We start from the raw sequence: 48,069 nt of genomic DNA, 5'->3' as shown, positions 1-48,069 counted from the left end.
GTAGTAGTACGTCGCGCTCTTCGGCGGCAGATCATGCGGGAGGTAGGCCCACTGACAGCCGGTCCGGCCCTGGTAGAGGATCGAGTTCACGATCTCCCGCATCGCGTAGGCGCCCTGGTGACCGCTGACCGAGCGGTGCCGGTCCTTCCACGCGGTGATCACCGGCTCGATCAGAGCCCACTGCTCGTCGGATAAGTCGCTGGGGTACAGCTTGCGTTCACTCACACCATCACACCAGCAGACGAGCGGCTATGGACCGGCAGACTCCGCCCCGTACCCACACCAACAGGTGACGCGATAACCCATCAAAGAGTCACGAACCGCCCTCTCAGATCCTGTCCCCTTGGTATCCGTCTCACGTTGGTGTCCCCTGATCGATCCGATCTTGGTCTCGGAGTTCAGGTGGGTGCGTACGCCGGGGAGAGTCCGGTCATGTCACACGAGGTCGCTGATCAGGGTGTTTACGGAGGCGCGGCGGACTTCTTGGGGTGCGGCCCGTTCGGCGGCGAGGAGTGCGTGGTGGCAGCGGTCGGGTTTGCCTCACTGGTGGAAGGCGCGGGCGACGTCGTTCCCATACCGGCCTTGCCGTTCGGTGGTGGGCAGGTGGGCCTATGCCGCTGATGTAGCGGCCCGGCCAGCGGCCAACGGCAGGGTCAGCGAGTCGGCGGAGGATGGTTGGGTCGCTGCCTCAAGAGGCGCCACGACCATGTCCCGGGGGTAGCGGCCCTGGTCGAGGTGCTGCGGCTGGGGGTGTCCGGTCGTTGACGCGGCTGGTCCGGCGGCGGGGAACCGGCTTGGGATGTCCGTGTCGGTCGCAGGTCCTTCGGGTGCTGCGTGCTGTGGCTGCCTGTCCTGCGCTTGGTGGGTGCGGCGGTTCCTGGCGGTGGGATGGGGCGCGTCAGGGCCAGGTCTGCCGTGGTTCCCGTGGTGCGGTGTCGGGCCGGGGCGCGGTGTCTGGTGGGCTGGTTCGTGCTGGCCGGGCCTTGGATTGCAGATTTCAGCAATTTGTCAGATGCTGTGTTGGCTGTGCGTGCAGGTTTCGGTGGGTCCGTCGTCCGGGTGTGCTCTGCCGCTGGGTGTGAGGAGTGTTGAGGGTCGTGCCGGTTCCGTTGTATGAGGCGAAGGCGGAGTTCTTCAGGATGCTGGGGCACCCGGTGCGCATCCGTGTGCTGGAGTTGTTGCAGGGCGGGCCGATGCCGGTGCGGGATCTGTTGGCTGCGATCGGGGGTGAGCCGCCGAGCTTGTCGCAGCAGCTGGCGGTGTTGCGCCGGTCGGGGATCGTCACGTCCGTGCGGGAAGGCTCGACGGTCGTGTATGCCCTGGCGGGTGGTGACGTGGCTGATCTGTTGCTCGCGGCCCGGCGCATCCTGACCGAGGTGCTGGCCGGGCAGAACGCCTTGCTGGCCGAACTGCGGGATGCGGAGGTCGGGGAGCGGTGAGGGCGTTCCTTGACCGGGTGGGGGCCGCGGTGGTTTCACCGCTGGCCGACGGGGCCGTGACGTGCGAGGTGTTCGGCGCTGTGCTTGCTGGGGGTGTTCTGGTCAGTCCCGGCCGGCGATCGGTGTCTGCTGTCGCGGGGGCCGTGCGGTGAGTGCTGTGGTGCGCCGGATGACGGAGGTCCCGGGGGAGGAGGCGTTGTGGCTGCTTGCCGGGGTGCCCGGTGGGCGGGTGGTCGTGGTGCGGCGCGGGCAGGCGGTGGTGCGTCCTGGCGCGCATGTGCTGGAGTACGGCCGTCTGGTGGTGCGGGCGCCGGTTGCCCTGGCCGTGGTGGCTGCGGCGGGGAGGGCCGCCTACCACGTCGATCATGTGGATTCCCCGACCCGGTCGGGCTGGTCGGTGACGGTGGACGGGCCGGTGGAGGTGGTCGGTGATCCGCATGAGGCGGCGCACTATCGCCGCACGTTGCTGGGCTGGGCTCACGGGCCGCACGATGCGGTGTTGCGGATCAATCCCGAGGCGGTGCAGGGCTTCCGGCTGGATGACGCGGCGGATCCGCGGGCGGGCGGGGGCGGGGCGTGATGGGTGCACGTGCCGCGTTGGAGCACCGTCATGTGCTGACGATGCCGACCGAGCCGGCGGCGGTGGCGGTGGCCCGCCGGACCGCCGAGCAGGCGTATGCCGGGTGGGGGATCAATCCGGGCCATTCGGTGATGGGCCCGGCGCTGCTGGTGGTGAGCGAACTGGTCACCAATGCCGTCCGTCACGCCGCCGGCGTCTCTCCCACCGTGGATGTGATCTACGCGGCCGGCGCGGGCGTCCTGGCGTTCGCCGTGCACGACCGTCACCCGTATCAGCCGGATCTGATCCGCCTGGCCCGGCCGGCGGGGGGCCTGGCCATGGTCGTGGAGGTCACCGCGGAACGCGGTGGCACGGCCACGGTCCAGTCGGATGCCGACGGGGGCGGCAAGAGCGTGTGGATCACCCTTCCCGTGCAGTAGTTCCTCGTGAGAAAGGGGCCGGCCGATGCCTGCTGCGAAACTCCAGTGGCACTACACCGCCTATGAGGATCTTGGTGTCCTGGCGGTGTCGGGCAGCCTGACCGCCGCGACGGCCGGGCGGTTTGGCGGTGCGGTCAACTGGACGCTGGCGCATGGCAGGGGGCCGCTGATACTGGATGTGGCCGCCGTGCGGGGCTGGTCGCTTCAGGGACAGGATGCCCTCGCGCACGCGGCGCGGCGTCTGGCCGCGCGTGGCCGGGCGCTGGAACTCGCCGGCCACCCCGCGTGCGGCCTTCCCGCGGTCCGTGGGGCCGGCGGGGCACCGCTGCGGGTGCACGCGAACCTGCGGGCTGCTGTGGCCGCCCACGGTGGTGCACCCGGTGCGGTGGCCGGGCGGCGTCAGTGGTACTCCCACGGCTGGGGCACGACGGGCTGAGCCCGCGCCGCTGCCGCCGGGGCGGCCTGGTCCTGATGCGCCTGCGGGGTGGGCCGTGGCGCGTGCGCGCCGAGGCGGATCACGAGGGTGGGGACAGGGCGCTGAGGGCGGCGGCCAGGTCCGGGAAGGTCAGCACCGGGCCCAGCCGTGGGGGGAGGACCTGATCGTGGGTCAGGCTCTCCAGCCCGCAGACGGCCAGCGGGCCTGGGCCGTTGAGGAGCTGTTCGACCGCGTCCCGGAGGGCTTGTTCCCCTCGGGGGCTCCAGCCGCTGAGCGCGGTCAGATCGATGACCAGGGGGCCGGTGGTGCGGGCGTGGACCCAGCGGACGGCGGCGGTGAACCGGTCGGTCACCTCGTCGTGCAGGAAGCCGGTCACGCTCAGCACGTCGACGCCGTCGTGGCGGTCGTGGGTCCAGTTCACGGGCGTGCCGTGCGGTGCGGGGTCCGGCCGGACCGCGAAGGGGACCGGTCCGGCCGGAGTTGTGTGGCCTGGCTGCCCTCCGGCCGGTGCGGCGGGCTTGGGAGAACGGCCGGTCCGGGAGTGGGCTGGCCGCGCAGCCGGTCGGTGCGCGGCGGGCGGGCGTGCCCGCGCTGCGGGCGGCCCTGGTCCAGGCCCGCCGCGGCCGGGTGAAACGCCAGGCGGCAGGCGGGGCACATGAGCAGGACGACGCCTGGACCGCGCACGGGAGTGATCCTCACCCTGCCTCCTGACCGAACCTGAGCGGTTGCTAAGGTTAGCAATTGCTGAAAGCCGCTACCTAGTGGTGCCTGATGGGAGGGCGAGCCGCATGACGATGAGGCGGTCACGGGCTCGCGCGGCGGGCGTGTGCGACCGGCTGGTGCGGGTACGGCGGGACGGCTGGCGGGCGGGAGGTGCGCGGTGAGTACGCCGCTGTATCAGTTGAAGGCGGAGTTCTTCAAGACGCTGGGGCATCCGGCGCGGATTCGCGTGCTGGAGCTGCTGAGCGAGCGGGAGCATGCGGTCTCCGAGATGCTGCCGCACGTGGGGATCGAGCCGGCGCATCTGTCGCAGCAGCTGGCGGTGCTGCGGCGGGCGAATCTGGTCATCACCCGCAAGGAGGGATCGGCCGTGTACTACTCGCTGGCCTCCCCGGAGGTGGCCGAGCTGTTGCGGGTGGCGCGCAGCATCCTGTCGGGGGTGTTGGCGGGCCAGGCCGAGCTGCTGGCGGACCTGCGGGCGGCGCCAGGGCCGCCGGGGGGCGGGGCGCCGCAGCCGGGGCCGTAGCGCCCCTCCTAGGACGGCGGCCGTTTCGTGGGGCGCCTGGTGCCGCCCATGACCGACGCGGGACGGCCGCCTTGGCACCACCCTGTGGGAAGTCATCATCACCGCGAGGCACGAGGTTGTGACATGAGTCTGTTGCGCAAGATCCGCACGACCGGCCGGGTGGCCGAGCTGGCGCCGCCGCGCCCTGAGGCGGAGCCGCCGCCGGCTGCCCGGGGGCTGTGCGGCTCGGCTCAGGTGCGGCATGTGGACGCCGGGTCGTGCAACGGCTGCGAGATCGAGATCGGCATGGCGTTCTCCCCGGTGTATGACGCGGAGCGGTACGGGGCGCGGCTGGTGGCCTCGCCGCGGCACGCGGATGTGGTGGCGGTCACCGGGCCGGTGACCCGCAACATGGCCGAGCCGCTCAAGCGCACGGTCGCGGCCACCCCCGAGCCGCGGCTGGTGGTGGCGGTCGGGGACTGCGCGCGCAACTGCGGGGAGTTCGCCGGGGCCTACGGGGTGGAGGGCGCGGTGGCCGATGTGGTGCCGGTGGACGCGGAGGTGCCCGGGTGCCCGCCGCGGCCGGAGGCGATCGTGGGGGTGCTGCGCACCCTGACCGGCCGGTGAGGCGGTGAGTACGGTCGGATCGGCGCTGGCCGTCGCGGCCGGGCTGGCCGGGGCCGGGATGGCGGCCGGGCTGCTGCTGCCCGAACGCGTCCGGGCCGCCGGGGCCGGGGTGTGCACCGCCGGGGTCGGCGTGGCCGGGCTGGTCGCCGGCGGCGCCGCGCTCGGCGTCGGAGGCGGCGGTGAGGGCCGGTGGTCGGCGCAGCTCTCCGGGCTGCTGCCGCTGGCCGGGACCCATCTGGCGGTGGACGCGCTGTCGGGGCTGTTCATGGCGGTGGCCGGGGCGGTGATCGCGGCGGTCGGCGTCTACGGCATCGGGTACGCCCGGCACCCGGGGCACGGTCTGAGCGCGCGGGGCGTGCAGGCGGTGCTGCCGTTGTTCGCGTTCACGCTCGTCCTGGTGCCGGCGGCGGCGTCGGTGGCGACGTTCCTGTTGCTGTGGGAGGCGATGGCGCTGGCCTCGCTGCTGCTGGTGCTGGCCGAGCACCAGCAGCGGCCCCAAGTCCGTGAGGCCGGGCTGTGGTACGCGGTGATGACGCATCTGGGCCTGGTGCTGCTGCTGGCAGGGCTGGCGCTGTTCGCGGCGCAGGCGGGAGGCGAGACGTTCGCCGCGCTGCGCGCGGGCGCGCAGGAGATGTCACCGGCCATGCGGGGCACGGTCTTCGTGCTGGTGACGGCGGCGTTCGCTTCCAAGGCGGGCATGGTGCCGCTGCACGCGTGGCTGCCGAGGGCGCATCCGGAGGCGCCCAGCCACGTCTCGGCGCTGATGAGCGCCGCGATGGTGAACCTGGGGGCGTACGGGATCATCCGGGTGGGCTTGGACCTGCTGGGTGGCGGGCCGTCCTGGTGGTGGCTGCTGGTCGGCGGCGCGGGCGCGGTGTCGGCCGTCTACGGCATCCTCCAGGCAGCCATGGCCTCGGATCTCAAAAGGCTGCTGGCGTACTCCACCAGCGAGAACCTTGGTCTGGTGCTGATCGGCGTCGGGGCGGCGGGCCTGTTCGCCGAGGCGGGCGATGGTCCGCTGGCCGGGCTGGCGCTCGCCGCGGCGCTGCTGCACGTGGTCAACCATGCCGCGTTCAAGGCGCTGTTGTTCTGTGCCGCCGGGTCCGTGTTGCGGGCCACCGGCCTGCGTGATCTGGACCGGCTTGGGGGCTTGCGGGCGAGGATGCCGGCCACGGCGGGGCTGTTCGCGTTCGCCGCGCTCGGCGCGGTGGCGCTGCCGCCGGGCAACGGGTTCATCAGCGAATGGCTGCTGCTGCAGTCCCTCATCCACGGCCTTCAGGTGCCCGGCACGCTGACGGCGGTGGTGCTGCCGTTGGCAGTGGCGGCGGTCGCGCTGTCCGCGGGTCTGGCCGCCGCGGTGTTCGTCAAGGCGCTGGGGGTCGGCTTCTTCGCCCGCCCGCGCAGCCCGCAGGCCAAGGCCGGGGCCGAGTCGCCGCCGAGCATGCTGACCGGGATGGGCCTGCTGGCCGCCGGCTGCGCCGCCCTCGCCCTGGCACCCGGTCTGCTCGGCGACGCCCTGGCGCGGGCCTCGGCCGCCGCCGGACTGGGTGACGGGGTGGGTGAGGCCGCCGTCGCCGGGGGCGCGGTGCGCCTTCGCCTTGAGGGTGTCTCGGCGATGCTCGTGCCGCTGTGGATCGCCGCCGCGCTGGTCGGCGGGGTGCTGGCCCTCTCGGCGTTGACCGGCCTGGCCGCGCGCCACAAGCGCCGGGCGGACGCGCGGCTGTGGGACTGCGGCGGCGGGGCCCCGACCCCGCGGATGGCGTATACGGCGACCTCGTTTGCCGAGCCGCTGCAGCGGGTCTTCGATGATGTGCTCGCCCCCGAGCAGGACGTCGACGTCACGCCGAAGCGTGAGTCGGACTATCTGGTCGAACGGGTGCGCTTCCAGCGCCGGGTCCCCGACCGCATCGAGTACCGCCTCTACTCCCCGGTGCTCGCGGCGCTGGCGTTCGCCGGCCGCTGCGCGCGCCGCCTGGCGGGCGGCAGCGCACATCTGTATCTGGGCTATGGCTTTGGTGGTCTGGTGATTCTTCTGGCGGCCCTGGCGGTGATCCAGTGACGGGTACGGGTACGGCGGCGGTGGCCGCCCAGGTCGTGGTGGTGGCTGGTGGAGCGCCGCTGCTGACCGGGCTGATGCGGCAGGTGCGCGCCCGCATGGAGGGCCGGGCCGGCGCCGGGATCACCCAGCCCTGGCGGGATGCGCGCAAGCTGCTGCGCAAGGAACCCATCACGCCGACGGGAACGGGTCCGGCCTTCCGCGCCGCGCCGCTGCTGCTGGTGGTCACCGCCGGTGTGCTCGCCGCGCTGGTGCCGCTGGCCTCCACCACGACACCGGTCAGCGACGGCGCCGATCTGATCCTGGTCGTCGCCCTGCTGGCGCTGGGCACCCTCGCCCTCGCCCTGGCGGGGCTGGACACCGGCACCGCGTTCGGCGGCATGGGCGCCTCCCGCGAGATGACCGTGATCGCCCTGGTGGAGCCGACCATCCTGCTGGCGGTGTTCGCCCAGTCAATACCGGCCGGCTCGACGAACCTGCCCGACATCGTCACCGAGGCCGTCCACGACCCCGCCCGGCTGGCCTCCCCGGCCGGCGCGCTGGCCGCCGTCGCGCTCGCCGTGGTCGTCATCGCCGAGACCGGCCGCCTACCGGTGGACAACCCCTCCACCCACCTGGAACTGACGATGATCCACGAGGCGATGGTCCTGGAGTACGCCGGGCCCGACCTCGCGCTGGTCGAACTCGGCTCACAGATGCGGCTGACGGTGCTGCTGGGGCTGCTGGCCTCGCTCTTCGCGCCCTGGGGCATCGCCACCGACGCCTCGGCCGCCGCGCTGGCCCTCGCGCTGGCGCTGCTGGTGGTGAAGGTCGCCGTGCTGGGCGCCGCGCTGGCCGCCGCCGAGGTGTTCTGGGCCAAGCTGCGCCTGTTTAGGGTGCCCGAGCTGCTGGCCGGCTCCTTCCTGCTGGCGCTGCTGGCGGTCACCGTCTCCTTCTTCCTGACCGGCGAGGGGACCATCCTGTGATCAGCGACGACCTCTACGTCCAGCTGCTGAACCTGGCCTGCGGGATCTTCCTGCTGGCCGCGGTGCTGGTGCTGTGGCGGCGTGACCTGGCCGCCATCGTGCGGATCTTCGCCGTGCAGGGCGCGGCGCTGGCCGCCATCGCCGCGCTGCTGGGACTGCACGAGGAACACGCCGAGCTGGTGGCCGTGGCGATCGGCGTCGGACTGCTGCGCGCCGGGCTGCTGCCCTACCTGATGCGCCGGGCGCTGGCCGCCGGCGGCGAGACCCGGGAGGCCCAGCCGCTGGTCAACGTGGCCGCCTCGCTGCTGGTCGCGGCCGGCCTGACCCTGCTGGCCTACGCCGCGGCCCAGCCCCTGGTCGACCTGGCCCCCTCCCCGGCCACCCGGGCCCTGCCGGTCGGACTGGGAGTCGTCCTGATCGGCTTCTTCACCCTGGTCACCCGCCGCCGCGCACTCTCCCAGGTAGTGGGCTTCCTCCTGCTGGACAACGGCATCACCGCGACCGCGTTCCTGGCCACCTCCGGCGTGCCGCTCATCGTCGAACTCGGCGTCTCCTTCGACTTGCTGCTCGCCGTGTTGGTCCTGCAGATCCTCACCACCCGGATGCGCGCCGCCTTCGGCGGCACCGACATCGACGACCTGCGGGAGCTCCACGACTGATGACCCCCCTCACCTCCGGCCTGCTGCTCGCCACCCCCATCGCCCTGCCGCTGGCCACCGCCACCGGCTACGCAGCCCTCCTGCGCACCCGGCCCCAGCCCCGGCCGCGTACCGTGACCGGCTGGGCCGGCATGCTCTCACCCCTGGCGATCCTGACCTGCGCGGCCGTGCTGGCCGCCCGCACCACCCACCACGGCCCGGTGACCGCCGCAGGCCACCTGCTGCGCGCCGACGCCCTGACCGCCTGGCTGCTGCTGACCGTCGGCGCCGTCGCGACCCTGGCCTGCGCCGCCGGCCCCGCCTACCTGGCCGCCGAACGCACCACCGGACACCTGACCGAACCGGACGCGCGCCGCTACTGCGCGCTGGTCCACGCCTTCCTCGCCGCCATGGCAGCCGCCGTGCTGACACGGAACCTGGGCGTGCTGTGGGTGGCGATCGAAGCCACCACGATCGTCACCGCCTTCCTCGTCGGCCACCACCGCACCCGCGCCTCCATCGAGGCCGCGTGGAAATACGTCGTGATCTGCTCCGCCGGGATCGCCCTGGCCTTCCTGGGCACCGTGCTGATCTACTACGCCGCCCGCCAGGCCGGCATCTCCGACATCGACGCACTGGACTGGACCGTCCTCGCCGCCCGCGCCGACGAACTCGACCCCGCCGTCACCCGGCTGGGCATCGCCCTGATCATCCTCGGCTTCGGCGCCAAAGCCGGCCTCGTCCCCCTCCACGCCTGGCTGCCCGACGCCCACAGCCAGGCCCCCGCCCCGGTCTCCGCCCTGATGTCCGGCGTCCTGCTCGCGGTCTCCTTCACCGCCATCCTGCGCTACAAGGTCATCGCCGACGCCGCGGTGGGCACCGGATACACCCGCACCCTGCTCACCGGCGCCGGCCTGCTCACCCTGGCCCTGGCCACCGGACTGCTCCTCGCTCAACGCGACTACAAACGCATGCTGGCCTACTCCAGCATGGAGCACATGAGCCTGATCGCCCTCGGCACCGCCATCGGCAGCCACCTCGCCCTCTCCGCGGTCCTGCTCCACATCGCCGGCCACGGACTGGCCAAGTCCGTCGCCTTCACCTCCGCCGGACACATCGCCCAGCTACGCCACACCACCCGCATCGGCCGCGTGCGCGCCCTGCTCGCCCGCACCCCCGCCCTGGGCGCCGCGTTCGGCCTCGCCGTCATCGCCCTGCTCGGCCTGCCCCCCTTCAGCCTCTTCGCCTCCGAAGTAGGCATCGCCCGCGCCGGGTTCACCCAAGACATGGGCTGGGCCATCGCCATCGCGCTGACCCTGATGCTCATCGCCTTCGCCGCCCTCGCGGCCCGCACCGGCCGCATGGTCCTCGGCGCCCTGCCCCCCGCCCCCGGCCCCCCCGCCGTCCCCCTCCGGCTCGGGGCCGCCACCACCCTGCCCTGGGCGGCCGGGCTCGCCGCCTGCGCCGCCCTCGGCCTGGCCACCGGCCCCCTGACAGACGTGCTCTCCCACGCCGCGACCATCGCAGAAGGCCACTGACACCATGCGCCCCCCGACCCCGGCACGCCACACCATCACCACCAGCCCCGCCCACCTGCCCGCCGAAGCCGAAAAACTCCTCGACTCCGGCCACCGCCTCGCCCTCATGGCCGCCCACCACGACACCGACGCCATCCGCGTCGTCTACCTCTTCGTCTCCGGCCCACCCGACACCCGCACCGAAGTCACCGTCCACCTCGACCCGGCCACCCCCGAACTGCCCACCATCGCCCACCTGTCCTTCCCCGGCGGCCGCTTCGAACGCGAAATGCACGACCTGCACGGCATCACCCCCCAAGGCCACCCCCTGCCACGCCGCCTGGTCCGCCACTACCACTGGCCCCGCGGCTGGTACCCCATGCGCCCCGACGCCGGCCCCCCACCGCCCTTCGCCCACCCCGAAGGCCCCTACCCCTTCCTCGAAGTCGAAGGCGAGGGCGTCTACGAAATCCCCGTCGGCCCCGTCCACGCCGGCCTCATCGAACCAGGCCACTTCCGCTTCTCCGTCGTCGGCGAAACCATCCTCAAACTCAAAGCCCGCCTGTGGTTCGTCCACAAAGGCATCGAAAAACTCTTCCAGCACCGCACCATCGACGCCGGCCTGCCCCTGGCCGAACGCATCAGCGGCGACACCGCCGTCGGCCACGCGCTCGCGTACTGCCTCGCCATCGAAGACGCCACCGGCACCCGCGTGCCCGCCCACGCCCAACAGGCCCGCGCCCTGCTGCTGGAACTCGAACGCCTCCACAACCACATCGCCGACCTCGGCGCGCTGTGCAACGACGTCGGCCACTCCATCCTCAACGCCCACGCCCAGCGCATCCGCGAAACCCTCCTGCGCCTGAACGAGGAGACCACCGGCCACCGGCTCCTGCGCGGCGGCATCCTCCCCGGCGGCGCGGCCCTGCGCTCCGTACCCGACCCAGCCCGGATGCGGACCATCGGCAACGACATCCGCGACATCGTCCACCTCGCCCTCGACCACTCCACCGTCCGCGACCGCCTCACCGGCACCGCCATCCTCACCACCGACGCCGCCCGCGACCTCGGCTGCCTCGGCTACGTCGCCCGCGCCAGCGGCCTCCCCGCCGACGCCCGCACCGCCCACCCCTTCCACCACCACGACCCGCAACCCACCATCCCCCTCCACACCACCGGCGACGTCCTGGCCCGCTTCCTGGTCCGCGCCGAGGAAATCGACGCCTCCCTCACCCTCATCGACCACCTCAGCCACCACCTCCCCACCGGCACCCACACCGCCCCACCACCCAGCCCCAGCACACAACCCATCCGCTCCGGCACCGGCATCGTAGAAGGCTGGCGCGGCACCATCACCACCCGCATCGAACTCGCCCCCGACAACACCCTCACCCGGGTCAAACCCGTCGACCCCTCCTTCTTCAACTGGCCCGCCCTCCCCCTCGCCCTCACCGACACCATCGTCCCCGACTTCCCCCTGACCAACAAAAGCTTCAACCTCTCCTACGCCGGCAACGACCTCTAACACCCCACCCCCAGGCAACGCCCCCCACACGACCCAGCAGCACACCACGACCGCCTCGCGGCCACCGCAGACCAAGGCCACCCAACGCACCCCCGACAGGGAACGCCCGCCACGAACCGGGTATCCCACCCCCGTCACCGCTGGACCATCTTGCGACGTCAGCCAACCCCCGCCAGGCTGCGACGCTCACCGGCCCGCCGCACTCATCCCGGCGCCCGCACTGTCACGACGATGCCTCGGCCTCACGCAATTCCATCAGCAGGCCCCGCCGACTGCCCAACATCTCAGACAGAATCCGCCGCGCCGCACGCAACAGTTCCCTCACATCCCCACCTGCGAGCTCATACACCACACTCGTACCGTCACGCGTTGCGGTGACCACGCCCGACCGTCGCAGCACTGCCAACTGCTGCGACAGACTCGACGGCTCGATCTCGATCGCCGCCAGCAGATCCCTGACCCGCACCGGCCCGTCCTGCAACAGCTCCAGCACCCGAATCCTCACCGGATGCCCCAACATCCGGAAGAGCTCCGCCTTCGCCTGATACAGCGGAACGTTGACCCCAGTCACCTTGGCCGCCCGATACCCAGCTCGATCCCGTGGTCCCGCGCCAACCGCAGCATGTCCTCCAGCTCACCAGCCGCCACGGTAACCCCATGCACATCCTCCACGCGGCGCGCAGCCTCAAGATCCGCCTGTGCTCCCCGCACCCGCTCCAGGAGCACCTCAGTGAACTCGTCCACCCAACCTCCCACCTCGACCACTTGTAATCCACTGCAACTCATTAGTTGAAGAACTCTTCAACTATAGACTAGTGACAGATCATCGCCACCTCCCCGCCAGGGACCATCGGCTACTGCGCGCCGGATCGGCGACGCTCCTGATCGCCTTCGTCCCGAAGGTCTCGGCGCTCGCGGGTGGCGAGCTGATCCGTGTACGGCTTGGCGACAGACAGGACCTTTTCGCCGAAGTCGGTCAGTCGCATCCGGTGCCCGCGCTGGCGTCGGATCAGGAGCTGGCCCTGGAGATCTCGTTCCAGGTGCTGAAGCTGGAGGGTCAGCGTGGAGGGGGAGATGCCCGCGTCGCGGCAGAATGCCGCCAGGGTGGAGTAGCGCGCGGCGTGAAGGAACCGGTGCAGGCGGCGGCGCCCGGCGAACGTACGCACCGCTGGCTGCAGGAGCGGAGGGAAACGGTCCACCCCCGGTGCGTCGACGGGGCGTCGGCTCGTGCGCTTCGTCCGTCCTGGCCGGGGACGGCGCCGCTGCGAGCGGGCCCAGGTCTCCCGAGGTTGTTCCGCCAGCGTGTGGGCCCAGACCTGGACGGCTGCGACGACGTCGTGGCCGAGCTGGGTGAGTGCGAGCTGGCGGCCTCGACTCGCGCGGATCAGCAGGAGGCCACCCAGGTCCGTCTCCAGGCGTTTGAGCTGCATGGTGAGGGTCGAGGGATGGATGCCGTGGATCTGGCACGCTTCGGTGAGAGTCGGGTAGCGGACGACTTGGATGAAGACGCGCAGCCGGCGGATCGCGTAGGCGTTGCCCAGGGTGGGCTGGATGACCTCGGGCGCGGTGGCGAAGTCGTGCTGCGGGCACCGGGGCTGCCGGTTGTTCTGGGTCTGGATTCCGTAGTCGCGGGCACGAGCTGCCACCGCTGATCCGCTCATGCCGGTCTCCCGGCCGATGTCCGCCAGCGTGCGGCGGCGTATGACGTACTGCTCATGGAGCCACGCGGGGTCCAGGGAGCCGCGGGGCCGGTGGTTGCGTCGCGCGATGCCGTATTCCTCGGCGAGCGTCGCGAGGGTCTTCCGGTTGATGCCCGTGTGGCGGGCGATGGCGATGAAGGGCATCTCCTGCTGGGCGTAGAGGCGTTCCATCTGGTCCTTGGAGATCATGTGCCGTGCGACGTGGAGGCTGGTGCGCCCGCGCGCCCGTGCTCGTGGATCACGGGGGGCCGGTTTCGGCGCCGCCGGAGGGTGCTCGCTCAGGACGTAGCGCAGCGTGCGCAGGTCGGTTCCGAGCTTGTCGGCGATGTGTGTGGCGGCCTGCCCGGCCCGGACTCGGCGGTGAAGGTCGTCGAGGTCGATGGTGTCGGGATCGGCCCGGGGCAGGTTGAGTCCGTTCAGCAACTCGGCCGGGGGCTGCCAGGTCACGGGTTCGTGCGCGAGCCGGTTGCGGTCGAGGAACGCCCGTGCGACCTGGTCGAGTTCGATGGCCGCAGCCTGTGTCAGGATATAGGGGAAGCGCGCCCGGTTGGTGCGGAAGGCAGAGCTGTCGCGCGGCGGGTGGGGGATCCGGGTGTAGGGCAGACCGCTGATCCTCTCGAACAGGTAGCAGCGGGCCACCTTGTGCCTGGCTCCGGCTCCGGGGTCCATCAGGGCCCGGTGGCACAGGTCGATCCATTCGTTCTCGGGCAGCAGGTTGGTGTAGTCCTGGCGCCGTCGGCGGGCGTAGTCGATGGGCACCTCGTGGCTGTCGAGGTAGGCGGCCAGACGGATCAGGGCGAGTTGACTGCCCTCGTAGTGGGAGTCGTCGCGGAGCGCTTGGAGCGCATGGGTCAGGATGGGCTGGTCGATGAGGTTGCCGAGCTTCTGGACGGCCGAGGGGAGCTCGATCCGGCTGTCCACGAGCAGCAGGCTGGCCGCCAGCGCGGCTTCGAGGTGTTCACGTACCTGTGGGTGGGGGTTGAGGCGGACGGCCCACAGCGGCCAGATGACGCCGGGGATCTTGCAGGCCCGCGCCGTCACCTGGGCGGGAGTGGCCGTGGGGCTGGAGGGAACGGGCAGCGCGGTGCGATAGCGCAGGGCCGCGTTGGGCCACAGGGTCGGCGCGACGGCCTTCAGGTGAACGGCCTCCAACAGAGGGCTGGTGTAGCGGCCCCAGTTCCGGGTCACCGTGGGACTGGCCCAGTAGCCGCGGTCCACGAGGGCATCGAGGAGTTCTCGCATGCGGGGAGCGGCCTGGCGGCAGTCCGCTTGCCCGAGAATGCTCCAGGCGGCAGTGGCTCCCGCTGCGGCGGTCACCGCGTAGGCCGGAGCCACGCGTCCGGGGTCCACCGGCGCGCGCCGCTGGGCCTCGCGCAGGCTGTCGTTGTGCTCACGGGTGTGGAAGTGGGCGCGGACCAGGTCCTCGGGGACGAGACGGGTCATCCGCTCTGCGGTCATGTGGAACAGGACGCGGCGGGCGATGCCCTTCATGTCGGCAAGCACCGCCACAGCGGGCTGCGGATCGTGAGCGTAGACGCCGAAGGCCCCGACACCGCTGGTGACGGTGTCCAGCAGATCCTGCTGGGCGCGCAGCGCGGGGTGCCCGGCGTCCAGGCGCATGCTGTCGGTATCGGCGAGCGGATGCCGGCAGCGGGGACGCGATGCCCCGTCCGCTGGCTGTGGAAGAAGCGCGTCACAGTGGCCGGGACGTGGAATGACGCGGCTGGGGTGAGGCCGCTTGCGCTGCCGCGAGCCGCACTGGGGACAGAAGTCCACCAGCAGTTGGCGGTGGGTGAGACAGGCGTACGACCAGCCCAGCCGCCAGACCAGGGGCCAGCGCCCCTCGTTCTCCCCGAGGCAGTCCGGGCAGAAGCGTGACCCGCCGCCGACCCCGCGTCCCCAGACGATGGAGCCATCAACCTGACGACGCTCGGGGTCAACGACGAGGGCCCGCTGGCCGAAGTGCTCCAGCGTCATCGTGCGCAGGCGGTCCAGCCCGGTCCCGGTGGCGACGGCGATGCGGTCTGCCTCGCCGGGCAGCAACAGCGTCATCCACGGCGCCCAGTTCTTCGGCGCCTCCCCATCCCCGTGCAACCCGAGACAGACCAGCACCTCACCCATGGGCACGCGAAGCTGCGCGGCGATCGCCTCCAGCCAGGAATCGAGCGCCTCCCCTGGGGCCGGGGCGAGCCGCAGCGGCAGCGTCCGGGCAGCTCTCACGCCACCGTCCTCGCGGACGGGATGCTCGGTGTGTGCGAACGCGTGGGCTTGGTCGTCATGCGACGGTGGGCGAACTTCTTCGCGAGTGCCTTGCGGGCCCGCTCCGCCGCCGCATCCAGCTTCACCTGGTTCAGCAGGTCCTCGTCGAGGACTTCTCTGCCGGTGCGGGCGGCGCGCTGGCAGCCGCGGTTGATGAGCGTCATCAGCGAGCCAATGTGCCCGGTGGTGCGGATGTAGAGGTAGTCGGACAGCTCCTCGGCGAGCATGCCGGGGAACTTCCGGCTCAGCACGATCCGCTGTTCGAGGGCAAGAAGCAGGCTGCGCCACTCGCGGCGGTGTGTGTCGTCGGTGACGACGAAGGGGTCCATCGTCAGGGGCGTGGTGCGGCGCGCGGTCTGGGCGAGGGTGATGTCACCGCTGGAGTCGGCCTCGGAGTACAGGCCGCGGTTCTCCAGCTCGACGCCGATGAAGATCAAGGTGACCGGGAACTCGTTCGCGATGTACTTGAAGTGGTTGCTGACCTCCGTGCCGTTCTTGTCCTGCCATTTGAGGAAGTGGAGGTCGTCGATGATCAGCAGCTTCGTCTCGCACGCAAGGACGCAGTCCAGGGCGCGCTGGACGAACAGCGCGGCGGTGCCGCTCTTGCGGCCGGGGTGCGCGTAGAACTCCAGCAGGGCCCGGTTGAAGTCCTTCATGCCGATGTTGCTGGTCAGCCCGACCCGGCAGACGGGCCACCGCTCGTGTCCAGCGGCGGTGAAGGCGCCGGCCCGCGCGATCTCCTGCCGGTGGTACTTCAGCGCGAAGTTCAGCACCGCGGTGGTCTTGCCGAGCCCGGGGAAGGCGTCCACGGCCACGGCGCCCTTGGCCTTGTCGCCGTCCTGCTGGTTGCTGGCCAGGATGTCCCACAAGTCCTCGTGCAGGGCTTCGAGCTGCGGCGTCCTGATCGGTCCGAGGTTGGCGTGCCACACGCTGCGGCCGTGCTCGTACTCCAGCCGCGCCGCCTCACTCAGGTCCGCCAGCTGCTGAAGCGTCAGCAGCTCCGGCTTCTGCCGAGGCGGCGCCTCGGCCAGCGCTCGCAGCCCCTCCTTGCGCGAGAGCGTGAGGTTGTCCAGCTGAGGGCCCGAGCCTCGCGCGGGTTCGGTGTCGCGGGCCAGGCTCACGCGTCCTCCAAGGCGTCGGCGTAGAAGTCGTCGCCCGCGTCCTGGCCGTCGAGTTCGTCGTCCTCGTCGTCATCGCTGGGCACCTGTCCCTCGTAGGGCTCGACCTCGTCCGCTTCCGGTTCCTCCACGTCCTCGTCGCCGTCGTCGGCCAGGATCCGGGCGACCGACGGCAGCGCACGGACGTCGTCGCCCTCGGCGTCCGGCAGGTCGAAGGCGGACTGCTCGCGGGCCTGGCGCAGGGCGATGCGCCGCTCGGACATGGTCAGACCCAGGCCGAGATGCCAGCGTTCCAACAGCTCGGCGACGGCGGTCTCGTCGTCGGGGAAGCGGTACTTCTTGCCCGCCACCTTCCGGGCGAGCTCGATGGCCTGCTCGCTGATCGGGAACTTCATCGCCGGGGCGTGTTCCCACTCCAGGGTGTGCCAGCGCCGGGTGTCCAGGCGGCGGAAGTAGATGTAGTTGATGTTGTCGGGGTCTACCTGGACCGGCCACAGGCCCCTGGCCTTCGGCCCGGTGTACGGGCTCGTCTCACCGCGGTAGCCATCCAGACCGGGACCGTTGTAACGGCACTTGCGGATCTCGACGCCGTAGTGGTGGAGCGGCTTCCACTCCGTCTTCAGGAACTCGAACCCGAGCGCCGGATCACGAGGAACCTCGATGTAGCCCGCCCGGACGATCCCGTGGTCGAACATCACCGACGGCGACAACCGCAGTCCAGGGACCTGCGGATCGACCAGCCCGTCATGGGGCCTCACGTGATACACACAGGCCACCCACTCGCGGATGATCGCCTCCAACTCGTGGAGGAAGAAGAACGCCTGGTCCTCCGGCCGCTCGCCCCGCGAGAACACATCCGGGCCCTTGTAGCCGGGCAGCGACTCCAGCAGGCCCTCACGCAGGGTCCTGAAAAATCTTTCGATCGGCCCCTTGTCCCGGCCCGTCCGCAGGCGAGCAGGCTGAATCGACAGGCCGAGCCGCTGGCAGACCGAGGTGATGTGCTCGCTGATGAAAGGCTTGCCGTGGTCGACCACGATGGTCTCCGGCACCAGGGCCGGCCCCGCGACTCCCGCCTCGCCACCGCCCTTCGCTTCGTCCTCCTGGAGAGCCTCGCGTTCCACGAAGACGGCGCGGGGGATGCCGTGGTCAGGCCAGACGGCGTGCGCGGGCCAGTCCCTGCCCGCCGGGCGGGGCCGGTAGGTCTGGAACAGCACCGCCGCGACATCGATGGACTGCGTGGACACCGGGGTCACCCTGATCCCGCAGACGCAGCGGGTGTACCAGTCCATCGCCACGGTCAGTTCCGCTTGTACCCACTTGAGCGTGATCGGGTCCAGCGCGAAGACGTCCAGACGCGTGGTGTCCATCAGCAGGTACTCGCCCGGCCGCGTCGGACGCAGCTTCCCGTACGCGCCGCGCGGCCGGGCGGCGATGTCCCGGTTGCGTTTCGTGCTCAACCTGAAGGTCGGCCGCCGCCGCTCCAGCTCCTCAAGCCACCGATACGCCGTCGCACGGGTCGGCAGCTTCACCTCGTCCTCGCCGTAGCGGGCGCTGAGGCGAGGGCCGATCACGCGGATCACCTTGGCCCGGGTCGGCTGCGAATCCTTCCCGTGCTCAGCCATGATCTCCAGGGCCATCTCCACCCACCGCGGATCGGCCCGCCCGAGCCCGCCCATGGTGCCGTCCCCGCGATCCGGCCCGCCGCGCACCAGACCGGCCTCCCGGTCCAGCAGAAAGGCCCGCACCCACCGCTTGATGGTGCGCACGCTCACCCCCAGCTCAGCGGCCTTGGCCTCGTACCGCTGCAGCTTGGGCACCGTTGCCGCGTACTGCGGCCGAGGCTCGCCCGGCGCCGGCAGCTCCTCGCTGCCCGACCGGAAGCCGTAGAGAACCTCGCTGATGTGGGCGGCGCGCTCGCGCACCGCATCCAGCTCCTCGTCCGTGAGCTGAGCCAGCACAATCGAGGCGGTCTCGCACGGATCGTCGGACGCAGGGCCGGGTCCTTCGGGGATGACCGCCGCCCGGCCGGAGGCGAGTACCTCCCGCAGCGACAACCGGAACCGGCGGCCCGGCCCATCACGCACAAGAACCTCGTTGCCGGCAGCGGAGCCGAACATCTCCTCCACCGTGACGACTTCGCCGTCGTACGTCAGCCTCGTGCCCACCCCGACACGTACCGCAGATCCGTTCACATGCCCTCCCACACGATGCCCCTGCACTCGATGAGCCGGTTCGTCTTCCACGACGTCGAGGTTCTGCTCACGCTCCTTGACCGGCCCGGGCAGATCGCGTCTCCCGAAGCCGGTCACGGCGGCCGGCCCCTGCCACAGTTCGTGGCGCTCGGACAAAGGCACTGCCAAATCCGACACGAAGTGCTGACACCACAGCAGCCGCAGAACGGCCGCCCGCACCCTCCACTCCGGATGGTGTGGAAAGGCGCGGAACGCCTCGCCGAGCGAAGCCCCGTACAGATCTGCTTCACGGATCTCCGCGAGCAGGTCCTCGTCGAACAGCCAGTCGCGGCGATAGCCCGCAAGGAAGCGCAGGTTCGCCAACTCCGTCTCCGGCGGCTCGCACCACACCTCGAAGTCCCAGCCACGCGACAGGACGACCTCGCGTGCCCAGCCGAGCGCGAAGGCCACCTTCGGCCGGGTGAGCAGGTGCCGCGGCTTGACGTCGACGACCAGCGGCACGTCCTTCTCCCGCAGAACGAGGAAGTCAGGGACATGGCGCCGCACCCGATCGTCCACCGTGGTGGAGAGGAGGAACGGCTGGGCGAAGACCGCCGTCACGTCCTGATCGAAGTCGGCGTAGAGCAGCCGCGTCAGCTCAAGCCGCGACTCGTAGAAGACATGGTCACGCATCGTGGAGGACCAGTACGTGCCCGAGTAGTGCTTCTGGCCGTGCCGCCAGCGGAATGTACGCCACGGCACCGAAGGCTCGAAGACATCGACGCCCGTCGTCTGCCAGGGCCGGTCCTCGTCGATCTGCCCGTCCACGTTTCGAAGACTCATCGAGACCTCGCCAAGCACACACGACATACCCCACCCCCGAGCAGCAAGAACGGGGAGCGAAACCCCGGTCTCGACCAGCTGAGACATCTCCACCATCACGGCGGAGAACATCGCTGCATAGATCGAGACCGGGATCAGCACTACTACGGGCGAACGATCAGACGTCTGTTCGTCTCACTGCCTTGTCCCTTGGGCCAGAAAGAGGCCACCATCAATGAGAAAGGGACATCGGAAATGCGAACCTACAGCGAGAGCTGGTACCTCATCTACCCGGACTACGCCTTCGGCCAGGACATGGAGAAGGAGTTCAGCACCGCCATCGAGGAGGCCGGCGGTGAGGTGGTCGGCAAGGACCCGACGCCGTTCCCCCACGACAACTTCTCCACCTTCCTGCTCAAGGCGTCCGCGAAGAAGCCCGCGCCCGACGTGCTCGGCACCCTCCAGGCGGGCGGCGACCTGGTCAACGTGGTGAAGCAGTACCAGCAGTTCAAGCTCAAGGACAAGGACATCCAACTGGCCATCGGCCTGATGTTCGACACCGACATCAAGGCGATCGGGCAGGACAAGCTCGCCGGGACGATGTTCACCTCCGCCTGGTTCTGGAACCTCGACGCGGAGTCGCGGCAGTGGGCCGAGCGGTTCCGGAAGGAGGCGGGCACGTGGCCGACGTTCGACCACGCCGCCAACTACTCCGCCGCCACGCACTACCTGGAGGCCGTGCAGCGCGCCGGAACGGACGATCCGGAGGAGGTCAACAAGGAGCTGGAGGGCATGGAGTTCGACGACTTCTTCGCCCGCAACGCCGAGGTGCGCGCGGCCGACCACCGTGTCGTGCACGACGCCTATCTGGCCCGGGTCAAGGACCCCGCGGACAGCGAGAGGGAAGGCGACTTCACCGAGAAGGTGGAGACCATCCCCGCCGGCAAGGCGTTCGGTCCGCCCTCACCCGACTGCTCGATGCCCTGACCGGCGACCCACGGCCGCAGCCCGCGGATCCGGCCCGGGCTGCGGCGGACGGACGGGAACCACGATGACCTCCTTCCTGCAACAGGCGTTCAACGGCCTGGTCTCGGGCGGCTTCTACGCCCTGCTCGCCCTCGGCCTCGCCGTCATCTTCGGCATGCTCCACGTCGTCAACTTCGCGCACGGCGCGCTCTACATGCTGGGCGCGTTCGGCGCGGTGGTCCTCCAGGACACCGCGGGACTCGGGTTCTGGTGGGCGCTGCTGCTGGTGCCGCTCACCGCGGCGGTGGCGGGCATGGCGCTGGAGCGGCTGTTCATCCACCGGCTCGCCGCCCTCGACCCGCTCTACAACTTCCTGCTCACCTTCGGCATCGCGCTGGTCTGCCAGGACCTGATGCGCATGAAGTACGGCGCCCAGTCCCGACCGTACGACGAGGGCCCCTTCCCCGGCTCCGTCGACCTCGGGCTCTTCGACTACCCCGCCTACCAGGTCTTCGTCCTGGGCACCGCGGCCGTCGTCTGCCTGGGCGTATGGCTGCTGCTGACCCGCACCCGTATCGGCACGGTGGTGCGCGCCGCCACCGAACGGCCCGAGCTGACCCGCGCGCTGGGCATCGACACCGGCCGCTGGGTCACGCCCGTGTTCGGGTTCGGCGTCGCGCTCGCCGCGCTGGCCGGGGTGCTCGCCGCACCGATGCGCGCGGTCAACTCAAGCATGGGCGCGGACCTGATCATCGCGGTCTTCGCGGTCGTGGTCATCGGCGGGCTCGGCTCGATCCCCGGCGCCGTGGTCGCCGGCTTCGCCATCGGCATGCTCCAGGCACTCGGCAACCTCTACGTCCCCGTCCTCTCGCAGACCTCGATATTCCTGCTGATGGCCGTGGTGCTGCTGGTCCGGCCGGCCGGACTCTTCGGCAAGGAGGAACACGCCCTATGATCCTCGCCCTGCTCGACCGGCTCCACGCCAGGCCCGCCTGGCTGCGCTGGGGGCTGCTCGCCGCCGGCCTCGTGTCCGTCCTCGTCCTGCCCTGGGTGCTCTATCCGCCGGTGGCGGCCGACATCCTCTGCTGGGGCCTGTTCGCCGTCGCCTTCGACCTGCTGCTGGGCCACGCCGGGCTGCTGTCCTTCGGCCACGCCGCGTTCTGGGGCACCTCCGCGTACACCACCGGGCTCATCGCCCTCCACGCCGGCGTGCCCTTTCCGGTCGCGGTCGCCGGCGGCGCGGTGGCCGCGGCGGTCGTGGCCGTACCCATCGGGCTGCTCGCCGTACGCCGCAGCGGCATCTACTTCGCCATGGTCACCCTCGCCTTCGCGCAGATGATCTACTTCATCGCCAACCAGTGGGGGGATCTCACGGGCGGTGAGAACGGCCTGCAGGGCATCCCGCGCGACCTGCCGGGCCTCGACCTGTCGGACTCCTTCGTCTACTACTACGCGGCGCTGCCCCTGGTCCTGGCCGGGCTGGCCGCCGCCTGGCGCATCGTGCACTCGCCGTTCGGCCGCGTCGTGACCGCGGTGCGGGACAACCCGGCGCGCGCCCGGGCGCTCGGTTACTCCGTCGACCGCTACAAGGTGGTCGTCTTCACCGTCTCCGCGTTCCTCTCCGGGCTCGCGGGCGGACTGTACGCCGTCAACCACGGGTTCGCCTCGCTGCAGGAGGTGTACTGGACGACCTCCGGCAAGGTCGTCGTCATGACGGTGCTCGGCGGCATCGGCACCCTGTGGGGCAGCCTGCTCGGCGCCGCTGCCGTGGTGCGGCTGGAGGACTGGCTGTCCACCTCCGGGTTCGACGAGGTCGGGATCGTCACCGGCAGCCTGTTCATCCTCGTCGTCCTGCTGTTCCGCCGCGGCATCTGGGGAACCGTGTCGTCCCTGCTCCAGCCGCGCCCCGGCGGCGCGGGTATGCGGTCCGCCGGCTCCGGGAACGGTACGGTGCGTGACCCCGCCGCCGGCGACCGGCCGGAGCGCTCTTTGCTCAAGGAGCCGTGAGGGAGGAGGCCGCGATGGCCACGGACCTGCCCGGCACCGACCACGGCGCAGGCGCGGCCGGCCGGGCGGCCGAACGCCTGCTGCGGCTCCTGCGCGACGGCGCGTCCAGGGCGGACTACGAGGAGCTGCTCGCCGGCGCGCAGGGCGAGACCGCCGAGGCGCTGCGCCCCCTGGTCGACGACGCCCTCGCGGTACGCGCACAGTTGGCGGAGTGCCGCCGGCGCGAGGCGGAACTCGCCGCGCTGTACGAGACAGCGGGCGACCTGTCCTCGCTGCGCGACCTGGAGGCCGTGCTGCAGGCGATCGTCCGCCGCGTCCGCCAGCTCATCGGCACCGACGCCGCCTACCTCATGCTCAACGACGACGACCGCGGCGACACCTACATGCGCGTGACCGACGGCATCCGCACCGACGCCTTCAAGCAGGTACGGCTCGCGATGGGCGCGGGGCTCGGCGGCCTCGTCGCCAAGACGGGCGTGCCGTACCACACCCCGGACTACCTCAACGACCCGCGCTTCGACCACACCATCGACGACACCGTGGGCGGCGAAGGGGTCACCGCGATCCAGGGCGTTCCCCTGTCCCTGGGCGAGCGGGTCATCGGCGTGCTCTTCGCCGCCAACCGGCGGGCCCGCCCCTTCTCGCCCGCCGAGGTGGCGCTGCTGGTGTCCCTCGCCGACCACGCGGCCATCGCCATCGAGAACGCCACCCTCTTCCAGGACGTGCGCCGCACCGTCGACGAACTCACCGAGGCCAACGCGGTCATCCAGGCGCACAGCGAGTCCATCGAACGGGCCGCGGCCCTGCACGAGCGGCTGACCAGGATCGTCCTGGACGGCGGCGGCCTCAGCGATGTCGCCGACACCCTCGCGGAGGTCCTCGGCGGCGGCCTGCTCGTGCTGGACCCGTGCGGGCGCACCATGGCGGCGGCCGGCAGCGATCCGGTCGTCGAACAGGCCCGCGCCGAGGGCGCGCTGCCCGACTCCTGTCCGGCGGCGCGTGCCGTACGCGAGGCCCGGGTGCTGAGCACCGACGCGCGCAGGACGCGCCGCGTGCCGGCCGCCGGCGGCGGCTCCGCCGCCTGCGCCACCCCGGTGGTCGCCGGCGGCGAGGTGCAGGGCGTCCTGCTGCTGCTCTGCCGCCGCATCGGCGCCGACGACGTGCGGCTGCTGGAGCGGGCGGCGATGGTCACCGCGCTGCTGCTGCTCGGGGAGCGGACCGTGGCCGAGGCGGAGCACCGGCTGCGCGGCGAGTTCCTCGACGACCTGCTGTCGTCCCCCCACCGCGATCCCGAAGGGCTGCGCCGCCGGGCCGCCCTGATGGGCATCGCCCACGGCCGTCCGCACACCGTGCTCACCGCCCGCTCCCGCAACGGCGCCTCCCGCCGGCGCATCGCGGACGCCGCGGCACCCTACGCGGCCCGCCACGGCGGCCTGGCCGGCGAGCACCACGGCGACGTGGTCGTCCTGCTGTCCGGCGACGCGGACCCCGGGGCGCAGGCCCGTGCGCTGGCCGAGCACCTGCGGCGCACCCTGGACACGCCGGTCACCGTCGGGGCCGCGGCGGCGTCCGCGGGGCTGGAGACCCTCGTCGAAGCCCACCCGGACGCGGTGCGCTGCCTGGACGTGCTGCTCGCCCTGGACCGCGACGGCGAGGGCGCCTCACCCGACGAACTCGGGGTCTACGGCCTGCTGTTCCACCAGACCGGCCGCGAGGAGCTGCGCCGCTTCGTGCGCCGCACCCTCGGCCCCGTGCTCGACTACGACGAGCGCCGCGGCGGCGACCTGGCCCGCACCATGACGACCTACTTCGCCTGCGACGCCAACCTCACCCGCACCGCGGCCGCGCTCTACGTCCACGTCAACACCCTCTACCAGCGCATCGACCGCATCACCGCGCTGCTGGGCCCGCAGTGGCGGCACGGGGACCACGGGCTCCAGGCGCACCTGGCGGTGAAGGTGCACGCGATGCTCTCCCCCGCCGCGGATCCGGGGTGACGTGCCCGGCCGGCGGTCGGGCATGTCGTCGGCGCAGGTCACCAAGACCCCAGAACTGTGCCGTGGAGGAGCCGGAGGAGTGCCGGGCGGTGCGCGTACGAGCCCCCGGGCGGAGCCGCCGGGGACGGCCCGGCGCCCACCGGGCGCGGCCACCGACGGTGAAGGAACGACCACGCCTGCACACCCCGGCCCGGCGGGTGATGATGGCAGGGACGGCACGTGCCGCGGACGCGCGGCGGGGCACCCGACCGAACAGGACGAGCGAGCCGACCCGAGGGGCTGTCGTGAACAGGAACGACCGGCTGCGGACCTACCGCGAGAAGCGGCACTTCGACAGGACGGGCGAGCCGGGCGGCGCACGCGCCGCGCACGGCGACGCCGCGCCGGGTGCGGAGGAGGAGCCGGCGTTCGTGGTGCAGATCCACGACGCGAGCACCGTCCACTTCGACTTCCGCCTCGAAGTCGACGGGGTGCTGAAGTCCTGGTCGGTCCCGAAGGGGCCCTCCACCGACCCCGGGGACAAGAGGCTCGCCATCCCCACCGAGGACCACCCCCTGGAGTACCTGGAATTCGAGGGTGTGATCCCCGAGGGGGAGTACGGCGGCGGCACGGTCATCGTCTGGGACCACGGCACCTACCTGCCGGCCGGCCACGACAGGCGCCACCGCCCTGTGCCGTTCGGCCAGGCCCTCGACGAGGGCCACGCCGTCTTCGAACTGCACGGCCGTAAGCTGCGCGGCCGGTACGCGCTCACCCGCTTCCGCGGCGACCGGGACCACGGCTCCGGCGAGAAGCCGGCCTGGCTGCTCGTACGGACCGGACACGGACGCGGCGCCGGCGGTACCCCCGACCCGCAACGGGCCCGCTCCGCACGCAGCGGCCGTACGCTGCGCCAGGTCGCCGCCGCGCCGGACGCGCCCCGCTGGGACCCGGACGGCGGCGGGCGCGGGTGAGCCCCGGTGGCAGGTAGGGTCCGGCCATGCAGACGGGTGAGCTCCTCGGCTCCGGCCGCAGCGCGGACGTATTCGCCCTCGACGACCACTGGGTACTTCGCCGATACCGTGACGGCACCGACACCACCGCCGAAGCAGCCGTGATGACCCGTCTCGCGGAGCACGGGTACCCGGTGCCCCGGCTTCGGCACACGCAAGCCGCCGCACCCGGCAGGGCGGCGCACACCGAACTCGTGATGCAGCGTCTGCGGGGCCCGTCCATGCTCCAGGCGCTGCGGCGGGACACGATCACGGCAGAGGAAGCGGGGGCGGTGCTCGCCGGCCTGCTGCACCGTCTGCACACCCTTCCCCCGCCGGCAACCGCCGGTCCCGGCCACCGCGTCCTCCACCTCGACCTGCACCCCGACAACGTGATGCTGACCCCGGAAGGGCCGGTGGTGATCGACTGGCGCAACACCGAGGAGGGGCCGCCCGGTCTGGACCGGTCGATGTCGTCCCTGATACTGGCGCAGGCCGCGGTCGGCCCCGACGCTCCCGCGGCACGGGCCGGCGCCGTGCTCGCGGCACTGCTCACCCGCCTCGGTCCCGCGGTCGTCCAGGCGGACGCCGGCGCCGGATGCCTCACCGAAGCCCGGAAGAGACGGGCGGCGGACCCCGCCATGAGCGAGAGCGAGACGGATCTGCTCGACGACGCCGTGGAGTTGATACGCGCGCTGACGCCCGCCGGGTGACCGGCGCCGTGCCGGCCCGCCGTCGGGGGCGTCCGGCGTCCCGCACGTCCGGGAGGGCGGCCCCCCCCGTGCCCGGCCGGTGTCATCTTGACATGTCCGCGAAATGGGGCCGTAGTTGATGAAGACACCAGAGGCGAGGGGAGTGTCATGCGTGACGCACGACGAGGCGTACACCGCGCATTGCTGGCGGTGGCGGCGCTCGGTCTGGCCGCGGTGACGGCCGTACCTGCCGAGGCCAAGGACGAGCCGAAGGTCCTGATCTACACCGGGACGACCGGGTACCGCCACGCCGGCGCGATCGAAGGCGGGATCGGCCCGGTCCAGAAGGCGCTGGACGAGTCCGGCGTCTCCTGGGTGCACGAGGACTGCGACGGGCTCGGCGGTGCCGCCGGCACCTGCGACCATCCGGACGCGAACCCGCGCGTCTTCACTCCGGAGAACCTGGCGGGATACGACGCGATCTTCCTCTTCAACGCCTCGTCGCAGTGGCTCGGCGGCGACCGTCCGGGCCCGCTGTGGGACGAGGAGCAGCGCGCCGCGATCAGGGGGTTCGTCCGTGCCGGCGGCGGGATCGCCGCCAACCACAACGCGGTCGACATGGGCGCCGGCGTCACCACCTGGGACTGGTGGGACGGCGGGGCCGACAGCGCGGTCGGCACGCTGATGACCGGCCACGCCGCCAGTGACCTGGACAACGTCGCCACGGTGCAGGTCGCGGACCGCCGCCACCCCTCGACGCGCGACCTGCCCGCGGAGTTCGCCTTCGGCGACGAGCACTACAACTTCGCCCGCAGCGTGCGCGGCGACGCGCGGGTCCTGGCGACGCTCGACGAGGAGTCGTACGACCCCGGCCCGAACGCGATGGGCGAGGACCACCCGATCTCCTGGTGCAAGCGGTACGACGGCGGCCGCATCTGGGTGACCGGGATGGGGCACTTCGCCGAGTCCTACACGGAAAACGGCGGGGACAACCACCTCGTCAAGCACCTCGCCGGAGGCATCGGCTGGGCAGCCGGCAAGGGCGGCGCGAGCAAGTGCAACCCGTAACCGCCTGATCAAGAACAGCGGCACCGGCCACGGCCCCCACGACACGGTGGAAGGGGCCCGGCGGACCTGGGTGGTGGTCGCCGGGCCCCTTGCCCGTTCCCGGTACGGGGGTGCCGGACACGGGTGCCCGCTTCCGGCACGGGGGCGGCCGGTCACGGGCTGGCCGCGGATCCCGGAGGGATGTCCGGGCCAGGCCCTGTGCCAGGAAGTCGCGTTGCGCGGCGGTCAGGGCCTCTTCCTCAGCCGCCCGTGGCGTGGGCGTACAGCGACTACGGGAAGCCCATGAGGCACGGCCACGACTGGAACCTGCTCGGGGGTGAGCACCAGGGCCGGTTCATCAGGCAGTGGCCGGCCGAGAAGAAGAACGGCGGGGTCGTCCGGAGCGTGGGCTGATCGTCGATGGGGCCGGGGCAGGGCGTCGGAATCCGTCAAGGTTCTGTCCCAGTGGCTGCACCTATCGTCTGGATGCCGTAGCGGCCTCCTCTCCGCAGGCCGCTTCCCAGGACGGTGAGGGCGTCGGACTGTGTGTCCTCGTTCGACGCGGAGGTCTCGCGGAAGTTGCGGATCAGTGCGTTGACGGCTCCGGGGTAGACGAACGGCTCGTCGCGTACCGCGGACCGGCACGCCTCGACGAGGTCGCGGTCGGCGAGGGACTTCAGGACGTATCCGCACGCTCCGGCCTTGAGCGCCTCGAAGAAGTACTGCTCGTTGTCGTACATGGTCAGGATGAGAGTGCGCAGGCCGGGGAGCTGGCCGGAGAGTTCGCGGGCGGCCTGCAGCCCCGTCGGGCGGGCATGGCGATGTCGAGGATCGCCACGTCGGGACGGTTGGCGCGGGCCAGCTTGATGGCCTCGGCGCCGTCCCCCGCTTCGGCCACCACGGTGAGATCCGGTTCGCCGCCGAGGATGAGCCGCAGACCGCGGCGTACCAGGGCGTGGTCGTCGGCGAGGAGGATCCGGATGGGCCGCGGCTCGGGCATGGTCAGGGGCTCCTTTGCGGGGCCGGCACCCGAAGGTGCACCTCGGTACCGTTGCCGGGTCGCTGGTTCAGGGTGAGGCGGGCGCCGATGAGGAGGGCGCGTTCGCGCATGCCGCGAATGCCCGCACCCCCGGGGGAGGCGCCCAGGCCCTTGCCGTCGTCCGCGATCCGCAGGTGCAGCCCGGTGGCGTCGGCACCGAGGCTGAGCGTCACGCGGTGGGCCTCGGCGTGCCGGACGATGTTGGTCAGACTCTCCTGCGCCACGCGGTAGATCACCAGCTCGGTCTCGTGGCTGAGCTGCGGGAGCGCCTGGTCGAAGTGGCGGGTGACGGCGATCTCCGCGTGGGCGGTGGTCTCGTGGGTCAGTGCGGTCAGCGCGGTGCTCAGCCCCAGTTCGTCGAGGACGCCGGGGCGCAGCCGCCGGGCGATGCGCCGGATCTCGTCGAGGCTCCCCCGGTGGTCTCCTGGACCTGCCGCAACTGGCTGCGCAGCAGGGGCGGGGCATGGTCCGCCACGTGCTTGAGTTCGAGCAGGACGGCGGTGAGGGTCTGGCCGACCTCGTCGTGCAGTTCCTGCGCGATCCGCTGGCGTTCGTCTTCCTGCGCGGACAGGGCCACGGCGCTGCTGTCGGCCCGCTCGGCCTCCAGCCGGTCGAGCATTCGTCGCGCGTACCGGACCGTCCCGGCCTCCCGATATGGCGGTGATGGAGCTTCGCGAACGGGACGCCATCAAGGACGTACGCCTGCTCGTCGTCAGCGGCGCGGTCGTCGTCCTCGTGATGGTCGCCTTCGTTCTCCACACGACACTCCACATGGAGCCCTCGGTGGTGGCGATCACCGGCGGACTGGTGCTCCTGGCCGCCTCCCGGCGGCGCCCCGGCGAGATCGCCAAGGATGTGGAGTGGGAGAAGGGCACCACATCTCGTTCTGGAAGTTCAGCCGCTACGGGCTCATCGTCACCGCCGTCACCGTCTCACTGGCGGGCCTGTACGTGTGGCTGCGCTACTTCGCCCTGGCCTGAGCGCAGCGGCCGGCCCCGCGAAGGCCGGTGCCGGCTTCGCCCCCCATGGCGCCGGGCCGGCTGACCGGTCATGTGGCGGAGAGAACCTTGTCGGCCTCCGGCACACCGCGGTCCCCGCGGCTCCTCCGTGGCCCGGCCGGGCCGGGCAGGAGCCGGGAGCTGACCCCGCGCGGAGGGGGGCGGTGCGTACCGCGGCGGACGGACGCCCGCCGCGGTACGCCGGCGACTACCGGCCGGTGAAGTGCGGCTCGCGCTTCTCCAGGAAGGCGCGCATCCCCTCTTTCTGGTCGCTAGTGGCGAACAGGGCGTGGAACAGCCGCCGTTCGAACAGCAGCCCCTCCCGCAGCGGCACCTCCTGCGCCCGGCCGACGGCCTCCCGGGCGGCTCGTACCGCGGGGGTGCTGCGGGCCGCGATCGCGGACGCCACCTCGTATGCCTCGTCGGCAAGCCGGTCCGCCGGGACGACGCGGGCGACCAGGCCGGCCCGCTCGGCCTCGGCGGCGTCCATGGTCCGGCCGGTGAGGATCAGGTCCATCGCCTTGGCCTTGCCCACGGCCCGGATCAGGCGCTGGGTGCCGCCGATGCCGGGGATCACCGCGAGGGCGAGCTCCGGCTGGCCGAACACCGCGGAGTCGGCGGCGACGATGAGGTCGCACATCATCGCCAGCTCGCAGCCGCCGCCCAGCGCGTAGCCGCTGACCGCCGCGACGGTCGGGGTGCGCAGGGCGCAGAAGGCGTCCCAGCCGGAGAAGTAGTCCTCCTCCGCCATCTCGACCGCCGACTTCGTCGCCATCTCCCGGATGTCGGCGCCGGCGGCGAAGGCACGCGCGGAGCCGGTGACGATGAAGCAGCCGACGTCCGGGTCGTCGTCGAGTGCGGCGAGCGCCCCGGTCAGTTCCTCCATCAGCGCGCTGCTGAGCGCGTTGAGCACCTCGGGCCGGTGCAGCCGGGCCGTCACCACGGCTCCGTCCTTCCCGTCCCGCTCGATCTTGACGTGTTCCACTGCTGCCTCCTGATGTCCGTGTGCGGTCATGAGTCCCAGATCGCGCCGTATGCGGGGATGCCGCGGCTTTCGAGGGCGTGCACGACCCGCCACGTGAGCTTCTTGTTGGAGATGCAGATCACCGCCTCGGCGCCGGACCTCTCGTAGGCCCAGTACGCCAGGCGCACCATGTCCGGCTTGCCCCGCTCGTCGGTGTCCCAGATGAGCGCGTCGGGCTGGACGGCGAGGATCTCGTCGACGAGCCCGTCCCCGTAGGTGGGGCGGGGGCTGCGGGTGGACCACACCAGGGTGGCCGGGACCTGCTGGGCCAGCAGGTGTGGCAGGCACGGGCCGATGCCGCTGCCGGTGGCGACGTAGACCACCTTGGTGAAGAGCCGTTCGATGTTGGCGACGCCCGCCGTGGTGATGCCTTTGACCCACACCTTCTCCGGCGCGTCGTCGATCAGCCTGCCCGTCCAGTCCCCGGCGCGGGAGACCGTCAGGCGGAATCCCTCCTCCCCGGGAGCGGGGACGTTGGCGAAGGAATGCCACTCCAGGAGAGGGCTGCGGCTGACCGCGGTGGAGGACCCGGCGAACGGCGTTTCGCCGTGGTTGAACCGGAGCAGCGCCACGTGCGACGACGGGCGGGTGATCCCGACCGGCACCTTGCGCAGCCGCAGCCACGGCAGCGCGATACTGGCGGTGATGCCCGCCAGCACCCACAGCGCCACCGCCGAGCCGGTCAGCACCGCCTGCGCCCACAGCAGGGCGAGAACCGCCCAGCCGGCGAACCGATGGGTGCGCTCGAAGAGGTCGTGGCGCGGGGTACGGATCCGCGGCAGCGCCGTCACCAGCATGGTGGCGAGCAGCAGCAGCGGCGCGTAGCTCACCGACAGCACCGCGGCGCCGGCTCCCTCGGCGGTCAGGGCCGCCACCGAGGCGCAGAACCAGAGCGAGCCGGACAGAGCGCCGCCGACGTGCAGGCCGCCGAAGTGGTAGACCTTGCCGAGAGTCCAGCGGATCCTCAGCGGCCAGTGGGTGGGGGCGGAGGTGGCGACCCGGAAGAGGAGGTTGATGACGTACTGGTTGCGCATGACCACGGCCAGCGCGACGTTCGCCAGCGCCATGTACGACAGTGTTCGCGCGTCCCACCATCCCCGGGTGATGCCGGCCGTGGCCGCCGCGAGGTTCCCGGCGAGCACGCCGGCGGCGAGGCGGTTGTAGTGCATCAGGCGGGGGTGTGTGAACGCGCGGCGAAGCGCTCCGGTGCGCGGCGGCAGCCGCACCTCCCCGGGCGCGGACGGCACCCGGATGCGGGTGGCGGCATCCTGTGCGGCCGGGGCCGTCATAACCCGGCCCCCTGCGTGAGGGTGGCGGCGGGAGCCGCCACCGGGCCGGCGGTCGCCAGGCGCCGCAGGAACGCCTTGTCCGTCTTGCCGCGCGCGGTGACGGGCAGTGCGTCGAGGGCGTGTACCTCCGCCGGTGTGCAGTAGTACGGCAGCGCCGCGGCGACGGCACGCCGTGCCGCGTCCGTGTCCACGTCCGCCGGGGTCACGAAGGACACCAGGCTGCGCCCGTCCCGCTGCAGCGTCACCGCCTGCCGGCAGCCGGGGACGGACTCCAGCACGGCGGAGACGGAGTCGAGCTCGACGCGGAAGCCGCGCACTTTCACCTGGTCGTCGGTGCGCCCGAAGTGCTCCAGCTCACCGTCGGGGGTCCAGCGGCCCAGGTCGCGGGTGCGGAACATCATCCGCCCGCCGCCGGTGAAGGGGTCGGGCGCATACCGCTCCGCGTTCAGGTCCGGATTGTTCAGGTAGCCGGCCGAGACGCAGTCGCCGCCGGCCCACATCTCACCCACCTCGCCGATGGGCAGCGGGCGCAGCCGCTCGTCCAGGACGTAGACGGTGTTGTTGGGGGTGGGGCGGCCGATCGTGAGGCCGGTGCCCGGCGTGTGCCGGTGCATCGTGTTGACGATGGTGGTCTCGGTCGGACCGCAGCAGTTGTAGAAGGCGGCCGTCGCGGCCCAGGCGTCGGCGAGCGGCAGGGGGCAGGGCTCGCCCGCGACCGCGACGGTACGCACGCGGGCGCAGCGGGCCGGGTCGATCCGGCTCAGCACGGTCGGGGTCGCGATCAGCACGTCGGCGCGCTCCGCGGTGGCGGCGATGTCGCGGCCCCGGATGAGCAGCGTGCCGCCGTGTGCGAGGCAGCCGAGGATCTCCCAGGAGGCCATGTCGAAGGCGATGTTGAGGAGCTGAGCCACGCGCAGGCCGGGGCGGATGCCCAGGCTGCCGGGCTCGGTGAGCAGGATGTTGCAGACGTTGCGGTGGGTGACGACGACGCCGTTGGGGGTGCCGGTGGTGCCGGAGGTGAAGAGCACGTAGCAGGGGTCGTCGGGAACCGCGGGCCGCTGCCTGTCCGGCCGGTTCCGGAGCGGGGGCACCGGGCTCGGAGGGAGTTTCCCGGACATCACCTCGTCGACGTTGACCAGGACGGTTCCCTCGGGCACCGGTATCAGGCCGGCGAAGTCCGAGACGGTCAGGACGACTTTCGTCCGGGCGGCGCGCATCACGTGGCGGAGCTGCGCCACCGGGGCCGCGCCGACGTCCTGGGGCACGTAGGCGGCGCCCGCCTTCAGCGTCCCCACCAAGCCGACCAGCATGGGCAGCGAGCGGCGCAGGAACACCCCCACGGCGTCGCCTGCGCCGACGCCGCAGGCGTGCAGCACCGCTGCCAGCCGCTCGGCGTGCCGGTCGAGTTCGCCGTAGGTGAGGGCATCGCCCAGGTGCTCGGCGGCGACGGTATCGGGCCGGGCGGCGGCGTGCTCCTCGATGGGCCGGTGGATCAGCCGGTACCGCGGCGTGATCGCGGGGCCCCGGCCGAACTGCCGGAACAGCCGGCGGTCGGCGTCGGGCAGGTGGTTCGTGGCTGTCGCGAGAGCGTGGGTGTCGTGCGCATGCGTCAAACGCACAGAAGCCTCCTGGCAGTCCAGGCTCCGCGCCCGCCGGCGGCGGGCACGCGGAGTCGGATGGGCAGTGGTCGAGAGCCGTGCGGAAGTGGCCGTGTGCGCACACGCCACCGGTGTTCGAGTTATTGAGCGTTGAACGACCGGTCGCGGGATGACTGTCGCATCGCGTGTGACAAGGGTCAATAAGAGGTGCCTTATTGAATTCTGCTTACACCCGTGCTATTTGTAGTGAATAGTTCGACTAAGTCTAATATGCACCACGGTCTAACTCCCGCGGACCGCCGTGACACCAGCCGCGCCGGGGATGAGGGGAACGCTCCGCGGGTGGGTACGTGATCGGTACCGCGTTCACTCATCTGCGCATGCCGGACCGCGGCATCTCGGCCACGCCGCACGTTCGTCACGTCGCCCGGCTCACGACCGACGGCAACGGCGATGCCTACACCTACCTGCGCCTCAATGGCGGGTTCGCCAGGGCCACGTCGCCGACGACGGCGACGGCGACGCCGCCCGACTCGTCGTTGCCCTGCATGTCGTTGGCGGGAGCACGGGCGGCGGGTGCGGAGCGCGTGCGGACGCCGGAGTGACTCCTGCCGGTCGTACCCGGCCGTGCCCCCTTTAGCCGCGAGCGTCCCCGGTACCCCACCGGAGGACGCTCGTCGACGCGGCGTCGTTTGCCGGCTCCTGCCGGGTGAGCAGGGTGCGTGCGTCCATCAGCGCGAAACCGAGCAGGTTCAGCCCGCACCACGACTCAGGATCTTCCACGTGGTCGTCCGTCGGCGCCAGGCCGATGCCCCAGACGCGGTCCACGGGGCTGGCCTCCACCAGCACGCGGTCACCGGTTCCACGGAGGTACGCCCCGAGCCGGCCGTTCTGGCCGAACTTGGCCGCATTGCCCCGAACCACGAGGTCGTAGCGCTGCGCCTGCCATACCGCCTCGTCGAACCCCCGCACCTTCCTGCCCTCGGCCTTGGCCTTTCCCGGATGACCGGCCGCAAGGATGCGCTCCGCGGCCGCATCGTCGCCGAACAGCCGCGCCTTGGCGGCCATCATCCAGTGCTCCGCGCTGCGGTAGTCGACTCCGTCCACCGCGAACGTCGCCGGCCACCACTGGCTCAGACAGGCCGCGTCGACCGCTCCCGGGCGCCGGGGGCGGTGCCCCCAGAAGAAGAGGTACTTCAGCCTGCGGTCCCGCCGCACGGCCTCGCGAACCTCGGCCACCGAGCGTGGCGCGTCACCCATCGCCGCCACCCATCCGCCCGGGGGCCCGCGTGCCGATGTCCCGCTCCAACGTCTCCGCCGCCTCTCTCGGTTCGCTCAGCAGTCCTGTGCAGCACAGTGTCGCGACCACAAGGATCGCCGCAGAGGCTTGGCAGGAGCCGGAACAGTATGGCGCGGTTCTGCCGTTCGGCGCCCATCGGCAGGCAACCCCCCGCGCACCCAGCAGAAATGAGGACGACCACCACACCCCAGGGGGCGCGGCTGGCGCAGCTCGAGGACTTGGAACCCCAGCCCGATGGGCGATGCGCCGGCTGCGCCAGGTGCCACGGCCTTACCGGAGGGCGGTTCGCTTATTCCTCCGCCTGCTGTGCCGGCGGAGTGCCGGGGGCGCCGACCGACACGGACAAGCGGTGGGCCCTGGACTACCTGTCCTCCGACGACGCCGGACTGAGCGAGGTGAGCCTGTCCCTTCTGCAGGACCTGGCCGGCCTGGTCGTGCTGGAAGCCGCCGCCCGGCGCACGGTCTCTCCTCCGCCGCTCGCCTCATTGACGTGGGCACGGCACAAGAGGAGCATGGGAGCGCTCCCAATGCCGGGATTCCGCCGACCACGGAAGCAGAAGGGCCGCCGTATGCCGACTTCCGCATCAGCCCGTCCCACCCGCAGCACCGGACGAAGGGGCCCTCGCCGATGGAGTCGCGGGCGGCCCGGCCTCGTCGCCGGGCTGATAGCAGGCGTGCTGTTCGGCGGCGGGCTGCTCGCCCCGCCCGCGGCAGACGCCGGCGAGTCACCTGAGGCGGGCTTCAACTACGCCGAAGCGCTGCAGAAGTCGATGTTCTTCTACGAGGCGCAGCGTTCCGGCGATCTTCCGGCCGGAAACCGCGTCGGCTGGCGCGGCGACTCCGCACTCGACGACGGCTCCGACGTCGGCGTCGACCTCACCGGCGGCTGGTACGACGCCGGCGACCACGTGAAGTTCGGCTTCCCGATGGCGTTCACGACCACACTGCTCGCCTGGGGCGGCCTGGCCGCGGAGGACGGCTACCGGCAGTCGGGGCAGCTCGGGTACCTCAAGGACAACCTGCGCTGGGTCAACGACTACTTCATCCGCGCGCACCCCGAGCCCGACGTCCTCTACGCCCAGGTCGGCGACGGCGACGCCGACCACCGGTGGTGGGGACCGGCCGAGGTCATGCAGATGGAGCGGCCGTCCTACCGGGTGCACCCCGGCTGCCCGGGATCGGACGTCGCCGGCGAGACCGCCGCCGCCATGGCGTCGTCCTCGCTGCTCTTCGCCGACGAAGACCCGACGTACGCCGCGACCCTCGTCCGGCACGCCGAGGAGCTGTACGACTTCGCCGACACCCACCGGGGCGTCTACTCGGACTGCGTGCCCGCCGGCAACTTCTACCGCTCCTGGTCCGGCTACCAGGACGAGCTCGTCTGGGGCGCGTACTGGCTCTACAAGGCCACCGGCGACGCCTCCTACCTGGCCAAGGCCGAGACCGAGTACGACCGCCTCGGCACCGAGCCGCAGACCGACACCCGCAGCTACCGCTGGACCATGGCGTGGGACAACAAGGCGTACGGTGCCTACGCGCTGCTGGCCATGGAGACCGGCGACGACCGCTACGTCCAGGACGCCAACCGCTGGCTCGACTACTGGACCACCGGCGTCGACGGCCAGCGCGTACCGTACTCGCCCGGCGGCCAGGCCGTCCTCGACACCTGGGGCTCGCTGCGCTACGCCGCCAACACCGCCTTCGTCGCCCTGGTCTACTCCGACTGGCTCGCCGGCACCGACCCGGACCGGGCGACGCGCTACCGCACGTTCGGCGAGCGCCAGATCGACTACATGCTCGGCGACAACCCGCGCGACTCCAGCTACGTCGTCGGCTTCGGCGCCAACCCGCCGCGCAACCCGCACCACCGCACCGCCCACGGCTCCTGGACCGACCAGCTCACCGCGCCCGAGACCAACCGCCACGTGCTCTACGGCGCCCTGGTCGGCGGCCCCTCCGGCCCCGACGACGAGTACACCGACGACCGCCAGGACTACGTCGCCAACGAGGTCGCCACCGACTACAACGCCGGCCTGTCCGGCGCGCTCGCCGCCCTCGTCGAACGGCACGGCGGCACCCCGCTGCCCGACTTCCCGCAGCCCGAGGAGCCCGACGGCCCGGACATGTACGTCGAAGCGTCCCTGAACGCCGCCGGAACGGGCTTCACCGAGGTCAAGGCCACCGTCCGCAACCGCAGCGGCTTCCCCGCACGGACGCTGGACCAAGGCGCCTTCCGCTACTGGTTCACCCTCGACGAGGGTGTTGACCCGGCGGACATCACCCTGTTCTCCGGCTACAGCGAGTGCCCCTCGCCGCTGCGCGGGCCCTTCCAGGCGGAGGGCGACCTGTACTACGTGGAGCTGGACTGCAGCGGGAAGGCGATCTACCCCGGCGGCCAGTCGCAGCACCGCGCCGAGGTGCAGTTCCGCATCACCGGGGGCGCCGGCTGGGACCCCACCGACGACTGGTCGTACCAGGGACTGACCGGCGAGCCGGCTCCCGCCGAGAACATCTCGCTCTATGACTCGGGCGAGCTGGTCTGGGGCGGAGAGCCGGCTCCGGCGCTCGGACATTAGACCGCTCTCCCCCGGGGTCGGCCGGCCTTTGCCCGACCGCGCCCGGCGGTGTGCACGGGCAGCGCGGCTGCGGTGCCCGTGCACGCCGGCCCACTAGCCGGTCGGGCCCGCGTTGGAGATCACTTCGCGGGCTTCGGCGGGGATGTCGCCGGTGCTGAAGGTGACGTTGTCGCGGGCGGCGTTGCCTCGTTGGCCGTCGACGATGCCGGTGATGGCGGGGTTGGTCGTGTAGTTGCCGACCAGGGTGAGGTCGCCGGTCCGGTTGCCGTTCTGGTTGTTGGCGTGCGCCCACTGACCGGCGCTGCCGACGAAGACGTTGCGGCTGCCGCTGAGGTAGCGGGACCCCTCGTCGAAGTACAGGCCGAGCTGTCCGCTGTTCTCGCAGTAGTTCTCGTCGACGACGCCGTCCGGAATCGCGGAGAGGCTGTAGACGCAGCCGGCGTCGAACATGGTCTGCACGACGTTGCGCACGTGGTTGCCCACGACACGCACGTCACTCAGGGTCGTGGGCGTCTGATAGATCGGCTGGAAGTCGTAGAGCCCGCGGTTGACGTACTCCGGGCTGCCGCCGGGGTCGTTGGCGCCCCAGCCGTAGCCGATCCCGATGCCGGTGTAGGGCATGTCGGAGACGTAGTTGTGCTCGATGGCCAGTCCGGAGATGTAGCTGGCGAAGATGCCGTCCTGGTCGAGGTATTCGAGCGCCGTGGAGAAGATGCGGTTGTTCCTGATCAGGATGGAGCTGTTGGTCATGCGCGGGTCGGCCGGATGGTGCGCGTCCGGGCGTACCCCGCCCGCCACGATGCCGCCGCCGGCGCTTGCGGTGAAGGTGTTGCCCACGACCGACACGTTCCTCGCGCCGAGTCCCACGCCGGTGCCGTGTGCATTGGCGTCGTTGCCGATGCCGAGGCCGACGGAGCCGAGGTTGACGAAGCTGTTGTTCTCGAAGGTGATGTCCTCGGCCGCCGACACCTGCACCGCCCCGGGGGCCTGGGACCAGTTGTTGCGGGCGCCCTCGAACCCGCGGCAGCCGACCGCGCACGAGGTGAAGGCGTCGGACGGCCGGTGGGGCTGGACTCCGTCGATGAACGCGCCCGTCTGCTGGTTGGCGTATCCGTTGGCGGTGCCGGGGTGCAGCCAGGTCGTGCCGGTGAAGGTCAGCCCTTCGAACCGGAGGTTGCGGGCGGGCTCGTCGTAGGTGCCACCGACCTCGAGCAGCGACTCCAGGCGCGGCAGCTCGACCTGCGCGCGCTCCAGGTCCTGTCCCGGAAGCGGCTTGTAGTACAGCGTGCCGGCGGTCGTATCCAGGTACCACTCACCGGGTTCGTCGAGGAATCGCCTGGAGTTCAGCAGGGTGAAGACCGGGGTCCTGAACGGTGACTGGATGGTGTCGTACCCGTAGGTGTTGTTGTCCCAGGCGGGTTGCTGCATGACGACCGTCGAGCCGGAGATGCTCTCCACGGGGGCGAACCGGTTGGTGAACGACAGCTTCGCCTGGAGTTCGATGCGCTTCTGGTCGGGCAGGGTGGCCAGGTAGGCGAGGTCCGGGTTGTCGAGGGTGAAGCCCGTCGCGTTGAGTGTGATGTCGGACCGGGACAGTCCGGTCCGCGCACGCTGTGCCGGTACGCCGTCGACGTAGAGCTGCCGGCTGTCGAAGCCGGTGCCGACATCGGCCTTGTAGACGCCCGTCGCGGCGTCGTCGAGTTCCCAGCCCGTCACCGGCTCCGCACCGCTCACCACGGCTTCCGCTCCCGGTGCGGCCGCCCAGGTCACCGTGTGTCCGAGGCGGCCGGAGTCGGCGGCGCCGAAGCGCAGCGGGGAGTCGAGGCGGTGGGTTCCCTGCAGCAGGTTCACCCTGACGTCGCCCCGGGCCGCCAGGTCCCGTGCCCGGCGCTGCGCCTCCGCCAGGGTCTGCAACGGCTCGGCGGCGGTCCCCGGGCCGTCGTCGGCGGCCCTTGGAGCGCCGGTCGGAGCGACGACGAGCGTGTACTGCCGGGGAGCTGCGACCGACTCGGCGGGCAGGACGGCGAGGAGTCCGGCGGCCAGGGCCGCGGCAGCCGCCGCGGCGCCTGTGCGTGCGTACGGTACGCGGAGTGGAGGCATGGCCGTGTCCTTTCTTCGCGGTGGGGAGTCAGGGCCGGGCGGTGCGCGCCGCGTCGATGTGCCGGGGCGCGGAGAGCGGGGAGTGTCCGGCGGGGTGGGCGGCGAGGCGGCTGCGGTCCCCGACGGCCAGCAGTCGCCGTCCGGCGTCCTCCGGCCGGACGTCGGGGCCTTCGTGCACGGCGGTGGGCTCGGGTCGTACCGCCGCCGCGATCGCTTTCTCGTCGACCTCGATGCCCAGCCCGGCCCGGTCACCGAGGACGAAGGCGCCGTCCTCGACACGCAGGTCGAAGGAGAGGCCGACCGGCTCCTGCAGGTTCTGCAGTTCGCTTGCGAGGTGGTTGGGCACGGCCGTCGCGGCGTGCAGCAGCCCGAGCGGTGAGCCCCCGATCGGGCTGACCGGCAGGTCGTGGGCGTGGGCCAGGGTGGCCACCCGCAGGAAGTGGGTCACGCCCCAGGCCGCCGCCGCCTGGACGATGTCGACCGCGCCCTGGGTCAGAAGGGAGCGGTACTGTTCGAGTCCGGTGAGGTTCTCCCCGCTGGCCACCGAGGCGCGGATCCCCCGCCCGACGACGGCCAGGCCCTCGGCGTCCCAGCGCCGGACGGGCTCCTCGATCCAGGTGAGGTCCAGGGTCTGCTCCAGCTCGGCGACGTGCCGGACCGCCTGCTTGCGGGTCCAGGTCTCGTTCACGTCGAGCATCAGGGCGGGCCGCATCCCGTGCCCGGCCCGGGTCAGCACCTCCCGTACGAGGGTCAGGCGGTCGCGGTCCCGCTCGATGTCGAGGCCGCCTTTGAGCTTGGCCGCCCGCAGGCCGCGCTCGGCGTAGTCCTGGTAGACCGAGGCCAGTTCGTCGTCGCCGAGGGCGATGTCGAGGCCGGACGCGTAGGCGGGGACCCGCCGGTCTCGTCCGCCCAGCAGACGCCACAGTGGTTCGCCGGCCGCTTTCGCCTTGATGTCCCACAGGGCGGTGTCGAGGGCGCCGATGGTCCCGAAGACGGCGCCGTTGTGGCCGGCCTTGAACGCCTGCCGCAGCATGCGGTCGTAGAGCGCGTTCACGCAGCGCGGATCCTCGCCGTCGATGGCCGCGAAGACGGCTTCCTCCGCCACCTGCGGTCCCAGCCCGACTCCGGTGATCCCGGTGTCGGTCTCCACCAGGATCACCGGCACCGGGGTGATCCCGTCGGCGAGGACGCCGTTGGCGTCCCCGACGGGCCGGCCCCAGTCGAGGAAGGTCGTCAGCGTGCGATATCCGGTGATCCGCATGTCAGCCCTTCGTGGCGCCGGCGGTGATCCCGTCGGCGATCTGGCGCTGGAAGAAGAGGTAGAGCACGAGGACCGGCAGTGCGGCGATCAGCACTCCGGAGGCGAAGGTGGGGATGTCGTCGGAGTACTGTCCGCGCAGCGAGGTGACACCCACCATGAGGGTGCGGTGCTCGGCGGACGGCATCACGAGCAGGGAGATGAGGACGTCGTTCCAGCAGAACAGGGCGTTGAGGATGCCGACCGACAGCAGTGCAGGGCGGCCGATCGGCAGCATGATCCGCCGGTAGACGCCGTACAGCGTGTTCCCGTCGACCCTGGCGGCGTCCACGATCTCGCGCGGGATCCCGGAGTAGTAGCTGGTCATCAAGAAGATCGAGAAGGGGAGGAACTGCGCGACGTAGGCGAGGACCAGCCCGGGATAGGTGTCGATGAGTCCCGTGTCCGCCATGACCTGCGCGAGCGGGACCATGACGACCTGGAACGGTACGAACAGCGCCGCGAGGAAGCCCAGGAAGAGTGCTCGTGAACCCCGGAACCGCAGATGGCTCAGTGCGAAGCCGGTCATCGAGCCGATCAGCAGGAGAAGCGCGACCGCGGACGCCACCACGACCACGGAGTTGACGAAGTACCGGCCGAGCCCGACGCTCGTCCACGCCCTGGCGATGTTGTCCCAGCGCACGGAGTCCGCCGGCGAGAACCGGTCGAGGATGTAGTCGTGGCGGGACTTCATGGCGACGTTGGCGGTGAACACCAGGGGGTAGACGGTCGCCAGCGCGAGGGCGGTCATCGGAACGGCGACCACCCAGGCGCTCCGACGAGGCCGGCGCATCAGCTCTCCCTCCCCGCGCGACGGAGCAGCGCGATCTGCGCCAGCCCGACCACGAGCATGAGAAGAAAGAGAACCGTCGAGGCGGCCGAGGCGAGCGCCGGGCGGTTCATCTGTCCCTGCTGGATCCAGATGTAGTACTCCGGCAGGTAGGTCGACCCCTCCGGTCCACCGCCGGTCATCACGTAGAGCAGGCCGAACATGGAGGTCAGCATTCCGATCATGGTGGTGACGAAGACGAACTGGATGGTGCGGGAGAGACCGGGGACGATCACGTGCCGGATGACCTGGGCGAGTCGCGCACCGTCGACGCGGGCGGCGTCGAGGAGGCTGGTGTCGAGGGTGGAGAAGCCGGCGAGGAAGACCACCAGTGCCATCCCGAACGTCGCCCAGACGTGCACTCCGACCACAGTGAACATGGCGATGTCCGGATCGCCGAGCCAGTCGACCGGGCCGATGCCGGCCGTCTTGAGAAGGGTGTTGAGCGGGCCGTCGAAGGCGAGCAGGAGGTTGAAGATCGCGCCGACGATCACCGGCGAGAGTACGGCCGGAAAGAAGTAGACGCTCCGGAAGAGCCGGTGACCGGGCACCCGCAGGAAGAGGAAGACCGCCAGCATGCCCGGGATCGCCACCGCGACGGGGAGCAGCAGCACCAGCAGCCCGACGTTCTTCAACGCGGTACGGAAGAGCGGATCGTCCAGGAGTTCCGCGTAGTTGTCCAGGCCGACGGAGGTCCCGTCGCGCACCCCGTCGCCCGTGAAGGAGAAGTTGACGCCCAGGAGCAGGGGCCACAGCCGAAGCGTCGCGATGACCAGGACGGCCGGGGCCACCAGGACGTAGGGCGCGAGGCGCTCGGCACGCCGCGCGCTGGAGGCGCTCGGTGCGCCCGTACCGGTGCCCAGGCTGCGAGGGCGCCGGAGGGTCTTCGGCCGGCCGGTCCGCTCGGCACCGGCCCGGCCGGCCGACGGCTGCGCGCCGCCGAGCAGCACGGGGTCAGCCCTTCCCGTCGGAGTCGGCCAGTTGCTTCAGCGCGTCGTCGACGCTGGTCGATCCGCTGAGGATCTGCTGCGAGAGCCTCCCCATCAGATCCAGCGTCTCGGTGGACAACGCGACGTGCAGTGCCGGCTTGCCGGTCTCGATCTGCGACGCGATCGTGGACAGGGCCGCTCCGCCACCCGAAACGTCGACGGTGGTGTCGGAGACGACCGCGCCGGCGTCGGCGTAGAACGCCTTGAGAGCGTCCGTCGAGGTCAGGGAGCGCACCAGGTCTGCGGCCAGGGCCGGCTTCTTCGTCCACTCCGCGACCCCGTAGCCGATCCCGCCGTCGTACGGCAGGACGGGCTCGGCGTCGGCCTCGGCACGGGGAGGCTGCATGACGCCGATGTCGTCCGGGTCCAGGAACTCGCCGAAGTCCTTCCAGTGCCCGACGTCCGACATCAGCCCGACGATGTGGGCCGCGTCGCCGGACTGGAAGAGCGCGAAGGCGTCGTTGAACAGTGCGGTCGAGTTGGCCCCGTCGTTGTTCAGGCCGGCGTCACCGGTCTCCTTCCAGAGTTCGAAGATCCGCCGCACGCGGGGGGAGTTCCAGTCCCGGTCGCCGGCGATCCAGGCGTCGTACTCGCCTGGGGTGAGGACACCCGGCCCCAGGCCCGAGAGGAAGAACTGAATGCCGAAGCCCTCTTTGTTCCCGAGAGCGAGGCAACTGGCGTCCGTCGCCTCGGCGAGGGCCTCGCAGTCGTCGGTGAACTCCCGCCACGTGGTCGCCGGCTGATCGGGGTCGAGCCCGGCTTCCTCGTAGAGCGCCTTGTTGTAGTAGAGGGGATGGCCCTGCAGCGTCACCGGTGCGGCATAGGTCTTGCCCTTCGCGGTGAAGGCCTCCCAGCCGGCCAGCCGCTGCCGGTCCTCGGTGACGTAGTCGTCAAGGGGAAGGAGGGCGTCCGCGCGGTCGCGTATCTGGCCGCCGCCGTTGAAGAGCATGACGTCGGGGCCCTCGCCGGACTGCATGGCCGTGCCGAGCAGCGTGTAGTACTGGTCGAAGGGCTGGGCCACGAACTCGACTTTCACCTCGGGGTGTTCTTCGGCGAAGTCGGCCTTCGCCTGCTCGATGTAGGAGGCGGCCGTCTCCTCGCCGGACTTCCAGTCCCAGACCACGAGTGTGCCGTCGGCGGCGCCGGACGACGAGCCGGAGCGCGCGCTGCCGCAGCCGGACAGCAGCCCGGCGACCAGGACGACCGACCACAGTGCTGGCCGCTTCATGTCGATCACTCTCCGTTGCTGCGGGAAAACGGCGGGCCATCGCCGATGGCTCGGAAACGTAACTCGTATGACGTATTACGTCAATCCCTGGTCGCGTATGATGACCGCCTAGTCATGGCACCGCGTCGTCGCGGGGCCGCCGGAGGAACGATGACGACATCCCAGCCAGCAGCCCAGGGGAGTTCTCCACCCCCCACCTGGGCGCAACGACCGGCGAGCCTTGCCCGGGCGGTGACGGCCGAACTGGTGGGACGCATCGTCCGCGGGGAGCACCCGCCGGGGACGCCGCTGCCCCCCGAGCCCGCCCTCTGCGAGACCTTCGGCGTGAGCCGCACGGTCGTCCGGGAAGCCGTGAAGGTCCTGCAGGAGAAGGGGCTCGTACAGGTTCGCCAGGGTTCCGGAACCATGGTGACCACACCGGCGCTGTGGAACATGCTCGACGAGCAGGTCCTGGCGGCGAGCATCGCCCAGGACGAGAGCCTGGCGATCCTCGACGACCTCGTCGTCACCCGCCGCCTGCTCGAGTCCGACATGGCGAACGTCGCCGCCCGGCTGGCCACCCGGGACGTCGTCGACCGGCTGCGCACTCTGGTGGACCGGATGGACGAGCTCGTCGACGACCACGTCACCTACGCCGAACACGACCGCGCGTTCCACGACGTGATCATGCAGTCGTCCGAGAATCGCATCGCCCGTGCCGTGGTGCGGGCACTGGAGAGCCAGGTCGTCAACACCGCCCGGTACATGGGGCATCCGGAGCGTCCCATGTGTGTCGCGTCCAACCGCGGCCACCGCCGCATCTACGAACGCATCGCCGCACACGATCCGAGCGGCGCCGCCGAGGCGATGTTCACCCACATCACCGAGGCCTGGCTCGTCCGCCGCAGCGCACCGGGTGATCCGGTGCGACTGGACCGTTAGCGGTCGTTTTCACCAGGGCCGGCGCGCCCGCGGTGGTCCGCGCCCGCCGGCGGGCGAGCGGGCGTTCACTCTCCGGCTCCGTCACCCGCCGCGCCGAGCCTGATCATGTGCCTGCGGGACAGTCTCCGCATCCTGATCCTCCCGTGAGTCCGGGCAGAGTCCCGGCGGTACCGTCGGGAGCGGTCCGCCGCGGGAGCCCGACTCGGGGCCGGGCTCCCGCCGTTCACCAGCGAGGCCCCGGTCATCGCCGCCACCGGCCCGTCGAGGATCACCGCGCACGGCCACCTCCGGTCCGCCGATGGCCTCATCGGCCATGACGCGGGAGACATTAAATGTCCACGGAGACCAACGCAAGACTTCTCACGGCGACTCGACAGAACATAACGGGAATACCCCCTTTTTGCCGGGCTGTTGAGCTGGACCTCACCCTGTCAGACCGCACCCCTCGCCCGCCCGACGATCCAGACATCAGATGTATGGCGCTGCGCACCACCTGAAGAGCCGGTGACCGCGGGGCGGTCAGGGTCCGCAGCCGGGGCCGGAGGCCGAGCAATGACACTGACCGCCGGCCGCGGAGACCGCGGCGCACCCGGAGGGACGGAACGTGAACCGCGGTGGTGTCAGGGGGTCGCCGAGGTGTTGCCGGGCGAGAATTTCGCCTCCGATATCGAAATCAACCCGTGAAGGGGTTGACGCGCCACCGCCGCCCCCCAATCATCCTTGTCTGAGAGTTCGACCAAAGTTCGATATATCGAACGCTCGGGGCCTCCTCGGCCTGCCCGACCGGGCAAGCCACCGCACGGCAGCACGCGCACAGTCCGTTCGAGCCGCGATGGAGAACCCCCATGCCTCTGTCGAAACACCCCCCACGCCCGCGTCCGATACGAGCCGCCGCGGGCCCTCCTCCTCGGTCTGGCCCTGGCCTGTCCGCCGTCCCCGCCGAGTCCTCTCCCCTGCACCCGTCCGCGTCGGCGGCGGACCATGAGCCCACCCCGCTGCCATGCGACAGCAACGACCAGAAGAAGCAGGCGTACCACGCCGTACTCGAAGCACTGAACAGCACTTCCTGACACCGGAGTACGCCGCCTCTCACGGACCGGGGCGGGGCGCCCGGGAGGGCCCTGCCGAGCGCAGGTGCAGGTGCAGGGCGCCCCGCCCCGGTACGGAGAACGCCGATCTGCCCGCCCCAGGCGGTCACACACACCCGGCCCAGGCGCACGACGAGCCCGGAGCAGCGCTGCGCCGGGCCGTGGGCCGCCCTACGGAAGGTTCCCATGCGCAGACACCTCAGAAAGTTCCTCGCGGTGGGCATCTGCCCGCTGCTCGCCACCGCAGGCGCCGTCACGATGCTGTCGCCGGCCTCGGCCCAGTCCGCCGGCACGGGCGACACCCGGCAGGCGGAGTTCCGGCAGGTCACCCTCGCCAAGGGTGCCTCCGAGACGGGCGAGCCGATGTCACTGGCCGTGCTGCCCGACCGCTCGGTGCTGCACACCTCGCGCGACGGCACCCTGCGGGTCACCGACCCGCAGGGCACCACAGCGGTCGCGGGCAGGATCGACGTCTACCGTCACGATGAGGACGGCCTGCTGGGCCTCGGGGTCGATCCCGGCTTCGCCACCAACCGCTTCGTCTACCTGTACTACTCTCCCCTGCTCGACACGCCGTCCGGGGACGCGCCGAGCGAAGGCTCGACTGCGGACTTCGAGCCGTTCAAGGGCGTCAACCGGCTCTCCCGATTCACTCTGAACGAGGACTACACCCTCGACACCGGCAGCGAGACGGCGATCCTCGACGTGCCGGTCGACCGGGGCCAGTGCTGCCACACCGGCGGGGACATCGACTTCGACGCCGAGGGCAACCTCTACCTCTCCACCGGCGACGACAGCAATCCCTTCGCCTCCTCCGGCTACACCCCGATCGACGAACGGAGCGGCCGCAACCCGGCGTTCGACGCGCAGCGGTCGGCCGGCAACACCAACGACCTGCGCGGCAAGATCCTGCGGATCACGGTCAACGACGACGGCTCGTACGACATCCCGGAGGGCAATCTCTTCGCGCCGGGAACATCTCAGACACGGCCCGAGATCTACGCCATGGGCTTCCGCAACCCGTACCGGATGAGCGTCGACCAGGAGACCGGCGTCGTCTACGTCGGTGACTACGGCCCGGACGCCGGATCCGCCTCCCCGAGCCGCGGTCCGGGCGGCATGGTGGAGTTCGCCCGGGTGCCGGAACCGGGCAACTACGGCTGGCCGTACTGCGTCGGCAACAACGAGCCCTACATCGACTACGACTTCGCCTCGGGCGCCTCCGGCTCCGCGTTCAACTGCTCGGCACCCGTCAACGACTCCCCGCACAACACCGGCCAGAGCACCCTCCCGCCGGCCCAGCCGGCCTGGATCCCCTACGACGGCGGCTCCCTGCCGGAGTTCGGCAGCGGCTCCGAGGCGCCCATGGCCGGCCCCGTCTACCACTACGACCCGGACCTCGACTCGGCCGTGAAGTTCCCGCAGGAGTTCGACGGTGACTTCTTCGCCATGGAGTTCGGCCGGCGCTGGATCAAGAACATCGCCGTGAACGCCGACGGCAGCCGCGGCGACATCGGCACCATCCCCTGGGCCGGCACCGCTTTGATGGACGCGGCCTTCGGCCCCGACGGTGCCCTGTACGTCCTGGACTACGGCACGACCTGGTACGCGGGCGACGAGAACAGTGCCCTGTACCGCATCGAGAACGTCTCCGGGGCCGCGGAACACACCGGCGGGGCGGGCTGACCCGCACCGCCGCATCGACAGACCGGACGGCGCTGACAGGGCCGGCCGGAACCGCTTTGCTCAGAAAACGGAGGTCCCCGTGCACAAACGAAGTTTCACCCGCAGGCACCCGTTCGCCGTACTCGCCGCCACGGTCTCAGCCCTGGTCGCGTTGGCGCCCGCGCTCATCGCCAACCCGGCTCAGGCGGCCGGCAGCATCCAGAAGGGGCTGGGCCTGTCCGGAACGACGGACGCTCAGTGTGCGCTTCCGTCGACGTACCGGTGGTCGGACTCGGGTGTGCTGGCGCAGCCGGCCAACGGGTGGGTGGCGCTGAAGGACTTCACCGCCGTGAAGCATGACGGCCGGCATCTGGTCTACGGGACGAAGGTGGAGGGTTCGTCGTACGGCTCGATGGTGTTCAGCCCCTTCAGCAACTGGTCGGACATGGCATCGGCCGGCCAGAACGGAATGAACCAGGCCGCGGTGGCGCCCACGCTCTTCTACTTCGCGCCCAAGGACATCTGGGTGCTGGCGTACCAGTGGGGCCAGTGGCCCTTCATCTACCGCACGTCGAGCGACCCCACCAACCCCAACGGCTGGTCCTCGCCGCAGGCGCTGTTCACCGGCAGCATCTCCGACTCCGGCACCGGACCGATCGACCAGACCCTGATCGCCGACGACCAGAACATGTACCTGTTCTTCGCCGGTGACAACGGCCGGATCTACCGGGCGAGCATGCCCCTGGGGAACTTCCCCGGCAACTTCGGCTCCTCCTACACCACGATCATGACCGACTCGACGAACAACCTCTTCGAGGGGGTACAGGTCTACAAAGTCGACGGCCAGAACCAGTACCTCATGATCGTCGAAGCCATCGGCTCGAACGGCCGCTACTACCGGTCGTTCACGTCCTCCAGCCTGAACGGTTCGTGGACCCCGCAGGCCACCAG

At 71.2% G+C, this 48,069-nt stretch carries 38 protein-coding genes and 4 pseudogenes; 24 read left to right on the top strand and 18 right to left on the bottom strand.

All coding sequences use genetic code 11. The features are described 5' to 3' along the window. A partial coding sequence (locus I003_RS0124730; RefSeq protein ID WP_027773966.1) for a transposase occupies positions 1 to 225 on the bottom strand: 225 nt, incomplete at its 3' end. A gap of 872 nt (positions 226 to 1,097) precedes the next feature. Here I003_RS0124730 and I003_RS0124720 point away from each other — a divergent pair. The 4 genes from I003_RS0124720 (at position 1,098) to I003_RS0124705 (ending at position 2,874) form a co-directional block, all read left to right on the top strand. Then, positions 1,098 to 1,439 (top strand): metalloregulator ArsR/SmtB family transcription factor, encoded by a 342-nt coding sequence (locus I003_RS0124720; protein ID WP_027773964.1) that lies wholly within the window; start codon positions 1,098 to 1,100, stop codon positions 1,437 to 1,439. A 169-nt stretch (positions 1,440 to 1,608) separates the two neighbouring features. Beyond that, complete coding sequence (locus tag I003_RS0124715) at positions 1,609 to 2,019, top strand: pyridoxamine 5'-phosphate oxidase family protein (protein ID WP_027773963.1); 411 nt, start codon at positions 1,609 to 1,611, stop codon at positions 2,017 to 2,019. A 41-nt stretch (positions 2,020 to 2,060) separates the two neighbouring features. After that, positions 2,061 to 2,438, top strand: coding sequence for an ATP-binding protein (locus tag I003_RS0124710; protein WP_486584371.1), 378 nt, complete (start codon positions 2,061 to 2,063; stop codon positions 2,436 to 2,438). Between the two features lie 25 nt (positions 2,439 to 2,463). Then, on the top strand, positions 2,464 to 2,874 hold the full coding sequence (locus I003_RS0124705) for an STAS domain-containing protein (RefSeq protein ID WP_027773961.1): 411 nt from the start codon (positions 2,464 to 2,466) through the stop codon (positions 2,872 to 2,874). Between the two features lie 79 nt (positions 2,875 to 2,953). Here the strand turns inward: I003_RS0124705 and I003_RS33135 are convergent, their stop codons facing one another. After that, the gene (locus I003_RS33135) at positions 2,954 to 3,295 is read right to left on the bottom strand and encodes an STAS domain-containing protein (RefSeq protein ID WP_037721626.1); all 342 of its coding nucleotides are present in this window, start codon (positions 3,293 to 3,295) and stop codon (positions 2,954 to 2,956) included. A 459-nt stretch (positions 3,296 to 3,754) separates the two neighbouring features. Between I003_RS33135 and I003_RS0124695 the strand changes: the two genes are divergently transcribed. The 7 genes from I003_RS0124695 (at position 3,755) to I003_RS0124665 (ending at position 11,427) form a co-directional block, all read left to right on the top strand. Beyond that, a complete protein-coding gene (locus tag I003_RS0124695; protein ID WP_027773960.1) occupies positions 3,755 to 4,120 on the top strand; it encodes a metalloregulator ArsR/SmtB family transcription factor in 366 nt (121 codons plus the stop codon). Between the two features lie 123 nt (positions 4,121 to 4,243). Further along, entirely contained in the window at positions 4,244 to 4,726 is a 483-nt protein-coding gene (locus I003_RS0124690) for an NADH-quinone oxidoreductase subunit B family protein (RefSeq protein WP_027773959.1), read from the top strand. A gap of 4 nt (positions 4,727 to 4,730) precedes the next feature. Further along, positions 4,731 to 6,785, top strand: coding sequence for a proton-conducting transporter transmembrane domain-containing protein (locus tag I003_RS0124685; RefSeq protein WP_027773958.1), 2,055 nt, complete (start codon positions 4,731 to 4,733; stop codon positions 6,783 to 6,785). Continuing rightward, on the top strand, positions 6,782 to 7,747 hold the full coding sequence (locus tag I003_RS0124680) for an NADH-quinone oxidoreductase subunit H (RefSeq protein ID WP_027773957.1): 966 nt from the start codon (positions 6,782 to 6,784) through the stop codon (positions 7,745 to 7,747). The genes I003_RS0124685 and I003_RS0124680 overlap by 4 nt, the downstream gene beginning before the upstream one ends. Then, a complete protein-coding gene (locus I003_RS0124675) occupies positions 7,744 to 8,406 on the top strand; it encodes a hypothetical protein (protein ID WP_486584370.1) in 663 nt (220 codons plus the stop codon). The genes I003_RS0124680 and I003_RS0124675 overlap by 4 nt, the downstream gene beginning before the upstream one ends. Continuing rightward, complete coding sequence (locus tag I003_RS33130) at positions 8,406 to 9,923, top strand: proton-conducting transporter transmembrane domain-containing protein (RefSeq protein ID WP_037721624.1); 1,518 nt, start codon at positions 8,406 to 8,408, stop codon at positions 9,921 to 9,923. Before I003_RS0124675 ends, I003_RS33130 begins: the two co-directional genes overlap by 1 nt. Before the next feature lie 4 nt (positions 9,924 to 9,927). Next, positions 9,928 to 11,427 carry an NADH-quinone oxidoreductase subunit D-related protein gene (locus I003_RS0124665; protein ID WP_051368451.1) on the top strand — a complete coding sequence of 500 codons (1,500 nt, stop codon included), beginning with the start codon at positions 9,928 to 9,930 and terminating at the stop codon, positions 11,425 to 11,427. A gap of 223 nt (positions 11,428 to 11,650) precedes the next feature. On the opposite strand, the gene I003_RS0124660 is transcribed toward I003_RS0124665, so the two are convergent. The 5 genes from I003_RS0124660 to I003_RS0124640 form a co-directional block, all read right to left on the bottom strand. Then, complete coding sequence (locus I003_RS0124660; RefSeq protein ID WP_027773954.1) at positions 11,651 to 11,998, bottom strand: metalloregulator ArsR/SmtB family transcription factor; 348 nt, start codon at positions 11,996 to 11,998, stop codon at positions 11,651 to 11,653. After that, the gene (locus tag I003_RS36540) at positions 11,995 to 12,171 is read right to left on the bottom strand and encodes a hypothetical protein (protein ID WP_199784349.1); all 177 of its coding nucleotides are present in this window, start codon (positions 12,169 to 12,171) and stop codon (positions 11,995 to 11,997) included. Before I003_RS36540 ends, I003_RS0124660 begins: the two co-directional genes overlap by 4 nt. 110 nt (positions 12,172 to 12,281) lie before the next feature. Then, positions 12,282 to 15,347: a LysR family transcriptional regulator gene (locus I003_RS33120; RefSeq protein ID WP_051368449.1), complete on the bottom strand. Its 3,066-nt coding sequence runs from the start codon at positions 15,345 to 15,347 to the stop codon at positions 12,282 to 12,284. After that, positions 15,344 to 16,507 carry an AAA family ATPase gene (locus I003_RS0124645; protein WP_037721621.1) on the bottom strand — a complete coding sequence of 388 codons (1,164 nt, stop codon included), beginning with the start codon at positions 16,505 to 16,507 and terminating at the stop codon, positions 15,344 to 15,346. The genes I003_RS33120 and I003_RS0124645 overlap by 4 nt, the downstream gene beginning before the upstream one ends. Beyond that, positions 16,504 to 19,518, bottom strand: coding sequence for a TnsA-like heteromeric transposase endonuclease subunit (locus I003_RS0124640; protein WP_486584369.1), 3,015 nt, complete (start codon positions 19,516 to 19,518; stop codon positions 16,504 to 16,506). Before I003_RS0124640 ends, I003_RS0124645 begins: the two co-directional genes overlap by 4 nt. Positions 19,519 to 19,752: 234 nt before the next feature. On the opposite strand from I003_RS0124640, the gene I003_RS33115 reads away from it, so the two are divergent. The 7 genes from I003_RS33115 (at position 19,753) to I003_RS0124605 (ending at position 27,198) form a co-directional block, all read left to right on the top strand. Beyond that, a complete protein-coding gene (locus I003_RS33115; RefSeq protein ID WP_486584368.1) occupies positions 19,753 to 20,484 on the top strand; it encodes an ABC transporter substrate-binding protein in 732 nt (243 codons plus the stop codon). A gap of 64 nt (positions 20,485 to 20,548) precedes the next feature. After that, positions 20,549 to 21,418 carry a branched-chain amino acid ABC transporter permease gene (locus tag I003_RS0124630; RefSeq protein WP_027773951.1) on the top strand — a complete coding sequence of 290 codons (870 nt, stop codon included), beginning with the start codon at positions 20,549 to 20,551 and terminating at the stop codon, positions 21,416 to 21,418. Further along, a complete protein-coding gene (locus I003_RS0124625) occupies positions 21,415 to 22,470 on the top strand; it encodes a branched-chain amino acid ABC transporter permease (RefSeq protein WP_027773950.1) in 1,056 nt (351 codons plus the stop codon). Before I003_RS0124630 ends, I003_RS0124625 begins: the two co-directional genes overlap by 4 nt. A 14-nt stretch (positions 22,471 to 22,484) precedes the next feature. Beyond that, positions 22,485 to 24,467 carry a GAF domain-containing protein gene (locus tag I003_RS0124620; protein ID WP_027773949.1) on the top strand — a complete coding sequence of 661 codons (1,983 nt, stop codon included), beginning with the start codon at positions 22,485 to 22,487 and terminating at the stop codon, positions 24,465 to 24,467. Between the two features lie 284 nt (positions 24,468 to 24,751). Then, positions 24,752 to 25,420: a DNA polymerase ligase N-terminal domain-containing protein gene (locus I003_RS0124615; protein ID WP_027773948.1), complete on the top strand. Its 669-nt coding sequence runs from the start codon at positions 24,752 to 24,754 to the stop codon at positions 25,418 to 25,420. Between the two features lie 26 nt (positions 25,421 to 25,446). Then, the gene (locus I003_RS0124610; protein WP_027773947.1) at positions 25,447 to 26,151 is read left to right on the top strand and encodes a phosphotransferase; all 705 of its coding nucleotides are present in this window, start codon (positions 25,447 to 25,449) and stop codon (positions 26,149 to 26,151) included. Positions 26,152 to 26,298: 147 nt separating this feature from the next. Next, positions 26,299 to 27,198, top strand: coding sequence for a ThuA domain-containing protein (locus I003_RS0124605; RefSeq protein ID WP_486584367.1), 900 nt, complete (start codon positions 26,299 to 26,301; stop codon positions 27,196 to 27,198). Between the two features lie 506 nt (positions 27,199 to 27,704). On the opposite strand, the pseudogene I003_RS33110 reads toward I003_RS0124605, so the two are convergent. Both I003_RS33110 and I003_RS33105 read right to left on the bottom strand, forming a co-directional pair. Continuing rightward, positions 27,705 to 28,177 (bottom strand): annotated as a pseudogene (locus I003_RS33110) (response regulator); the annotation flags it as partial. Between the two features lie 2 nt (positions 28,178 to 28,179). Beyond that, positions 28,180 to 28,862 (bottom strand): annotated as a pseudogene (locus I003_RS33105) (sensor histidine kinase); the annotation flags it as partial. A gap of 11 nt (positions 28,863 to 28,873) precedes the next feature. Here I003_RS33105 and I003_RS35145 point away from each other — a divergent pair. Next, a pseudogene (locus I003_RS35145) lies at positions 28,874 to 29,196 on the top strand (hypothetical protein); the annotation flags it as partial. A gap of 226 nt (positions 29,197 to 29,422) precedes the next feature. Here I003_RS35145 and I003_RS0124570 read toward each other — a convergent pair. The 3 genes from I003_RS0124570 to I003_RS0124560 are packed head-to-tail and all read right to left on the bottom strand — an operon-like array spanning position 29,423 to position 33,146. Beyond that, positions 29,423 to 30,199 carry an enoyl-CoA hydratase-related protein gene (locus I003_RS0124570; RefSeq protein ID WP_027773941.1) on the bottom strand — a complete coding sequence of 259 codons (777 nt, stop codon included), beginning with the start codon at positions 30,197 to 30,199 and terminating at the stop codon, positions 29,423 to 29,425. Positions 30,200 to 30,225: 26 nt separating this feature from the next. Beyond that, a complete protein-coding gene (locus tag I003_RS0124565) occupies positions 30,226 to 31,527 on the bottom strand; it encodes a membrane protein (protein WP_027773940.1) in 1,302 nt (433 codons plus the stop codon). Next, a complete protein-coding gene (locus I003_RS0124560; protein ID WP_027773939.1) occupies positions 31,524 to 33,146 on the bottom strand; it encodes an amino acid adenylation domain-containing protein in 1,623 nt (540 codons plus the stop codon). Before I003_RS0124560 ends, I003_RS0124565 begins: the two co-directional genes overlap by 4 nt. Positions 33,147 to 33,475: 329 nt before the next feature. On the opposite strand from I003_RS0124560, the gene I003_RS0124555 reads away from it, so the two are divergent. Further along, positions 33,476 to 33,730 (top strand): hypothetical protein, encoded by a 255-nt coding sequence (locus I003_RS0124555; protein ID WP_027773938.1) that lies wholly within the window; start codon positions 33,476 to 33,478, stop codon positions 33,728 to 33,730. A 31-nt stretch (positions 33,731 to 33,761) separates the two neighbouring features. Here I003_RS0124555 and ybiA read toward each other — a convergent pair whose 3' ends face one another. Next, a complete protein-coding gene (gene ybiA, locus I003_RS33100; RefSeq protein WP_051368447.1) occupies positions 33,762 to 34,385 on the bottom strand; it encodes a riboflavin biosynthesis intermediates N-glycosidase in 624 nt (207 codons plus the stop codon). Positions 34,386 to 35,099: 714 nt separating this feature from the next. On the opposite strand from ybiA, the gene I003_RS33095 reads away from it, so the two are divergent. Beyond that, positions 35,100 to 37,001, top strand: a complete 1,902-nt coding sequence (locus I003_RS33095) for a glycoside hydrolase family 9 protein (RefSeq protein WP_486584366.1) — start codon at positions 35,100 to 35,102, stop codon at positions 36,999 to 37,001. 93 nt (positions 37,002 to 37,094) lie between these two features. On the opposite strand, the gene I003_RS33090 is transcribed toward I003_RS33095, so the two are convergent. The 5 genes from I003_RS33090 to I003_RS0124520 all read right to left on the bottom strand — a co-directional run bounded on the left by I003_RS33090 (position 37,095) and on the right by I003_RS0124520 (position 43,444). Further along, a complete protein-coding gene (locus I003_RS33090) occupies positions 37,095 to 39,101 on the bottom strand; it encodes a right-handed parallel beta-helix repeat-containing protein (protein ID WP_051368446.1) in 2,007 nt (668 codons plus the stop codon). Between the two features lie 28 nt (positions 39,102 to 39,129). Beyond that, the gene (locus I003_RS33085; RefSeq protein WP_078564333.1) at positions 39,130 to 40,362 is read right to left on the bottom strand and encodes an enolase C-terminal domain-like protein; all 1,233 of its coding nucleotides are present in this window, start codon (positions 40,360 to 40,362) and stop codon (positions 39,130 to 39,132) included. A gap of 1 nt (position 40,363) precedes the next feature. Beyond that, on the bottom strand, positions 40,364 to 41,191 hold the full coding sequence (locus I003_RS0124530; protein WP_027773937.1) for a carbohydrate ABC transporter permease: 828 nt from the start codon (positions 41,189 to 41,191) through the stop codon (positions 40,364 to 40,366). Then, positions 41,191 to 42,090: a carbohydrate ABC transporter permease gene (locus I003_RS0124525; protein WP_051368453.1), complete on the bottom strand. Its 900-nt coding sequence runs from the start codon at positions 42,088 to 42,090 to the stop codon at positions 41,191 to 41,193. The genes I003_RS0124530 and I003_RS0124525 overlap by 1 nt, the downstream gene beginning before the upstream one ends. 91 nt (positions 42,091 to 42,181) lie before the next feature. After that, positions 42,182 to 43,444: an extracellular solute-binding protein gene (locus tag I003_RS0124520; RefSeq protein WP_027773935.1), complete on the bottom strand. Its 1,263-nt coding sequence runs from the start codon at positions 43,442 to 43,444 to the stop codon at positions 42,182 to 42,184. A gap of 150 nt (positions 43,445 to 43,594) precedes the next feature. On the opposite strand from I003_RS0124520, the gene I003_RS0124515 reads away from it, so the two are divergent. From I003_RS0124515 to I003_RS33075, 3 genes and pseudogenes are all read left to right on the top strand, one after another. Continuing rightward, positions 43,595 to 44,365, top strand: coding sequence for a FadR/GntR family transcriptional regulator (locus tag I003_RS0124515; RefSeq protein WP_027773934.1), 771 nt, complete (start codon positions 43,595 to 43,597; stop codon positions 44,363 to 44,365). A gap of 1,274 nt (positions 44,366 to 45,639) precedes the next feature. Continuing rightward, positions 45,640 to 47,106 (top strand): annotated as a pseudogene (locus tag I003_RS33080) (PQQ-dependent sugar dehydrogenase); the annotation flags it as partial. 175 nt (positions 47,107 to 47,281) lie between these two features. Beyond that, positions 47,282 to 48,069: non-reducing end alpha-L-arabinofuranosidase family hydrolase (locus I003_RS33075; protein WP_486584372.1), on the top strand; the 788-nt coding region annotated here is incomplete at its 3' end.

The sequence above is a fragment of the Streptomyces sp. CNQ329 genome (assembly GCF_000482585.1).
The sequence above is the reverse complement of the archived record's forward strand: the minus strand, read 5'-3'. Positions and strand labels throughout refer to the sequence as shown.

Bases quoted from the DNA above. Each gene is read 5' to 3' on its own strand.
- I003_RS0124715 (WP_027773963.1), top strand. From the start codon at position 1,609: ATGACGGAGGTCCCGGGGGAGGAGGCGTTGTGGCTGCTTGCCGGGGTG.
- I003_RS0124710 (WP_486584371.1), top strand. From the start codon at position 2,061: ATGCCGACCGAGCCGGCGGCGGTGGCGGTGGCCCGCCGGACCGCCGAG.
- I003_RS0124705 (WP_027773961.1), top strand. From the start codon at position 2,464: ATGCCTGCTGCGAAACTCCAGTGGCACTACACCGCCTATGAGGATCTT.
- I003_RS0124690 (WP_027773959.1), top strand. From the start codon at position 4,244: ATGAGTCTGTTGCGCAAGATCCGCACGACCGGCCGGGTGGCCGAGCTG.
- I003_RS33130 (WP_037721624.1), top strand. From the start codon at position 8,406: ATGACCCCCCTCACCTCCGGCCTGCTGCTCGCCACCCCCATCGCCCTG.
- I003_RS0124665 (WP_051368451.1), top strand. From the start codon at position 9,928: ATGCGCCCCCCGACCCCGGCACGCCACACCATCACCACCAGCCCCGCC.
- I003_RS0124640 (WP_486584369.1), bottom strand. From the start codon at position 19,518: ATGAGTCTTCGAAACGTGGACGGGCAGATCGACGAGGACCGGCCCTGG.
- I003_RS33115 (WP_486584368.1), top strand. From the start codon at position 19,753: ATGCGAACCTACAGCGAGAGCTGGTACCTCATCTACCCGGACTACGCC.
- I003_RS0124630 (WP_027773951.1), top strand. From the start codon at position 20,549: ATGACCTCCTTCCTGCAACAGGCGTTCAACGGCCTGGTCTCGGGCGGC.
- I003_RS0124625 (WP_027773950.1), top strand. From the start codon at position 21,415: ATGATCCTCGCCCTGCTCGACCGGCTCCACGCCAGGCCCGCCTGGCTG.
- I003_RS0124620 (WP_027773949.1), top strand. From the start codon at position 22,485: ATGGCCACGGACCTGCCCGGCACCGACCACGGCGCAGGCGCGGCCGGC.
- I003_RS0124610 (WP_027773947.1), top strand. From the start codon at position 25,447: ATGCAGACGGGTGAGCTCCTCGGCTCCGGCCGCAGCGCGGACGTATTC.
- I003_RS0124605 (WP_486584367.1), top strand. From the start codon at position 26,299: ATGCGTGACGCACGACGAGGCGTACACCGCGCATTGCTGGCGGTGGCG.
- I003_RS0124565 (WP_027773940.1), bottom strand. From the start codon at position 31,527: ATGACGGCCCCGGCCGCACAGGATGCCGCCACCCGCATCCGGGTGCCG.
- ybiA (WP_051368447.1), bottom strand. From the start codon at position 34,385: ATGGGTGACGCGCCACGCTCGGTGGCCGAGGTTCGCGAGGCCGTGCGG.
- I003_RS33090 (WP_051368446.1), bottom strand. From the start codon at position 39,101: ATGCCTCCACTCCGCGTACCGTACGCACGCACAGGCGCCGCGGCGGCT.
- I003_RS33085 (WP_078564333.1), bottom strand. From the start codon at position 40,362: ATGCGGATCACCGGATATCGCACGCTGACGACCTTCCTCGACTGGGGC.
- I003_RS0124530 (WP_027773937.1), bottom strand. From the start codon at position 41,191: ATGCGCCGGCCTCGTCGGAGCGCCTGGGTGGTCGCCGTTCCGATGACC.
- I003_RS0124520 (WP_027773935.1), bottom strand. From the start codon at position 43,444: ATGAAGCGGCCAGCACTGTGGTCGGTCGTCCTGGTCGCCGGGCTGCTG.
- I003_RS0124515 (WP_027773934.1), top strand. From the start codon at position 43,595: ATGACGACATCCCAGCCAGCAGCCCAGGGGAGTTCTCCACCCCCCACC.